The organism is Bradyrhizobium sp. IC4060 (assembly GCF_020193715.1).
In the GTDB taxonomy this organism is placed as follows: Bacteria; Pseudomonadota; Alphaproteobacteria; order Rhizobiales; family Xanthobacteraceae; genus Bradyrhizobium; species Bradyrhizobium yuanmingense.
Window position 1 is genome coordinate 338,007 of sequence record NZ_JADYVJ010000004.1, and the last position, 55,681, is coordinate 393,687.

The 55,681-nt window shown below is 64.6% G+C and carries 55 protein-coding genes (2 of these 55 only partly in view); 29 read left to right on the forward strand and 26 right to left on the reverse strand.

The genetic code is table 11. The annotated features are described in order from the left end of the window. On the forward strand, positions 1-102 hold the 3' portion of the coding sequence (locus I6F16_RS17610) for a quinoprotein dehydrogenase-associated SoxYZ-like carrier (RefSeq protein WP_225112026.1). Its footprint begins 717 nt before the window's first position; the window shows 102 of its 819 coding nt (coding positions 718-819); its start codon lies beyond the left edge, outside the window; its stop codon occupies positions 100-102. A gap of 203 nt (positions 103-305) precedes the next feature. Here I6F16_RS17610 and I6F16_RS17615 read toward each other — a convergent pair whose 3' ends face one another. Continuing rightward, positions 306-665, reverse strand: coding sequence for a hypothetical protein (locus I6F16_RS17615; RefSeq protein ID WP_057026627.1), 360 nt, complete (start codon positions 663-665; stop codon positions 306-308). Between the two features lie 87 nt (positions 666-752). Here I6F16_RS17615 and I6F16_RS17620 point away from each other — a divergent pair, with 87 nt between their 5' ends. The 5 genes from I6F16_RS17620 to I6F16_RS17640 are packed head-to-tail and all read left to right on the forward strand — an operon-like array spanning position 753 to position 4,414. Further along, positions 753-1,727, forward strand: a complete 975-nt coding sequence (locus tag I6F16_RS17620) for an ABC transporter substrate-binding protein (RefSeq protein WP_225112040.1) — start codon at positions 753-755, stop codon at positions 1,725-1,727. A gap of 1 nt (position 1,728) precedes the next feature. Then, on the forward strand, positions 1,729-2,466 hold the full coding sequence (locus I6F16_RS17625; RefSeq protein ID WP_036007920.1) for an ABC transporter permease subunit: 738 nt from the start codon (positions 1,729-1,731) through the stop codon (positions 2,464-2,466). After that, positions 2,456-3,184, forward strand: a complete 729-nt coding sequence (locus tag I6F16_RS17630) for an ATP-binding cassette domain-containing protein (RefSeq protein WP_109142936.1) — start codon at positions 2,456-2,458, stop codon at positions 3,182-3,184. The genes I6F16_RS17625 and I6F16_RS17630 overlap by 11 nt, the downstream gene beginning before the upstream one ends. A gap of 47 nt (positions 3,185-3,231) precedes the next feature. Then, on the forward strand, positions 3,232-4,041 hold the full coding sequence (locus I6F16_RS17635; RefSeq protein WP_036007988.1) for a pentapeptide repeat-containing protein: 810 nt from the start codon (positions 3,232-3,234) through the stop codon (positions 4,039-4,041). A 25-nt stretch (positions 4,042-4,066) separates the two neighbouring features. Further along, positions 4,067-4,414 carry a hypothetical protein gene (locus I6F16_RS17640; RefSeq protein WP_085969007.1) on the forward strand — a complete coding sequence of 116 codons (348 nt, stop codon included), beginning with the start codon at positions 4,067-4,069 and terminating at the stop codon, positions 4,412-4,414. A 22-nt stretch (positions 4,415-4,436) separates the two neighbouring features. Here the strand turns inward: I6F16_RS17640 and I6F16_RS17645 are convergent, their stop codons facing one another. The 5 genes from I6F16_RS17645 to I6F16_RS17665 form a co-directional block, all read right to left on the reverse strand. Further along, complete coding sequence (locus tag I6F16_RS17645; protein WP_036007926.1) at positions 4,437-4,646, reverse strand: hypothetical protein; 210 nt, start codon at positions 4,644-4,646, stop codon at positions 4,437-4,439. Positions 4,647-4,864: 218 nt separating this feature from the next. After that, positions 4,865-5,734 (reverse strand): hypothetical protein, encoded by an 870-nt coding sequence (locus tag I6F16_RS17650; RefSeq protein WP_225112027.1) that lies wholly within the window; start codon positions 5,732-5,734, stop codon positions 4,865-4,867. 228 nt (positions 5,735-5,962) lie between these two features. Beyond that, positions 5,963-6,043: a pyrroloquinoline quinone precursor peptide PqqA gene (pqqA, locus tag I6F16_RS17655; RefSeq protein ID WP_008562446.1), complete on the reverse strand. Its 81-nt coding sequence runs from the start codon at positions 6,041-6,043 to the stop codon at positions 5,963-5,965. A 218-nt stretch (positions 6,044-6,261) separates the two neighbouring features. Beyond that, entirely contained in the window at positions 6,262-6,747 is a 486-nt protein-coding gene (locus I6F16_RS17660; RefSeq protein ID WP_225112028.1) for a hypothetical protein, read from the reverse strand. After that, positions 6,744-7,136 carry an EF-hand domain-containing protein gene (locus I6F16_RS17665; RefSeq protein ID WP_036007934.1) on the reverse strand — a complete coding sequence of 131 codons (393 nt, stop codon included), beginning with the start codon at positions 7,134-7,136 and terminating at the stop codon, positions 6,744-6,746. The genes I6F16_RS17660 and I6F16_RS17665 overlap by 4 nt, the downstream gene beginning before the upstream one ends. Positions 7,137-7,454: 318 nt before the next feature. Between I6F16_RS17665 and I6F16_RS17670 the strand changes: the two genes are divergently transcribed. The 4 genes from I6F16_RS17670 (at position 7,455) to I6F16_RS17685 (ending at position 11,511) form a co-directional block, all read left to right on the forward strand. Beyond that, a complete protein-coding gene (locus tag I6F16_RS17670) occupies positions 7,455-9,119 on the forward strand; it encodes a methanol/ethanol family PQQ-dependent dehydrogenase (protein ID WP_036007936.1) in 1,665 nt (554 codons plus the stop codon). An 11-nt stretch (positions 9,120-9,130) separates the two neighbouring features. Then, a complete protein-coding gene (locus tag I6F16_RS17675; RefSeq protein ID WP_036029363.1) occupies positions 9,131-9,484 on the forward strand; it encodes a cytochrome c in 354 nt (117 codons plus the stop codon). Next, positions 9,481-10,410: a transporter substrate-binding domain-containing protein gene (locus I6F16_RS17680; protein ID WP_225173891.1), complete on the forward strand. Its 930-nt coding sequence runs from the start codon at positions 9,481-9,483 to the stop codon at positions 10,408-10,410. Before I6F16_RS17675 ends, I6F16_RS17680 begins: the two co-directional genes overlap by 4 nt. A 111-nt stretch (positions 10,411-10,521) precedes the next feature. Then, on the forward strand, positions 10,522-11,511 hold the full coding sequence (locus I6F16_RS17685; protein ID WP_036007944.1) for a tripartite tricarboxylate transporter substrate binding protein: 990 nt from the start codon (positions 10,522-10,524) through the stop codon (positions 11,509-11,511). A gap of 58 nt (positions 11,512-11,569) precedes the next feature. Here the strand turns inward: I6F16_RS17685 and I6F16_RS17690 are convergent, their stop codons facing one another. Then, positions 11,570-12,538 (reverse strand): helix-turn-helix domain-containing protein, encoded by a 969-nt coding sequence (locus I6F16_RS17690; protein ID WP_025037738.1) that lies wholly within the window; start codon positions 12,536-12,538, stop codon positions 11,570-11,572. Positions 12,539-13,051: 513 nt separating this feature from the next. Here I6F16_RS17690 and xoxF5 point away from each other — a divergent pair. The 7 genes from xoxF5 to I6F16_RS17725 all read left to right on the forward strand — a co-directional run bounded on the left by xoxF5 (position 13,052) and on the right by I6F16_RS17725 (position 20,972). Continuing rightward, a complete protein-coding gene (xoxF5, locus tag I6F16_RS17695) occupies positions 13,052-14,857 on the forward strand; it encodes a lanthanide-dependent methanol dehydrogenase XoxF5 (protein WP_036007949.1) in 1,806 nt (601 codons plus the stop codon). A gap of 113 nt (positions 14,858-14,970) precedes the next feature. Further along, the gene (locus I6F16_RS17700; RefSeq protein ID WP_036007993.1) at positions 14,971-15,462 is read left to right on the forward strand and encodes a c-type cytochrome, methanol metabolism-related; all 492 of its coding nucleotides are present in this window, start codon (positions 14,971-14,973) and stop codon (positions 15,460-15,462) included. Between the two features lie 60 nt (positions 15,463-15,522). Beyond that, positions 15,523-16,632: an S-(hydroxymethyl)glutathione dehydrogenase/class III alcohol dehydrogenase gene (locus tag I6F16_RS17705; RefSeq protein WP_027574628.1), complete on the forward strand. Its 1,110-nt coding sequence runs from the start codon at positions 15,523-15,525 to the stop codon at positions 16,630-16,632. Between the two features lie 31 nt (positions 16,633-16,663). Next, on the forward strand, positions 16,664-17,227 hold the full coding sequence (gfa, locus tag I6F16_RS17710) for an S-(hydroxymethyl)glutathione synthase (protein WP_036007953.1): 564 nt from the start codon (positions 16,664-16,666) through the stop codon (positions 17,225-17,227). Positions 17,228-17,875: 648 nt separating this feature from the next. After that, positions 17,876-18,328 carry a (2Fe-2S)-binding protein gene (locus tag I6F16_RS17715; RefSeq protein WP_024342565.1) on the forward strand — a complete coding sequence of 151 codons (453 nt, stop codon included), beginning with the start codon at positions 17,876-17,878 and terminating at the stop codon, positions 18,326-18,328. A 1-nt stretch (position 18,329) separates the two neighbouring features. After that, positions 18,330-20,642, forward strand: coding sequence for a molybdopterin cofactor-binding domain-containing protein (locus tag I6F16_RS17720; protein WP_225112030.1), 2,313 nt, complete (start codon positions 18,330-18,332; stop codon positions 20,640-20,642). Between the two features lie 72 nt (positions 20,643-20,714). After that, the gene (locus tag I6F16_RS17725; protein ID WP_225127674.1) at positions 20,715-20,972 is read left to right on the forward strand and encodes a hypothetical protein; all 258 of its coding nucleotides are present in this window, start codon (positions 20,715-20,717) and stop codon (positions 20,970-20,972) included. Positions 20,973-21,066: 94 nt separating this feature from the next. On the opposite strand, the gene I6F16_RS17730 is transcribed toward I6F16_RS17725, so the two are convergent. The 4 genes from I6F16_RS17730 to I6F16_RS17745 all read right to left on the reverse strand — a co-directional run bounded on the left by I6F16_RS17730 (position 21,067) and on the right by I6F16_RS17745 (position 25,267). Further along, positions 21,067-22,791 (reverse strand): methanol/ethanol family PQQ-dependent dehydrogenase, encoded by a 1,725-nt coding sequence (locus tag I6F16_RS17730; RefSeq protein ID WP_085972394.1) that lies wholly within the window; start codon positions 22,789-22,791, stop codon positions 21,067-21,069. Between the two features lie 130 nt (positions 22,792-22,921). Beyond that, the gene (locus tag I6F16_RS17735) at positions 22,922-23,575 is read right to left on the reverse strand and encodes a Rieske 2Fe-2S domain-containing protein (RefSeq protein ID WP_036007969.1); all 654 of its coding nucleotides are present in this window, start codon (positions 23,573-23,575) and stop codon (positions 22,922-22,924) included. 237 nt (positions 23,576-23,812) lie between these two features. Then, positions 23,813-24,277 carry a group III truncated hemoglobin gene (locus I6F16_RS17740; RefSeq protein ID WP_036029348.1) on the reverse strand — a complete coding sequence of 155 codons (465 nt, stop codon included), beginning with the start codon at positions 24,275-24,277 and terminating at the stop codon, positions 23,813-23,815. Positions 24,278-24,415: 138 nt separating this feature from the next. After that, on the reverse strand, positions 24,416-25,267 hold the full coding sequence (locus I6F16_RS17745; RefSeq protein WP_036007996.1) for a 3-hydroxybutyryl-CoA dehydrogenase: 852 nt from the start codon (positions 25,265-25,267) through the stop codon (positions 24,416-24,418). A gap of 317 nt (positions 25,268-25,584) precedes the next feature. On the opposite strand from I6F16_RS17745, the gene I6F16_RS17750 reads away from it, so the two are divergent. Next, entirely contained in the window at positions 25,585-26,283 is a 699-nt protein-coding gene (locus I6F16_RS17750; protein ID WP_036007971.1) for an ABC transporter permease, read from the forward strand. On the opposite strand, the gene I6F16_RS17755 is transcribed toward I6F16_RS17750, so the two are convergent. Further along, a complete protein-coding gene (locus I6F16_RS17755) occupies positions 26,257-27,066 on the reverse strand; it encodes an extracellular solute-binding protein (RefSeq protein WP_225173892.1) in 810 nt (269 codons plus the stop codon). The two genes, I6F16_RS17750 and I6F16_RS17755, sit on opposite strands and share 27 nt — an antisense overlap. Before the next feature lie 456 nt (positions 27,067-27,522). Here I6F16_RS17755 and I6F16_RS17760 point away from each other — a divergent pair, with 456 nt between their 5' ends. Both I6F16_RS17760 and I6F16_RS17765 read left to right on the forward strand, forming a co-directional pair. Beyond that, entirely contained in the window at positions 27,523-28,656 is a 1,134-nt protein-coding gene (locus I6F16_RS17760) for a hypothetical protein (protein ID WP_225173893.1), read from the forward strand. A 268-nt stretch (positions 28,657-28,924) separates the two neighbouring features. Then, on the forward strand, positions 28,925-30,934 hold the full coding sequence (locus tag I6F16_RS17765; protein ID WP_225173894.1) for an EAL domain-containing protein: 2,010 nt from the start codon (positions 28,925-28,927) through the stop codon (positions 30,932-30,934). Between the two features lie 89 nt (positions 30,935-31,023). On the opposite strand, the gene hutU is transcribed toward I6F16_RS17765, so the two are convergent. Genes hutU through hutI form a run of 3 tightly spaced genes read right to left on the reverse strand, consistent with a single transcriptional unit; the run spans position 31,024 to position 35,475 of the window. Next, complete coding sequence (gene hutU, locus I6F16_RS17770; RefSeq protein ID WP_225133235.1) at positions 31,024-32,694, reverse strand: urocanate hydratase; 1,671 nt, start codon at positions 32,692-32,694, stop codon at positions 31,024-31,026. A 10-nt stretch (positions 32,695-32,704) separates the two neighbouring features. Further along, positions 32,705-34,264 (reverse strand): histidine ammonia-lyase, encoded by a 1,560-nt coding sequence (gene hutH, locus I6F16_RS17775; protein WP_225173895.1) that lies wholly within the window; start codon positions 34,262-34,264, stop codon positions 32,705-32,707. Further along, positions 34,261-35,475: an imidazolonepropionase gene (gene hutI, locus I6F16_RS17780; RefSeq protein ID WP_225173896.1), complete on the reverse strand. Its 1,215-nt coding sequence runs from the start codon at positions 35,473-35,475 to the stop codon at positions 34,261-34,263. Before hutI ends, hutH begins: the two co-directional genes overlap by 4 nt. A gap of 87 nt (positions 35,476-35,562) precedes the next feature. On the opposite strand from hutI, the gene I6F16_RS17785 reads away from it, so the two are divergent. The 7 genes from I6F16_RS17785 to I6F16_RS17815 all read left to right on the forward strand — a co-directional run bounded on the left by I6F16_RS17785 (position 35,563) and on the right by I6F16_RS17815 (position 42,806). Then, the gene (locus tag I6F16_RS17785) at positions 35,563-36,921 is read left to right on the forward strand and encodes a formimidoylglutamate deiminase (RefSeq protein ID WP_225173897.1); all 1,359 of its coding nucleotides are present in this window, start codon (positions 35,563-35,565) and stop codon (positions 36,919-36,921) included. Then, positions 36,918-37,643, forward strand: a complete 726-nt coding sequence (gene hutC, locus I6F16_RS17790) for a histidine utilization repressor (protein ID WP_225173898.1) — start codon at positions 36,918-36,920, stop codon at positions 37,641-37,643. Before I6F16_RS17785 ends, hutC begins: the two co-directional genes overlap by 4 nt. Positions 37,644-37,748: 105 nt before the next feature. Then, positions 37,749-38,693 (forward strand): ABC transporter substrate-binding protein, encoded by a 945-nt coding sequence (locus tag I6F16_RS17795; protein ID WP_225114631.1) that lies wholly within the window; start codon positions 37,749-37,751, stop codon positions 38,691-38,693. Between the two features lie 61 nt (positions 38,694-38,754). Beyond that, the gene (locus I6F16_RS17800) at positions 38,755-39,528 is read left to right on the forward strand and encodes an ABC transporter permease (RefSeq protein WP_225173899.1); all 774 of its coding nucleotides are present in this window, start codon (positions 38,755-38,757) and stop codon (positions 39,526-39,528) included. Continuing rightward, positions 39,525-40,310 (forward strand): ABC transporter ATP-binding protein, encoded by a 786-nt coding sequence (locus tag I6F16_RS17805; RefSeq protein WP_192893118.1) that lies wholly within the window; start codon positions 39,525-39,527, stop codon positions 40,308-40,310. The genes I6F16_RS17800 and I6F16_RS17805 overlap by 4 nt, the downstream gene beginning before the upstream one ends. Then, entirely contained in the window at positions 40,303-41,529 is a 1,227-nt protein-coding gene (locus tag I6F16_RS17810) for a Zn-dependent hydrolase (protein WP_225114628.1), read from the forward strand. The genes I6F16_RS17805 and I6F16_RS17810 overlap by 8 nt, the downstream gene beginning before the upstream one ends. A 116-nt stretch (positions 41,530-41,645) precedes the next feature. Continuing rightward, complete coding sequence (locus I6F16_RS17815; protein ID WP_225114627.1) at positions 41,646-42,806, forward strand: MFS transporter; 1,161 nt, start codon at positions 41,646-41,648, stop codon at positions 42,804-42,806. Positions 42,807-42,876: 70 nt separating this feature from the next. Here I6F16_RS17815 and msrA read toward each other — a convergent pair whose 3' ends face one another. From msrA to I6F16_RS17835, 4 genes are all read right to left on the reverse strand, one after another. Beyond that, positions 42,877-43,392 (reverse strand): peptide-methionine (S)-S-oxide reductase MsrA, encoded by a 516-nt coding sequence (msrA, locus tag I6F16_RS17820; RefSeq protein ID WP_036008049.1) that lies wholly within the window; start codon positions 43,390-43,392, stop codon positions 42,877-42,879. Positions 43,393-43,519: 127 nt separating this feature from the next. Next, positions 43,520-43,942 (reverse strand): OsmC family protein, encoded by a 423-nt coding sequence (locus tag I6F16_RS17825; RefSeq protein ID WP_036029314.1) that lies wholly within the window; start codon positions 43,940-43,942, stop codon positions 43,520-43,522. Between the two features lie 20 nt (positions 43,943-43,962). Next, entirely contained in the window at positions 43,963-46,284 is a 2,322-nt protein-coding gene (locus I6F16_RS17830) for a molybdopterin guanine dinucleotide-containing S/N-oxide reductase (protein ID WP_225114626.1), read from the reverse strand. A gap of 484 nt (positions 46,285-46,768) precedes the next feature. Beyond that, positions 46,769-46,963: a hypothetical protein gene (locus I6F16_RS17835; RefSeq protein WP_036029310.1), complete on the reverse strand. Its 195-nt coding sequence runs from the start codon at positions 46,961-46,963 to the stop codon at positions 46,769-46,771. Between the two features lie 87 nt (positions 46,964-47,050). Here I6F16_RS17835 and I6F16_RS17840 point away from each other — a divergent pair, with 87 nt between their 5' ends. Continuing rightward, positions 47,051-47,566: a ferritin-like domain-containing protein gene (locus I6F16_RS17840; RefSeq protein WP_109142919.1), complete on the forward strand. Its 516-nt coding sequence runs from the start codon at positions 47,051-47,053 to the stop codon at positions 47,564-47,566. A gap of 64 nt (positions 47,567-47,630) precedes the next feature. Here I6F16_RS17840 and I6F16_RS17845 read toward each other — a convergent pair whose 3' ends face one another. Beyond that, complete coding sequence (locus tag I6F16_RS17845; protein ID WP_225114625.1) at positions 47,631-48,488, reverse strand: SDR family oxidoreductase; 858 nt, start codon at positions 48,486-48,488, stop codon at positions 47,631-47,633. Between the two features lie 249 nt (positions 48,489-48,737). Between I6F16_RS17845 and I6F16_RS17850 the strand changes: the two genes are divergently transcribed. Continuing rightward, complete coding sequence (locus I6F16_RS17850) at positions 48,738-48,926, forward strand: hypothetical protein (RefSeq protein ID WP_225114624.1); 189 nt, start codon at positions 48,738-48,740, stop codon at positions 48,924-48,926. Between the two features lie 432 nt (positions 48,927-49,358). On the opposite strand, the gene I6F16_RS17855 is transcribed toward I6F16_RS17850, so the two are convergent. The 6 genes in view from I6F16_RS17855 to I6F16_RS17880 are tightly spaced (at most 40 nt apart) and all read right to left on the reverse strand, a layout consistent with a single transcriptional unit that may run on beyond the window. Continuing rightward, a complete protein-coding gene (locus tag I6F16_RS17855; RefSeq protein ID WP_225114623.1) occupies positions 49,359-49,994 on the reverse strand; it encodes a pyridoxamine 5'-phosphate oxidase family protein in 636 nt (211 codons plus the stop codon). A gap of 40 nt (positions 49,995-50,034) precedes the next feature. After that, the gene (locus tag I6F16_RS17860) at positions 50,035-51,330 is read right to left on the reverse strand and encodes an ArgE/DapE family deacylase (protein WP_036008078.1); all 1,296 of its coding nucleotides are present in this window, start codon (positions 51,328-51,330) and stop codon (positions 50,035-50,037) included. Then, a complete protein-coding gene (locus I6F16_RS17865) occupies positions 51,327-53,015 on the reverse strand; it encodes an ABC transporter ATP-binding protein (protein ID WP_225114622.1) in 1,689 nt (562 codons plus the stop codon). The genes I6F16_RS17860 and I6F16_RS17865 overlap by 4 nt, the downstream gene beginning before the upstream one ends. Continuing rightward, positions 53,012-53,845 carry an ABC transporter permease gene (locus I6F16_RS17870; protein ID WP_225114621.1) on the reverse strand — a complete coding sequence of 278 codons (834 nt, stop codon included), beginning with the start codon at positions 53,843-53,845 and terminating at the stop codon, positions 53,012-53,014. Before I6F16_RS17870 ends, I6F16_RS17865 begins: the two co-directional genes overlap by 4 nt. Further along, positions 53,845-54,846, reverse strand: coding sequence for an ABC transporter permease (locus I6F16_RS17875; RefSeq protein WP_225114620.1), 1,002 nt, complete (start codon positions 54,844-54,846; stop codon positions 53,845-53,847). The genes I6F16_RS17870 and I6F16_RS17875 overlap by 1 nt, the downstream gene beginning before the upstream one ends. Then, positions 54,843-55,681, reverse strand: the 3' portion of a protein-coding gene (locus I6F16_RS17880) for an ABC transporter substrate-binding protein (protein ID WP_036029296.1). It continues 739 nt past the right edge of the window; only the last 839 of its 1,578 coding nucleotides appear in the window; the start codon falls outside the window, past its right edge; the stop codon is at positions 54,843-54,845. Before I6F16_RS17880 ends, I6F16_RS17875 begins: the two co-directional genes overlap by 4 nt.

Consider the following 55,681-nt stretch of genomic DNA (forward strand, 5'->3'; position numbering starts at 1 on the left):
ACCTATGTCTCCAACGGCGCCAAGCGCTTTCGTGCGGAGGCCCGGGATACGGACGGGCATGTGTTCCGCAATGAATGGGATGTGGAGAAACCGGGGACTTAGTTTCGTCAGACTTGCGCTGAAGCCCCCTCTCCCCTTGCGGGAGAGGGTGGATCGCCGCGTAGCGGCGAGACGGGTGAGGGGTATGTTTCCGCGCCCACCTGCCTCTCATGCTGGAATATGCCGATAGAACCCCTCATCCGGCGCTTCGCGCCACCTTCTCCCACAAGGGGAGAAGGAAGATCGCACCGTCTGTGCCGCGATAGCTAAAAACACCTCACCTCGGCTTCCGCCTGCGCGCGCCTTAAGTCATTCACCGCCGCGTTGGCCTGCTCCGAGGTGCGAAACTGCACGCCGAGATCGCCGCGCACTTGCGACATGCTGAGCGCGGTCTCGGCGGTAACATAGCGCTCGTAGGGTATGATCGAGGCGACCACGTCGATGGAGCAGGAACATTGCTCGATCGCGGAGCGCGTCTCGCCGTTGGCCTTCATGCAGCCATAGACGTATTCCGCGCGCGCCGCGGTGGGATAATCATTGGCCTCTTCGGCCCGTGCCACGCATACGCTGGCAGCGAGCGCCGTCAATGCGGCGACAATCGGTCGTAGCCGTCCGGCCAGATCCATGCGCGTCCTCCCGCTGGTTGCGACCAAGGCTATGCTATGCGTATTGTGCTGAAAAGCACTCTGTCAGAGGAAACGGCTCACAAGGTGATGACAGTTTTGGCGCGAATTTGGGCGCTCGCAACGGTGCTGGCGCTAGCCGCACCTGCCGGCGCTGCGGACACAATCCGCCTTGCGGTGCAGAAGACCGGAACATTCTCGTGGGAGCTGGCCGCGATCCGAAGCGCCGGCCTCGACAAGGAGGCCGGCCTGGCGCTGGAGGTCACCGAGCTCGCGAGCACCGAGGCCGGCAAGATCGCGATGCGCGCCGGCAGCGCCGACATCATCCTGTCGGACTGGCTGTGGGTGTCGCGCGAGCGCACGCTCGGTGCGAAGCTCACCTTCTATCCCTATTCCAGCGCGCTCGGCGCCGTGATGGTGCCGGCCTCATCGCCGATCAAGACGCTCGCCGACCTCAAGGGCCGCAAGCTCGCGGTCGCCGGCGGGGCGATCGACAAGAGCTGGCTGCTGCTGCAGGCGCGGATGAAGCAGGACGGCGTCGACCTGAAATCGGAAGCAACCATCGTCTACGGCGCTCCGCCGCTGATCGCCGCCAAGGCGCTGGACGGCGAGATGGATGCGAGCCTCAACTTCTGGAATTTCTGCGCCCAGCTCGAGGCCAAGGGTTTCAGGCGCCTGACCGGCATCGAGGACATCTTGCCGAAGCTGGGCGCCAAAGGCGCGGTCGCCGCGGTCGGCTATGTCTTCGACGAGAGCTGGGCGGCGAGCCATAAGGAGGCAGTCGCGCGCTTCATCGCGATGACCCGCAAGGCCAAGGAACTGCTGGCGACCTCGGATGCGGCCTGGGACAAGGTCGCGCCGCTTACCGGCACGACCGATCCCGCCCTGCTCAAGACTTACCGCGATCGCTACAGCGACGGCATTCCGCGCCGGAGCATCGATGACGAGGAAAAGGACGCGCGCGTGCTCTACCGCGTGCTGGCCGAGATCGGCGGCCGCGACCTCGTCGGCCCCGCAGCCGAGCTCGATCCCGGCACCTTCTATCACGCAGTCCCCGGAGACTGAGGTGCTGCGCCTGCTGTCGTTCGCCCTGTTCCTCGCGATCTGGTGGATTGCCGCGCTCGCGGTCGGCGGCGCAAAGCTGCCCTCCCCGCCGGCGGTGCTTCAGGTGATGATCGCGGAAGCATCAAGCGGCGCGCTATTCCTGCATCTCGGCGCCACGCTGGCGCGCGTCGCGCTCGCCTTCACACTCGCGATGTCGCTCGGCAGTGCCATCGGCTATTTGATGGGCCGGGTGAAGCTCGCCGACCGGCTCGGTGATCCCTGGCTGATCCTGCTGCTCAACCTGCCCGCATTGGTCGTGATCGTGCTGGCCTATATCTGGGCTGGCCTCACCGAGGCCGCCGCGATCGCAGCGATCGCCATCAACAAGCTGCCGACCGCCATCGTCACCTTGCGCGAGGGCACGCGCGCGCTCGACCGTTCGCTCGACGAGATGGCGAGCGTGTTCGCAATGCCGCGCTGGCGCGCCTTCCGCCACGTCGTGCTGCCGCAACTGGCGCCCTATATCGCGGCCTCGGCCCGCTCCGGCCTGTCGCTGGTGTGGAAGATCGTGCTCGTCGCCGAGCTGCTGGGGCGGCCGAACGGCGTCGGCTTCGAGATCGGCGTCGCCTTCCAGCTGTTCGACACGCCGCGGCTGCTGGCCTATTCCCTCACCTTCGCCGCCGTCGTGCTCGTCATAGAAACCTTGCTGGTGCAGCCCTTCGAAGCCCGCGCAAACAGGTGGCGGCCCCGTGCGGCTTGAGGTCGATATCACGGGCAAGACTTTCAGGAGTGCCGCGGGCGGAACGCACGAGGTGCTGGCGCCCGTCACGTTCGCGCTGCAATCCGGCGAGGTCGGCGTGCTGATCGGCCCCTCGGGCTGCGGCAAGAGCACGATGCTGCGTATCATCCTGGGACTGGACCACGACTTTGCGGGCCACGTCGCGCGACCGCCGGAGGCACGGATCGGCATGGTGTTCCAGGAGCCGCGTCTGCTGCCGTGGCGCTCGGTCGAGCAGAATGTGCGGCTGGCTGCGCCCGATGTCGCTGATGCCAAGCTCGCCGAGCTCTTCAGGATTTTGGAGCTGGAAGCGCATCGCGACCACTATCCCGGTGAGCTCTCGCTGGGTTTGGCCCGGCGCGTGGCGCTCGCCCGCGCCTTTGCCGTCGAGCCGGATATTCTGGTGCTCGACGAACCGCTGGCATCGCTCGATGACGCTCTCGCCGGACGCCTGCGCGATGAGATTGCAACGCTCGTCGCGAGCCGGCCGGTGATGACGCTTTTGGTGACACACAGCCTGGACGATGCCGTGCGCCTGGGCGACCGGCTGTTCTTCCTATCGCCGCGACCAGCGCGGATCGTGGCCGAGGTGCCTATCGGCATCCCGCGCGACACACGCGGCGAAGCCGAAATTGCGGCGATAAAGGCCGGCCTCGCGCAACGAACTCAAGGCGACCGCACTGAGCGAGATGCCTCATAGCCGGTCGCCTGGCGGACGTGCTAGATTAGCGGGCGGCGGAGCTGATGATGACACGAACAGTCGCCTTCGCAACGCTTGGTCTTGCAGCGCTTAGCCTCGCACTCGTTGCGGTGACGGCGGGCGCGCAGGACATGATGCGTGGCGTCGACCTCACCTCCCCCGCGATGGTCTCGGCTGAAATGACGAGGCCGGAGGTCGAGGCCATGTTGGCCAAAGCGAGCCCAAAGCAGCCTGCCGATTTCACCGGCAAACGCCTGTCGGGTCTCGATCTCTCGGGGCTGGACCTGTCCAACACGGTTCTCCGCGCCGCGCGGCTCAACAAGACAATACTTCGAGACGCCCGGCTGGACGGTGCGATCCTCGATCAGGCGTGGCTGCTGGATGCGGATCTTACCGGCGCAAGCCTGAAGGGCGCCAATCTATTCGCCTCGCAAATGGCCCGCGCGCGTCTCGACGGTGCGAACCTGTCAGGAGCGCGCATCGCTGCCGACCTCACCGGCGCAAGCCTGGTCGGCGCCTCGATCGCGGACGCGAATCTCGGCGCCGATATGCGCAACCAGTCGATGGGACTGATGCGCGCGGTGCTGAGATCCGCCAAGCTGGAACGGCTGAACGCGCGCAACGCCGATTTGTCGCGCGTCGACCTCGAATTCGCAGTCCTCAGGGGCGCCGATCTGAGCGGCGCATCACTGAAAAACGCCCAACTCGGCGGAGCCGATCTGACCGGCGCCATCGTCATCGACGCCGATTTCGACGGCGCCGATCTCGTCTCGGCGAAGCTGATCGCACCAAACGGCCTTGACCGCGCCAAGAATTTCGACAAGGCAAAGAACCGCGAGCGCCTGATCAGGGAATGACGGCGCCCTTTGGGAGGACTGGCTGATGCGTGGGGTTCTTGCTTTGACCGCGTTGTTGACGCTTGCCGGCGAAGCCGCCGCGCAGACCAAGGGCAAGGGCATAAGGCTCTGGAATCTCACGACGGAGACCATCTCCGGCTTCCAGCTCGCACCCGCCGGCAAGACCGACTGGGGTCCGAACCAGTGCCTGAATGACAAGGACAAGGAGGTCGACCACGACGAGCGGTTGCGCATCACCGGCGTCGAGCCCGGCCGCTACGACGCCAGGGTCAGTTACCCCAATGCACGGCAGTGCGTCGTCCGCGATATCGAGATCAAGGCGGATGCAGTGTTCTCGATTGCGGACAAGGATCTGAAGGACTGCACCAAGTAGCGTTCGAACCGATTCTGGCAGCTCACGCCTTGTCGTTCGGGTGCGGATATTCGCAGCGCCACTTCACCGCGTGCCACTTCGGATGCTCACCGACCCATTGCGCGATATAGGGCGGCGCGGCCATCGCGCATTGCCGCGGCGACCCGGAATAGTGGAACACCAGATGCCGCTCCTCGCAGGTCGCAGGCGAGAGCACCGCGCACACAGTCACCACCAGGTCAATCGGGTTCATGCCGGGATCCTCTCGCAAGGGGGCGATGGAGAGATTAGCACATGAAGCTACGCGCGAAGGAGGGGGAAGTTTCATAGCGCCGAAGCCTCGTCATGGCCGGGCTCGGCCATCCACGCCTTGCCTCGTGGAACAAAGAACGTTGATGCCCGGGCCGTCGCCTCGCCGAAGCGGCTTCGGCCGCGTAGCCGGGAGAAGCCCGAGCATGACGACCTTCCGTGTTAGAAGTTCACGCCGAACACCAATCGCGCCTGATGCCGCTCGAAATTGCCGAGGTCGAGATTGCCGCCTGAGCCGGCCGGGCGCCCCCAGGCCTGCATGCTCCAGCTTGCGGTGAGCCGGGAACGCTCGGAGAGCTGGAAATAGGCGGTGGGGCCGACAAACAGGGCCTGGCCTGAGAACTCGCTAAGGCCGATGCCCTCATATTGCCGGAAGTAGCGCATCTCGCCGCCAAGCAGCACATTGGGCCGCACGCGAACCAGGCCGGCAAACGCGGCCCCGATCGTCGAGCTCTTCTCGGATGCCCCTCCAATCTCGAAGCGCGCCCATTCCGGCTGGTAGATCAGGTTGAGGGCGCCGATGGCGAAGTTCGGAATGAGTTCGCGATCGAAGGCGAGCGTAAATTCGGTGCCGTACATCCGCCCTTTCGCGCCGCTGGTCTCGTCGATGCGGTCGCCGTGGAGCTCGGCCGCAATCGTGAAGCCGAATGGTGCGCGCTCACGGTCGAGCAGGCGATAGCGCAGGTCAAGCGAGATGCCCTGGAAGTTGAACTGGCGGCGGTCGTCGATGTCAGGGACGCCGGTAATGTGGTGCAAGCTGGCGGTGCCGCCGACTTCGACACGAAAATTCGGCAGCGGCACCACCTCGATCTCGACCTCATGTTCAAGGGCGCGATAAGCGCCCCCGCCTTTGCCGAAGCGCCCCGTCGTCTGGGTCTGGAATTCGCGCTCGCCGACATTGCCGATATCGGTGCCGATCATGAAGCCGAAGATGTGCTCGGTATCAAAACCTGCCTCGGCGCTGCTGCGCGCCGGCGCCAGCACGATCGCGCACACGATCACCGTCCAGAACTTGCAGGCTCTGCCGCCCATCCCGTGCCCCAAAGGCGCGCGCCGCTGTGATGCGGCAGCAGCGCTGACCGGGCGTCAGCGTAACACACTGCCGCAGAGCACGGTCGAAATTTTGCGGGGAAAGAATTGAAGCCCCTCCACGTGCGGCTTTCGCGCGATCCGCAAAGCATGGAGCACGGCGAGGCGCAGATCCGACACTGCCACGGCTCCGACGGCGTTTGCCATCGAAGCCGCGGCAGGTCGTCGGTCTTACTTGCGCGAGGCGCAGGCGTACATGTTGATTTCCATGCCGACCGGCACTTCCACGATCTTCGGAGCTTTCCAAGCCATTCGGGTCTCCCAAGGTATTGAGCGCGACATCGCGCGGCGAAAAACCTAGGGCTGCGTCGAGTGCAGTTCAAGCCTCGATTCGACTGCCGTCACGTCTGTGCCGATACTTCGCGGCCGCAATTTCTCTCTCGGACAAAGCAAGTTCCCTCCTGGTCAAACACGACCAGCGAGACACCGCCTTGTGCAATGCACCGCGCGTCCAATCGACAACGGTGCCGTCAGCAGTCCTTGTCGGCCATTTCGGCATTCGGCTTGGCGCCCGCGGCGCGCTGAGCCGCCGTCGGCTCGCTCTGCATTTGCCGCTGCGCATCCTCGGACGACGCCGGCGATTCACCGCTGGCCCGGTTCATCGTGCTGGTCGGCGGATGCTGGCTGCTATCGCTCGCCGAACCGGACGTGTGCGATTGCGCGGAGCCCACGGTGACAGGGCCAGAACCGGCATCCTTGTCGGTCTTGTCGGCGCTGGCGCTGCCGGTGTTGCAGGGACCGGCGACCGCAACCCCGGCGCTCAGCGTCAGGATTGCGCAGGCAGCAAGAAGGGAACGCTTCGTATTCATTTGCATCTCCTTTTCTCCCGCAGCGCAGCCCCGGCGCCGGCAGGACATGCGGAGAAACAGGCCGAGCAGCCCGATGTTCCCGAGCGTCAGGCCGGAATGATCGCAAACGTTACGCCCGTCATGCCCGTTCCGCTTGCGGCGCTTCACCGGAGCAATCGTACGAGCGCGCGCCCGGCACGCGAATTCAGCTCCTTCGCATCCAGCGTTCCATCCTTGTCGGGATTGGCTGCATTGAAACGCTGCTCGACCACCGACAGATATTCGTCGAGGGTGAGGGTCCCGTCGCGGTCGGGGTCTGCCGCGGCGAGTTCTTTCGCGCTCAACCGTCCACGCAATTCGCGCGCATCGAGTGTGCCGTCGCGATCGGGATCGAGCTTTGCGAACGAGGCGGCGGCCACCTTCTTCACCTCGGCAAGATCGAGCGTGCCGTCATTGTCGGTGTCGAACAACTTGACCGCATTGCCGGAGGCCGACCACGCCGGACCGGCCGAAAGTGCAATCACAAGTGCAAGGGCAATCGAGCGAGCCGAAATCATCGAGACCTCCCTGACATAGCCCCCAGATCAATGGGGCAGAGCCGAGATAAACCCGCAAGCGGCCCTCGGTTCAAGTCCGGACCTGCAACTTGCGCGCGCCACAACCGGTAGAGATGCATTGCCCTGCTCCCAATAGTGCTTCGCGTCGCGGAATTTCTCAGCGTCTGCGCACAAGTTGGAGTTGCCTTTGTCAGGTTTCCGTCAGGTGACCGCCGACGATATCGGCACGGCAGTTACGACTTTCGTATTGACGCGTTTTGGTTTCCGACGGAGTGTTGCAGCCGCAGCGTCAAAAGGCGCGCATTTTGGGAGGAACGGATGAAACGCTTTGCGATGGCCGCGAGCCTCGTCATGCTTGCGTCAACCTGTGCAAATGCACAAACCACCGAGCAGCTGGTCAAGGGTGCGACCGACACATCGAACGTTCTCAATTACGGAATGGGCTACAATCTCCAGCGCTTCTCGACGCTGAAGCAGATCAACAAGGATACGGTCAAGAATCTCGTCCCAATCTGGAATTACAGCTTCAATGACGATCGGAGCGAGGAATCACAGCCAATCGTCTATCAGGGCGTCATCTACGTCACCTCGCACAATGCCACGATGGCGGTCGATGCCAAGACCGGCAAGCAGATCTGGAAGAGCAAGATCGAATATCCGGCGGAGACGCCGCGAATCGTCTGCTGCGGCATCATTAACCGCGGCGTCGCGATTCACGAGGGCAAGCTGTTCCGTACGACGCTCGATGCCCACGTGGTTGCCATCGACGCCAAGAACGGCAAGGAGCTGTGGCGGCAGAAGGCAGCCGACATCAAGGAAGGCTATTCGATGACGGTGGCCCCGCTCGTTGCCGACGGTGTCGTCATCACCGGCATTTCCGGCGCCGAGTTCGGCACAAGGGGCTTCATCGACGGCTGGGATCCGGCAACGGGCAAGCATCTCTGGCGGACCCATTCGATCCCCTCGCCGGACGAGCCCGGCGGCGACACCTGGAAGGGCGACACCTGGAAGCTCGGCGGCGGCTCGACCTGGATCACCGGCTCTTATGACCCCGAGCTGAACACGATCTATTGGGGCACCGGCAATCCCGGTCCGTTCAACTCGGCGGTGCGCCCCGGCGACAATCTCTACACCTGCTCCGTGCTGGCGCTGGATCCCAAGACCGGCAAGATCAAGTGGCACTACCAGTTCTCGCCGAACAATCCGTTCGACTACGACGCCGTGGCCGAGATGGTGCTCGCCGACGTGAACATCGAGGGCAAGCCGACCAAGACGCTGATGAATGCCAACCGCAACGGCTTCTTCTACGTGCTCGACCGCACCAACGGGAAGCTGCTCGCGGCTAATCCTTACGTGAAGGTGAATTGGGCGACCGGCATCGACATGAAGACCGGACGTCCGATCGAGACCGACATCTCGAAGGACGCACGCGAGGGCAAGAAGGTGACGGTGTATCCCTCGATCCTCGGCGGCAAGAACTGGGAGCCGATGTCGTTCAATCCGCAGACCGGCCTTGCCTATGCCAACACGCTCGCGTTCGGCGGCAGGTACAAGACCGAGCCCGTCACCTACAAGCAGGGCGAATGGTACCTCGGCATGGACCTGACCGACCTCTGGGAATACGGCGACGGGCCGCGCGGCCATCTCAAGGCTATCGATCCCATGACCGGCAAATCGAAATGGGAAGCGCCGAGCGACATTCCGCGCTTCTCCGGCGTGCTCTCGACGGCCGGAGGCGTCGTATTCTCTGGCGCGCTGACCGGCGAGTTCGAGGCCTTCGACGCCGACACCGGCAAGAAGCTCTGGCAGTTCCAGACCGGCTCCGGCATCGAGGGACAGCCGGTGACCTGGCAGCAGGACGGCGTGCAGTATGTCGCCGTGACGAGCGGCTATGGCGGCGTCTACTCGCTGTTCTCCGGCGACGAGCGGCTTGCCAACGTGCCGCCCGGCGGCTCGCTGTGGGTCTTTGCGGTCAAGCAGTAAACACGGGTACGATGCTGAAAGTGATCTCTCACAAGACGGCGGCGATGATCGCCGCCGTCGCGGTGCTCTCGGTCGCGCACGCGGCGACCGTCCGCGCCGATGACACCACCGGCAATTCCATGCAGGCGCAGATCGACCATGGTAAGTCGACCTACGCCTCGAAATGCTCCCACTGCCACGGCCCCAATCTGATGAATTCCGGCACCGTCACGCCGGATCTGCGTGCCATTCCCGACGACAAGACGCGCTTCGTCACCACGGTGAAGAACGGCAAGAACAACAAGATGCCACCCTGGGCCGACATTCTCAGCGACGACGAGATCGGAAACCTCTGGGCGTTCGTCTCCAGCCGGAGGAAGCCATGAGGGGCCGGCGCGTTGCCTGGAGCGTTGCGGCCGTTCTGTCCGCGATGGCGTCGGTCGCTCTCGCAGCCGACGATCCTCTGAAGGTCTGTCTCGACGAGGACAGGCCGCCGCTCTCGGTGCATCGCCGCGACAAGCCGGATGCCGGCTTCGACGTGCTGCTGGCGCAGGCGATCGCCGAGCGGATGGGACGCCCGCTGAAGATCCAGTGGTTCGAGAGCAGGCTGGATGAGGATTCGAGCCCGCAGCTCGAGGCCAATGCGTTGCTCTCGGACAGGCGCTGCTCGCTGGTCGGCGGCTACGCGCTGACGCAGGATTCGCTTGTCGCACCCGGGATGAAGACGGCGCGCTTGCCGGGTTTCGCCGGCGCCACGCGCGACGATCGGCGGCGCCGCGTCCCGCTCGGCGTGCTCGCGCCGAGCCAGCCCTACATCTATTCGCCGATGACGGTGGTGCTGGGGCCAAAGGCCCGCGGGCGCAAGGTCGGCGACATCGGCGATCTCGCCGGCCTTCGTCTCGCCATCGAAAGCGGATCGCTCGGCGACGCCATCCTGATGACCTTCGACAAGGGGCGCCTGATCGACAACATCACCCATCTCGTCCCCGGCCGCGACGATCTCCTCGGCGGACTCGAGCGCGGCGACCATGACGCGACGCTGATCGATCTTGCCCGCTTCGACGCCCATCGCGCCGCGCACCCGGACACGGCGATCACGGCGTCCGGCTACTATTATCCGATCGGAGCCAATCGCGGCTATGTCGGGCTCGCCAGCGATGGCGCGCTGATCGCGGCCGTCAACAAGGCGCTGACGGAGCTCACGGCTTCGGGCAAGATCGCCGAATTCGGCAAGCAGGCCGGCCTCACCTATCTGCCGCCGCGCGAGCCCGCGATCCTCGGCGATGGCTGGACGAAGATCATCCAGCGGTGAGGCTCCCGCGGCCCGAACGCAGTGCGAGCCAATGCGCCAATCTGTCTCGCCTGCGGCCCATGGCAGCGACGGCCTGATGCAGTAGGTTCGGCAAAAATCAGGGAGAGAATCATGTCCGCCAAGCTCGATCGCCGCCACTTCATCGCCGCCGGTACCAGTGCACTGGCGATGCCGTTCGTCGCGCGCGGCGCATCGGCGCAGGGCGGCTGGCCGGCGCGGCAAATTCGCATGATCTGCAGCTATCCCGCCGGCGGCCAGACCGACCTGCTCGCGCGCGCCTATGGCGAGTTCATCTCCAAGCAAGTCGGCAAGACCGTCGTCATCGAGAACAAGCCCGGCGCCTCCGGCGCGATCGGGACGGCGGAAGTCGCCCGCGCCGAGCCCGACGGCCACACCATCCTGTGCTCGATCTCGACCACCTACATCATGAACCGGGTGGTGATGAAAAATCCCGGCTACGACATGGACAAGGATCTGACGCTCGTCAGCGTCATTCCCGGCGCGGGCCTGTTGCTGGTCGCGAACCCGAAAACCGGGGTCAAGACGCTGGAGGATTTCGTCGCCTTCGCGCGCAAGAGCGGCAAGGTGAATTTCGGCACCTACAGCGCGGGCTCGGCCCCGCACATGACCGTCAACGAGCTCAACAAGCAGTATGGTCTCAACATCGAGCCGGTGCATTATCGCGGCGAGGCGCCGATGTGGACGGGAATGCTGGAAGGCACCCTCGATGCCGCGATGGGCAGCTACACGGCCGCGCAGTCGGTCCTGCAAAGCGACCGCGGCACGGTGTTCGCCGTGCATTCGAAGAAGGTCGATGCGATCCCCGCGATCAAGACCCTTCCCGAGCAGGGCGCGACGTCGAAATTCTTCACCGTGAGCGGATTTACCGGCTGGGCCGTGCCCAAGGCGACGCCGCAAGCCGTGGTCGACCGCCTGGCCGAGCTCTGCGTCGCCGCCAACACCGATCCGAAAGTGAAGGAGGTTCTCTCGACTTTCGTGCTCGAGCCCGCGATCGGCTTCAAGGAAACCAATGCGCTGTACCAGCGCGAGCTGCCGATCTGGATCGAGAGCGCGAAGTCGTTGGGCCTCGAGCCGGCCTGATCAGAAGTTGGGCGCATCAGGAGGACGGCCTCGCCGGCCGCTTCTAGAAAAACCGCGTCTAATGCTCGCCCGAGCTCGCAGCGCCCTGCTGTGCCTTGTGGATCGAGGACGGCACCACGCCGAAGTATTTCCGGAACACCCGGCTGAAATGCGATGAGCTGGAGAACCCCCAGGAGAAGGCGACGTCGGTGATGGTCTTGCCGGCGTGGGCCTCGAGCTCCTGGCGGCAGTTCTGCAACCGCGCCTGCCAGATGTAGTCGCTCACTGTGGTGCCGCGCTCCGAGAACAGCATGTGCAGATAGCGCTTGGAGCAACCGAGCTCGGCCGAGATCTGGTCGATGCACAGATCCGGGTCGCGCAAGTGCTCCCGGATGAAGAACTGGGCGCGCACATACATCGCTTCGGGCCCGACACGATCGAACATCGTGTCGGCTTCGCGCAGCGGCAGCAGCAACAGGTCGATCAGCGAATCGGCGACGCCGACCGCGCTGTTGGCCGACAGCTTTGCCGCCTCGTCGAAGGTGGCATGGACGAAATCGTGGGCGATCCGCCCGGTCCCCGTCTTCGCCGTCAATTTGCACGCCGGCATCCGCTGCGACGGGAATCCGCGGTCGCGCAGCAGCGCCTTCGGCACGATCACCACGTCATGACGGGTAAAGGCAGGACTGATGATCGAATGCGGACAGGAGACGTCATAGGCGATGATGTCGCCCGGATTGATCTCGATGTGACGGCCTTCTTGTTCGAAATAAGACACGCCGTAGGTCTGGAAGTGGATTTTTATGTACGGGTGTTCATTGGCCTTGGCGCGCGCCAGCGTGTGCGCGATGCGATGCTGGCTGACCTCGATCTGGCAGAGCTTCAGGCGCGAAACCGTGGTGTAATCGATGCGACCTTCGAGCGAGGACGCCTCCAGCGGATCGACGTCGAAATGCCCGCACAGGCTCGTGAGCCCGTCGATCCAGCTCTGGATCTGCCGCTTCGGCGTCATCCCGGTCGTCGAGAGCGTGTGAATGGTGTCGGACATTAATCCAGCCACTGATTTGATCCGGAGATTCGGCGCGAATCGCAACCAGCGCTGCCGGAGCCCTCAGCCGTGATTGCGTGACGTTTACCTCGCATTTGAGCGGTCTCTTGCAACGAGCGCCATCGTTCCATTGCCACTCTTGAAACTTAATCCTCCGCCTTAGTTGCAGCGCCGTCAAGGGGAACCTGAGCGCCGAGGCGGCCTCAAGGGCGCACCGAAGCCGCTGAATTCGCTACTGCAAAATCAAAATCTTCACCTCCGTGCGCTGTCGAGCAAACCGCCTTCGCTCTTGGGCAAGTTTCCCGATGGCGAAGCCGTTAGGGATTGCGGCAGGAACAACAAAAACGGGCCGCTCCTGCACGTGGACCCGTGGCTCTCATCAGGAGGAGGAAACAGCACAGCATCGTTTCTGGTCCCCATCGTGACCGCCCTGCACGAGCAGACGCCGGACGAGAAGCCCGGCGATTGAGCAATGCTTCGGAAATAATAAACGAGACCAACGGAGGAATAACTATGCGCAAGGTGCTTCTGGCGACCTGTCTTGGTTCGGCGGCGGCTCTCGCCGTCGGCAGCGCTTCAGCAAATGACGAGCTGATCAAGATGTCGCAAAACCCGAAAGACTGGGTGATGCCGGCGGGCGACTACGCCAATACCCGCTATTCGAAGCTAAACCAGATCAACGCACAGAATGTCGGGAAACTCCAAGTTGCCTGGACCTTCTCGACCGGCGTACTGCGTGGCCACGAAGGCGGCCCGCTGATCATCGGCAACATGATGTACGTCCATACGCCGTTCCCGAATAAGGTCTACGCTATTGACCTTTCGCAAGAGAACAAGATCGTTTGGAAGTACGAGCCGAAGCAAGATCCGAACGTCATACCCGTGATGTGCTGCGACACCGTCAACCGCGGCCTGTCCTACGGCGACGGCAAGATCATCCTGCATCAGGCCGACACCAACCTCGTTGCGCTCGACGCCAAGACCGGCCAGGTGGCCTGGTCGGCGACCAACGGCAATCCCGCGAAGGGCGAGACCGGCACGTCGGCCGCGCTGGTCGTCAAGGACAAGGTCCTGGTCGGCATCTCCGGCGGCGAGTTCGGCGTGCAGTGCCATGTCACCGCATACGACCTCAAATCCGGCAAGCAGGTCTGGCGCGCCTATTCCACGGGCCCGGACGATCAGATCAAGGTCGATCCGGCGAAGACGACCTCGCTCGGCAAGCCGGTCGGCCCGGACTCTTCGCTGAAGTCCTGGCAGGGCGATCAGTGGAAAATCGGCGGCGGCTGCACCTGGGGCTGGCTCTCCTACGATCCCGCTCTGAACCTTGTCTATTACGGGTCGGGCAATCCCTCGACCTGGAACCCGAAGCAGCGTCCCGGCGACAACAAATGGTCGATGGCGATCTTCGCCCGCGATGCCGACACCGGCATGGCGAAGTGGGTCTACCAGATGACGCCCCACGACGAATGGGACTATGACGGCGTCAACGAAATGATCCTCAGCGATCAGCAGATCAACGGTCAGAACCGCAAGCTGCTGACGCACTTCGACCGCAACGGCCTCGCCTACACGATGGACCGCGAGAGCGGCGAACTGCTGGTCGCCGAGAAGTACGACCCGAAGGTGAACTGGACCAGCGGCGTCGACATGGACAAGAACTCGCCGACCTACGGCCGTCCCAAGGTCGTCGCACAATACTCGACCGAGCACGGCGGAGAGGACAAGAACACAAAGGGCATCTGCCCGGCCGCGCTCGGCACCAAGGACCAGCAGCCGGCAGCCTACTCGCCGGACACGCAGCTGTTCTACGTTCCGACCAACCACGTCTGCATGGACTACGAGCCGTTCAAGGTGAGCTACACCGCGGGTCAGCCCTATGTGGGTGCGACGCTCTCGATGTATCCGCCGCAGGGCGAAAGCCACATGGGCAACTTCATCGCCTGGGACAACAAGACCGGCAAGATCGTCTGGTCGAACAAGGAGCAGTTCTCGGTCTGGTCGGGTGCGCTCGCAACCGCCGGGGGCGTGGTGTTCTACGGCACGCTCGAAGGCTACCTGAAGGCGGTCGACGCCAAGACCGGCAAGGAGCTCTACAAGTTCAAGACTCCCTCGGGCATCATCGGCAACGTCACCACCTATGAGAACAATGGCAAGCAATACATTGCCATTCTCTCCGGCGTGGGCGGCTGGGCCGGCATCGGACTGGCGGCAGGCCTGACCGACCCGACCGCAGGCCTCGGTGCGGTCGGCGGCTACGCGGCCCTCAGCAACTACACGGCGCTCGGCGGTACCCTGACCGTGTTCTCGCTGCCGAACTAAACCCGTCAGCATCGCTCCGGCGCGTGGATCGCTCCACGCGCCGGCTCGTCTCCACCGAATGCCGACCGAGGAACAATCTCTTGCGTCAAATCTGCTCTGTCATTGCTGTGATGATGATCTTCGTTGTGTCCGGAGGAAGCGCGGTCGCAGAGGGTCCGGGCGACCCGACCGCCGTGAAGAAGGAAGACGACGGAAAGTGGCTCGATAAGGACGGAAACCCGACCTACAAGATTTCGGCCGACGGCACCGTGGACTGGTTCACCTATTCCGGATACCGCCGCTATCATTCGGACTGTCACGTGTGTCACGGCCCCGACGGCATGGGATCGACATACGCGCCGGCGCTGAGGGATTCCGTGAAGTCGATGAGCTACGGCGACTTCCTCGGCGTGGTCGCCTCCGGCCGCAAGAACATCTCGGCCGCGCAGGAGAACGTCATGCCGGCCTTCGGCGACAACCCGAACGTCGCCTGCTACATGGACGATCTCTACGTCTATCTCCGCGCGCGCTCCACCGACGCCTTGGGCCGGCAGCGTCCTGCGAAAAAGGAGGAGAAGACGGAGGCCTATACCCAGGCTGAAGACGCCTGCATGGGCAAGAAATGAACGTTACGAGGGCTGCCAGGACTACTTCTTGGCGCCTGATGAGAATTTGAGGAGCTACCGATGAAGACACGTGCCGCCGTTGCTTTCGAAGCCAAGAAGCCGCTCGAGATCGTCGAGGTCGATCTGGAAGGCCCGAAGGCCGGCGAAGTCCTGGTCGAGATCAAGGCGACGGGCATCTGCCATACCGACGCCTACACGCTCGACGGCTTCGACAGCGAGGGAATCTTCCCGTCGATCCTGGGACATGAGGGAGCCGGCATCATCCGCGAGATCGGCCCCGGCGTGACCTCGGTGAAACCGGGCGATCACGTTATCCCACTCTACACGCCGGAATGCCGGCAGTGCAAAAGCTGCCTCAGCCAAAAAACCAATCTCTGCACCGCGATCCGCGCGACGCAGGGCAAGGGCGTGATGCCCGACGGCACCAGCCGTTTCTCCTACAAGGGCAAGCCGATCTACCACTACATGGGTTGCTCGACCTTCTCGAACTTCACCGTGCTGCCCGAGATCGCGGTCGCCAAGATCCGCGAGGACGCGCCGTTCGACAAGAGCTGCTACATCGGCTGCGGCGTCACCACCGGCGTCGGCGCCGTCGTCAACACTGCCAAGGTGACGCCGGGCTCCAACGTGGTCGTGTTCGGCCTCGGCGGCATCGGCCTCAACGTCATCCAGGGTGCCAAGATGGCCGGCGCCGACAAGATCATCGGCGTCGACATCAACGATTCCAAGGAGGAATGGGGTCGCAGGTTCGGCATGACCGACTTCGTCAACCCGAAGAAGATCACCGGCGACATCGTTCAGCACCTCGTCGGCCTCACCGACGGCGGCGCCGACTACACCTTCGACTGCACCGGCAACACCACCGTGATGCGCCAGGCACTGGAGGCCTGCCATCGCGGCTGGGGCACCTCGATCATCATCGGCGTCGCCGAGGCCGGCAAGGAGATCGCCACCCGCCCGTTCCAGCTCGTCACCGGCCGCAACTGGCGCGGCACGGCCTTCGGCGGCGCGCGCGGGCGAACCGACGTGCCGAAGATCGTCGACTGGTACATGAACGGAAAGATCCAGATCGATCCGATGATCACCCACGTGCTCAAGCTCGAGGAGATCAATAAGGGCTTTGATCTCATGCACGAGGGCAAATCCATCCGTTCAGTCGTCGTGTTCTAGCTCGAAAACGTCACACCAAGGAGGATCGACCATGACTGTTGCACTCCATCCCTCGATTGACAACGGCATCAAGCAAGGCAGCGGCAGCTTCGCCGGCGGCACGCTGGCCTGCAAATGCAGCGACCATCCGGTGAAGGTCGGCATCAAGGGCGACGTCGCGCACAATCACGCCTGCGGCTGCACCAAGTGCTGGAAGCCGCAGGGCGCGACCTTCTCCGTCGTCGCCGTCGTGCCGCGACAGAACGTCACCGTGCTCGAGAACGGCGACAAGCTCCAGATCGTCGACCCCTCCGCGGTGATCCAGCGTTACGCCTGCAAGGCCTGCGGCACGCACATGTACGGCCGGATCGAGAACAAGAACCATCCGTTCTACGGCCTCGACTTCATCCATCCCGAACTGTTCCAGGAGCAGGGCTCGCAGGCGCCGCAATTCGCCGCCTTCGTTTCCTCCGTGATCGAATCGGGTGTGAAGCCCGAGCAGATGGCCGGCATCCGTTCGCGGCTGAAGGAGATCGGCCTCGAGCCCTATGACTGCCTGTCCCCGCCCCTGATGGACGCGATCGCGACCCATGTCGCGAAGGCCAAAGCCGCTTAGGAAGACTGCCTGGACGCCCGCCTGAACTGGCCGGCCGCCGGATCTTGGCTACACCATCTGGAGCTCGCTGGCGTTCGTTGCCGCCAGCGAGCCTCACGGGTCCCCGCTGCCGGGACCACCGCGGCGCGATGCCGCCGCTTCTGCACCACGCGTGGGTGAGGACCATCGGCTCCTCAGTCCTGGTCTCTGAATGACTGCGCAGGACCGTCCGCTTCCTGCTTGAAGTTCGCGGTGCTCTGCGTTCTCCCTCCCTCGACTGAGGCCTACTGCTTCGTCCGTTCGGTGCAGCCGGCGGACGAAGCTTTTTTCGTTGCGCCCATTTGATGCGCAACGTGGCGGATGACGCGCCCTGCTTTTGACAAACCGTCGATGCAATCTTTTCCCGGTGAGAACACTCGGCTGTGAACGCCGGGTCGGCGCGATCTCTGCTAGGGTCGCGCCGTCACGATGCCGCACGACGTACAATCAATTAAGAAGAAAACGGGAGGTATCGAGCACATCCAGACATCGCTACCTGCGTTCCTGCCTCCCTCCGGGATTTGCCCGCGCGGGACTACGGCGGGATGTGGCGAGACGACGCACGAGCGGTCGCCGACCGGCGTCGGCGGACTTTGAATTTGGCATGCTTATGAAGAGCGAGGCACGATCATGATCAAGGTGAAGATCAACGGCCAGGAACAGAGCTGGGACGGTGACCCGGATCTCCCGCTACTCTGGTTCCTGCGTGACGAGGCCGGTCTCACCGGCACCAAATACGGCTGCGGCCAGGCCCTGTGCGGCTCCTGCACGGTCATCGTCGACAAGCAAGCGGTGCGCGCCTGCATCACGTCCGTCAACGACGTCGCCGGACGCGAGGTCACCACGATCGAAGGGCTGCATCCGAACGGCGATCACCCGGTGCAGAAGGCGTGGCGCCAGGTCAACGTGCCCCAATGCGGCTTCTGCCAGGCCGGCCAGATCATGCAGGCCGCGGCGCTTCTGATGGAGAATCCCAAACCCTCGCACGACCAGATCCGCGAGGCGATGTCCGGCAACATCTGCCGTTGCGGCTGCTATCAGCGCATCGAGAACGCCGTCCATCTCGCATCGACGGGAGTGTGACATGAACTTCATCGACAATCCCCGCAAGCTTCGCGGCTTCGAAAAGCACATCAAGGTCGAGAAGGTGTCGCGCCGCAGCATCCTGAAGGGGCTCGGCGTCACCGGCGGCTTCGTGCTCGCCGCCCCCGTGATGTCGCGCCAGGCGCTCGCCTATGAGACCGGCGCCGGCAAGATGCCGCACGGCGTCGTGGTCGATCCGCGCGTGTTCGTTTCGGTAGGCGCGGATGGCATCGTCACCATCGTCGGGCATCGTTCGGAAATGGGCACCGGCGTGCGCACCAGCCTGCCGCTGATCGTGGCCGAGGAGATGGAGGCCGACTGGTCCAGGGTAAAGGTGCGGCAAGCCCATGGCGACGAGGTCAAGTTCGGCAACCAGGACACCGACGGCTCGCGCAGCACGCGGCATTATCTGATCCCGATGCGCCAGATCGGCGCTTCGGCTCGCACAATGCTGGAGCAGGCCGCGGCCAAGCGCTGGGGCGTGCCGGCGACCGAGGTCAAGGCGGTCAACCACGAGGTCGTGCACAGCGCCAGCGGGCGCAAGCTCGGCTTCGGCGAGCTCGCTGCCGACGCCGCCAAGGAATCGGTGCCCAGCATCGAGGGCCTCAAGCTGAAGGACCCCAAGAACTTCCGTTATCTCGGCAAGGGCCAGATCGGCATTGTCGATCTCCACGATATCACCACCGGCAAGGCGAACTACGGCGCCGACGTGCGGCTGCCCGGCATGAAATATGCCGTGATCTCCCGTCCGCCGGTGACCGGCGGCAAACTGGTCAAGTTCGAGCCGGCGGAGGCGCTGAAGGTCCCCGGTGTCGAGAAGGTGATGCAGGTGCGCGGCTGGCCGTGGCCCTCGAAATTCCAGCCGCTCGGCGGCGTCGCGGTGATCGCGCGCAACACAGGCGCGGCGATCAAGGGCCGCGACGCGCTGAAGCTGACCTGGGACGACGGTCCCAACGGCAAGTACGACTCCGTCGCCTACCGCAAGGAGCTCGAGGAGGCCTCGCGCAAGCCGGGGCTCGTGCTGCGCAAGGAGGGCGATGCGGACGCTGCCCTGAAGAGCGCCGACAAGGTGATCGTCGGCGAATATTACCTTCCGCATCTCGCCCATGTCGCCATGGAGACGCCGGTGGCGGTCGCGGACGTCAAGGGCGACAAGGCCGAGATCTGGGCGCCGGTTCAGAGCCCCGGCGGCACCCGCGAGGACGTCGCCAAGACGCTCGGCATTCCCGAGGCCAACGTCACGGTCAACGTGACGCTGCTCGGCGGCGGGTTCGGACGCAAGTCGAAATGCGACTTTGCGCTCGAAGCCGCGCTGCTCTCGAAGGAGCTCGGCGCGCCGGTGAAGGTGCAGTGGACGCGGGAGGACGACATCCACAACGGCTTCCTGCACACCGTCTCGGTCGAGCGGATCGAGGCCGGCCTCGACAAGAGCGGCAAGGTGATCGCCTGGCGCCACCGCAGCGTGGCTCCCAGCATCGCCTCGACCTTTGCCGCCGGCACGGTGCATCAGGCGCCGTTCGAGATCGGCATGGGCCTGGTCGATATGCCGTTCGAGATCGCGAACATCTCGTGCGAGAACCCGGAAGCCGCGGCGTTCACCCGCATCGGCTGGTTCCGCGCGGTCTCGAACATCCCGCGCGCCTTCGCCGTCCAGTCGATGGTCGGCGAGATCGCGCAGGCAACGGGCCGCGACCAGAAAGACATGCTGCTCGAGCTGATCGGCTCGCCTCGCATCGTCAAGCCCAACGTGAAGGACCTCTGGAATTACGGCGAGCCCCAGGACAGCTACCCGATCGACACCGCGCGCCTGCGCAAGGTGGTCGAGCTGGTCGCCGAGAAGGGCGAATGGGGACGAAAGGTGCCGAAGGGCCACGGTCTCGGCATCGCCGTGCACCGCAGCTTCGTCAGCTACATCGCGACCATCGTCGAGGTCGCCGTCGACGACAAGGGCAAGCTGACGGTGCCGCGGGTCGACACGGCGATCGATTGCGGCACCTATGTCAACCCCGAGCGCATCGCGTCGCAGATCGAGGGCGCGGCGATCATGGGGCTCAGTCTCGCCAAATACGGCGAGATCACCTTCAAGGACGGCAAGGTGCAGCAGAAGAATTTTGACGACTTCCAGGTCGTCAGGATGGATGACTCGCCTGTGGTGACCAACGTTTACATCGTGCCGCCCGGACCCGACACGCCGCCGAGCGGCGTCGGCGAGCCCGGCGTTCCTCCGTTCGCGCCAGCCCTGATCAACGCGATCTTCGCAGCGACGGGAAAACGCATCCGCGCGCTTCCGATCGGCAAGCAATTGGAGGCGTGAGACGGAACCGAAGTGCGAGGCGGAACACAAGCCGCCTCGCGCCGTTTCCATCGATCTGACAGGAGCAGATCGATGACCAACATCTCAAGTGCGCTCGCAGTCTCGCTGTCGGGCGCCTTTCTTTTGACCGCCGCGGGCGCATTCGCCCAGAGCAACACGACGCCGCCGACCACCGCGACGCGCCCCACCGGCCCCGACCAGACTTCGCTGCCGAACGCCAATGCCCCGCCCGCCACCACCAACCAGACCACCGGGCAGCACAATCCGGATCCCAAGATTCGCGAGATGAACCAGAAGGAGAAGGATAAGGTCGAGCGCGAGGGGAAGTAGCTATCTGGCGCTGCGCAAACAAATGCGGCGGATGTTGCCATCCGCCGCATTCGCCACCCCCCGCTGCTCCGCTTCTTTCGATCCGCCCGCGGAGCTATTTCTTCAGCGCGAAGACCCAGACGACGCCGCCCTGCGGCACGTTGGCTTCAATGCCGATATTGTTGGTCACGAGTGCATCCTGGATGCGCTGCGCGTCGACGCCCCAGCCCGACTGGATCGCGATGTATTGCGTGCCGTCGATCTCATATGACACCGGCATGCCGACGATGCCGGAGTTGGTCTTCTGCTCCCACAACAGTTCGCCCGTCTTGGCGTGGAAGGCGCGGAAATAGCGGTCGTTGGTCCCGCCGACGAAGACGAGATCGCCCGCAGTCGCCGTGACCGATCCGAACAGATGCGACTTGGGGAAGTTGTGCTGCCAGACCTTCTTTCCGGTCGCGGGATCCCAGGCCTGCAGCTCGCCAAAATGATCCGCACCCGGCTTTACCTTCAGGCCGATGTCTTCCGGCTTGGTGCCGAGCCAGAGCTCGCCCGGCTTGAGTGGCACTTTCTCGCCGGTAAAGCCGCCGCAGAAATTCTCGTTGGCAGGCACGTAGACGAGGCCGGTCCTCTGGCTGTAGGCCGCCGATGGCCAATCCTTGCCGCCCCACAGCGAGGGACAGAACTCGACGCGCTTGCCGATCACCGGCTTGTGCGCTGGATCCACGATCGGCTTGCCGGTCTCGTCGATGCCCTTCCAGACGTCAGTGAAGACGAACGGCCATCCGGCGACGTAATTGATCTTGGTCGGAGTCCGCTCCAGCACCCAGAAGATCGCGTCGCGGCCGGGATGGACCAGGCTCTTGATGGTGCGGCCGTTGCGTTGCAAATCGATCAGCATCGGCGCGTCGACCTCATCCCAATCCCAGGAATCGTTCTGGTGGTATTGGTGATAGGCCTTGATCTTGCCAGTGTCGGGATCGAGCGCGAGCACCGATGCTGTGTAGAGATTGTCGCCGGGATGCGAGTCGCCGGGCCATGGCGCGGCATTGCCGACACCCCAATAGATCGTCCTGGTCTCCTTGTCGTAATTGCCTGTCATCCAGGCCGACCCGCCGCCGTTCTTCCAGTCGTCGCCTTGCCAGGTGTCATGACCGGGCTCGCCTTCACCGGGGATGGTGTAGGTCCGCCACAACTCTTTGCCCTCCTTGGCATCATAAGCAACGATATAGCCACGCACGCCGAACTCGCCGCCGGAGCCGCCGACAATGACCTTACCGTCGACGATCAAGGGCATCAGGGTGAGGTACTGCCCCTTCCTGTAGTCCTGCACCTTCGTGTCCCACAGCACCTTGCCGGTCTTGGCATCGAGCGCGACCACGTGGTCGTCCGTGGTGGCGAGGTAGAGCTTGTCCTCCCACAGACCAACGCCGCGGTTGGTCGGATGCAGCTGGAACAGATCGTCAGGAAGCTGCCGCTTGTAGCGCCAGTATTCGTCGCCGGTCTTCGCATTCAGCGCGATCACCTGGCCCATTGGGGTCGTCACGAACATCACGCCATTGTTGACGATCGGCGGGGCCTGATGGCCTTCGACCACGCCAGTGGAAAAGGTCCAGACCGGTGTGAGGTTCTTCACGTTGGAGGTGTTGATCTGATCGAGCGGGCTATAGCCGTGCCCGTCATAGGTGCGCCGGTAAAGCATCCAGTTGTGGGGCTCGGGGTTTTCCAGCCGCTGCGCCGTGACCGGAGAATAACTCTCGATCGGCCCCGATAGAGCGGCGGTTGAGGCAAGACACGTGAAGGCGACCAAGCCGGACAGTAACCATTGCTTCCTGATCATGGAAGTTTTCATGGACGTTCCCCTTTTTCATCCGCTTGAATTCTTTTTGTGATTTCTTGTCGTTCGTCCCGTCTTCCGCCCTTCGGCGGTGGCGGCTAGTCGTGAGGCGGGCCCAGCCCGCAACCGTCCATCATCCTGGCTGTGTGCCACCTACCTTTCCCATGAAATTGCCGGCGACGCTGAGCGAACCGTCAGCGAGCGCCAGCGGCAGCGCTGCTAGCCGCCGCGGCGCCGGCCCGAACACGACCTGCGCGCCCGCGCGGGGATCGAATTCGGAGTTGTGGCACATGCACTTGAAAACCTCCTTGTCGCCGACATCGCTCTTCACCCAGGCGGTGACGGGACAGCCGGCATGCGAGCAGATCGCCGAATAGGCGATGATGCCGTCGACGGCGCGCGCGCGGGTCTTCTCGTCGAGGTCGGCGGGATCGAGCTTGATGATCAGAATTTCGTTGAGCCGCGAGGCGCTGCGCACCACCGATGTGGTGGGGTCCTTCGGCCAGGCATGGATCGGCGGTCCACCGACCCGTAGATCAGCCGCAGTGATGAGCTTTCCCTCCTGGTCACCTTCGGAGAAGACGAGCAGATCGCCTTTCTGCGGCCGCTCATCCGAGCCGGGCGGATCCTCACCTGCGCGGGCCCTGGTTGAACAGCCGAGACACGCCGTCGTCGCCATCGCACCGAGCAGCAGGGATCGCCGTGTCTGTTCGGTGCCCGCTTCGACGTCGGGTTCCGTAGCATTTTCGGAAGATGATGAATGGGTATCGAACGATGCGCGAGCCATGCCCGCTAGCAGGCGCTGGAACTCTGCCGAAAACAAGGCGAAGACTTGGCGCCGCAGTGCATCAATATGGCTTTGCTCGCGTTGATTGCGTAGGAGTAAATGCGTTCAAGCGCGTTTTCGCGATTTCTACATCGCGTTGCGCGAATGGCATGATGATTTCGCAGATCAGATCCGATGATGGAGGAATTGCTGCGACGCCACGATGCGATGCCGAATCCCACGCAGGCATCGTGTCCTTCACGACCTGAGCACGTGACGCGGCGAAGCGATGCGGCCCGCAAGTGTTGCCGACGCCATCTCAAAGCTGTCGGCGATACGACGCGCCTTGTCGATGAAGAGTGCAGCCGCCGCCGGCGGGCAGACCTCGCGCGCGGTCTGCTCGAACAGGTCGAGCCAGCGATCGAAATGGCCGCCGGCCAGGCTGAGCGGCAGGTGTGCCCGCATCGGCGAGCCATGATAGCGGCCGCTCATCAGCACTACCGACGACCAGAAATCCCTGAGCTTGGCGAGATGCTCGTCCCAATTCTGCACGACGCCGAAGACGGGCCCCAACAGCGCGTCCTCGCGCACGCGTCCGTAGAAGCGGGTGACGAGTTCTCCAATCATCTCCTCGGTGATCCCGGTTCGCTCGATCGCATCCTGGGTCAACAGGCTCCGGCGCGCGGCCGCAGCTTCCCGCTCGGCCTTCAGTCGATCCGACATGTCCTTTGCTATCCGTTCCGTTATCCCCGCAGGGCGCCCGTTCGACATTGTCGGGCCTATCGCACGCGGCGTCTTTGTCGCAGCGCAAATTGCGGGATCTGGCGGCGGACGCTAAGGCGCCCGCCGCCAATGCCTTCGTCAGGCGGAATAAGTGTAAAAGCCCTGCCCGGTCTTGCGGCCGAGATGGCCGGCATCGACCATCTCTTTCAGCAGCGGCGCTGGCCGATATTTAGGATCGTTGAAGCCCTTGTAAAAGACCTCCATCACCGAAAGCATGGTGTCGAGCCCGACGAGATCGGCAAGTGCGAGCGGCCCGATCGGATGGTTGCAGCCGAGCTTCATGCCCGCGTCGATCTCTTCCGCCGTCGCGATGCCCTCCTGGAGCGCGAAGATCGCCTCGTTGATCATCGGACAGAGGATGCGGTTGACGGCGAAGCCCGGGCTGTTCTTGGCCGTGATCGCCACTTTGCCGACGCGCTTGGCGAAATCCAGCGCCTTGGCATGGGTGTCGTCCGAGGTCTGCAGGCCGCGGATGAGCTCGAGCAGCGCCATCACCGGCACCGGGTTGAAGAAGTGCATGCCGATGAAGCGGTCGGGACGGTCGGTCGCGGCGGCGAGCTTGGTGATCGAGATCGAGGAGGTGTTGGTCGCGACCAGCGTGCGCGGCGACAGGGTGGCGCAGAGATCCTTCAGGATCTTGACCTTGAGCTCCTCGTTCTCGGTCGCGGCCTCGATGACGAGGTCGCAATCCGACAGCTTCGCCCGGTCCGTGGTGCCGGTGATGCGCTTGAGCGTCGCCTCGCGGTCGGCCGCCGACATCTTCTCTTTTTTGACCAGCCGCTCGAGGCTTCCGCCGACGGTCGAAAGGCCGCGGTTCACCGCCGCATCGGAAATATCGACCATTACGACCGAGAGGCCGGCGGCCGCGCAGACCTGCGCGATGCCGTTCCCCATGGTCCCTGCCCCGATGATGCCAACGGTCTGGATCATTGCGTCACATCCTTCATCCTTGCGGGCGCGCCAGTCGCAGCCCGGCTCCATTGTTCCTGCATTAGGGTCTAGCACCGCCATTGGGCCGGCGCGACCCGATCCTGTTCCTTAGCGCATCCGAGGCCGGAAGAAAGCCGCCCGCGGGGCCGGCCAGGTGCCTCGATTGTGGGTCCCTGGCCGCGTTTACCGATCATCCTGAGCCCTTCTCCAACGGCTCCGGCGGGGTTGCCCACCCCCTGGCCCCTTGATTATGGCAGCGGCAGCAGCGAGAAGGGCGGCGCGGGGCTACCGCGGAACAGGGGCTTGCCCGAGACCGGATGAACGATTTCGCACGATCCATCGGTGCCGCCTTTGCGCTGATCGGCGACGCCGACACCGAGCTATTGGGCATCGTCGCCCTGTCGTTGCGGGTCAGCCTGACCGCCAGCATCCTGGCGCTCCTGATCGGCGCCCCCTTTGGAGCCCTGCTTGCGATCACCCGCTTCCGGGGACGCCAAATCATCATCATTCTGACCAATGCCCTGCTCGGGCTTCCGCCGGTCGTGGTCGGGCTCGCGCTCTATCTCTTGCTGTCGCGGTCCGGCCCGTTCGGGGCGGCGGGCTTGTTGTTCACGCCGGCCGCCATGGTGATCGCGCAGACGCTGCTGGCGACGCCGATCGTGGTGGCGCTGGTGCACCGGCCGGCAAGCCTGTTGTGGGCGGAGTATGGCGACCTGGCGCGGATCGACGGGCTGTCGGCCCTGCGCAGCATGGCCCTGCTGTTCGCGCTCGGCCGGACCTCGTTGCTGACGGCCTTTCTCGCCGCGTTCGGGCGCGCCATTGCGGAAGTCGGTGCCATCATCATCGTCGGTGGCAACATCCGCGGCTTCACCCGCACGATGACGACGGCGATCGCGCTGGAAACCAGCAAAGGCGAGCTGCCGCTGGCGCTCGGACTCGGGCTGATCCTGCTCGCTCTCAGCGTCGCGGTCTCGACCGTCGCCTTCGTCCTAGTTGGGCGCGTTGGGGAAAAATAGCTGCTCGCCGCCGACCTTGTACCCGGCGATCGCTTGCTGCCCTTGCGGCGAAACCAGCCAGTCGACGAAGGCCTGTCCCTCCTTTGCCTTCACGTTCGGATGCTTTGCAGGATTGACCAGCATGACGCCGTACTGGTTGAAGAGCCGCTTGTCACCCTCGGTCAGGATGGCGAGTTCGCCACGGTTCTTGAACGACAGCCAGGTGCCGCGGTCTGACAGGAGGTAGGCGTTCGACGACGAGGCCATGTTCAGCGCCGGGCCCATGCCTTGGCCGATCTCCCGATACCAAATGTCCTTGCCGGCACTGAGGTCGACGCCAGCCTCCTTCCATAGTCTCAGCTCGGCCGCATGCGTGCCGGACTTGTCGCCGCGCGAGATGAACGGCGCCTTTGCGGTCGCAATCTTGCGCAGCGCCTCGGCCACGTCCTTGCTGCCCGAGATCTGCGCCGGATCGCTTTTGGGGCCGATGAGGACGAAGTCATTGTACATGACGTCGAAGCGCTTCACGCCCTGCCCTTCGGACATGAACCTGTCCTCGGCGGGCCTGTCATGGACGAACACCACGTCGGCATCGCCGCGCCGCCCGATGTCCAGCGCCTGGCCGGTGCCGACGGCGACGACCTTCACGCTGATGCCTTCGGCCTTCGCGAACAGCGGCAGCAGATGACCGAACAGCCCCGACTGTTCCGTCGAGGTGGTCGAAGCTACGGTGATGGTGCGATCCTGTGCGGATGCGATTGTGGACCAGAGCAGGACCGCTCCGATGGCAACAAGCTTCCTCATGCGACGTCCTCGGCCATACAATGACGGTTCTGAATAGCGGCTCGCGGCGACGACGGGAACCCCAAGCTTGGATTGCAACGAGAGTTGATGCGCGCGGTGCACCTCGTCTGGCAGAAAAAGCGCGCCGGCGCGCTAGGCACGCCTGCAAAACAAGAAGTGAAAAAACAACCCCATGCACAGTAGCGATGGGGTTGAAACGCCTGAGCATTTTCGGTGTTACCGAAGGCACGCTTGCGGCGTCGGGCAAAACAGGGGTATTATTGCATCATCGGCTGCTGTGCGGGTTGCGTAACTCGGGCGGATGCGCGCTGGATGCGTGGATGTTCTGCAATTGGTCCTGCCTACGTTGACACGGATGTGACGGCCGGGGCAGGTTTTCACATTGCTGGCGAATCAGCGATTGCCTCACGCCGAGTACCTCTTGGACAACTCCCAGTGCTTTCGAGACTGATATCGTTGCTGCGCCGCATCCCTGCGGTGAACTGGGCGTTTTCCCGACTCCGGCCTGTGCCGCACAGCGGCAACATTGAGGTCGCGCCGACCGCCACGGACGCTTCGCCCGCCATCATCGAAGACGTGGAGATCCCGGCTCAAGCTCCAAGCGCCGAGATCAGCACCGCCCCGGTGCGCGACGACGCTGCCCCCGCCACCAAGGCTCTGGTCGCGGAGAACGATGCGGCTGTGTCTGTCGTCGCGGAGAATCCGTCCGACGAAATCCGTATCAGCGGGGACTCCTCTCCGGAGACCGTGACGGAAATCGAGGCGCCCGCGACGCCGCCAGCCTCCGAGGAGGTGCTGGCTGCATCGGTCGGTGCGGAAAGCGAGCCAGTTGCAGCCTCTGATCTCGCCATCGTTGATGATGATGCATCGCCTGCTGAGATTCTTGCAGAGGTCGACTCCGCCGTCGTAGAAGAGGTTGTGATTTCGTCAGCGGAGGTCGCGACCGCCTTGACTGATGTCCCTGATGTCATCATCGAGGCAGCCTCCTCGCCCGACGTTTCCGCTGCGGTCGATCCGGTCGCTGTCGAAGAAGTCGAGCTTCTCCGCGCCGAGGCCGATAGCGTCACGACTGATGCCTCTGAAGCCAGCGCCCACAGCGAACCGGCGCTCATTGTCGAAAGCCCGCAAGTCCCTACAAACGATGTTCCGCTCGCTGCGGCGACTAACGACTCCTTGAGCGGTGTCACCGATATCGAGCCGGCTCCGGCCCTCGCATCTCCTTCGCCAGAGCTCCGCCGCGTACCGAAAGTTCGCGCGAGAGCCGCAGAGCCCGCCGACCGCGCCGCGCTGATCCGGCAGCGCTGGGCGGAGAGCGGAATCAGGATGTGGAATCCGCGGCTGCACGGCACCGGCGAAGCCGCGCTGAACATCCAGGGAAGCATCGGGTTGCTGCCCCCGGCACCCGGCGAGACAATGCCGCGCTACGACAAGCTGGAATTCAGGATGCTCGGCGGACAGATCGTCTGTGAGGGCGTGATCGTCGAGGCACCGGTTCAGGCGAGCCATCGGAGCTTCACGCAGCTTGCCGAGCCGGGGACCAGCGAGCGCGTCCGCGAACCGGCGCGCGAGCGCCAGGCCGTCCTCGCCTGATCCGACCGTGGCCATGTGCTAGGCTGATGTCGCGCATGGGCGATAGCAGGCGGTAGCTGCAGCGATTTCGGGCGACCTGTGCCTGAGACGTGCGCACGCTGCGGCCGGATATCCTTAACGGGACCTCACCAATGCACGCGATCGGAAAATCGTAAGGCAGCGCGCAACCAGTGCTGGCCTGCCCGGGCCAGAATTGATCTAACGGCCCCTTTACCCCTGCCGTGCAAGATTGCCCACGTTTTTCAGGGGATCTGGGGCTCGTATTGCAATGCCTATTGCCGATTTGAAATCTCATCTTGCCGCCGCGATGCGATTGTTTCGCGTTCCCGCCGACAAGCCGGACCTGACGCGGGCGCAGTTCGACGCCTTCTCCAAGCAGATCCCGCTGCTCTACTTCATCCTCATCAGCAACACGATTGCGGTCGCCTACACCTATGTGAACGTGGCGCCGGACTGGCTGACGATGATCGTGCCGGCCGTGCTGACGGTGCTCGCGGGCTTGCGGACCTTCTGGTGGCTACGCCAGCGCCGGCTGGTGCGCAGCGATGCCGACATCCTGCGCAATCTGCGCGCCACCAACTGGCTGACCCTGCCGATCGGTGCCGGCTTCACCGCCTGGTCCTTCGCGCTCTACCCCTACGGCGATCCCTTCGCCAAGAGCCAGGTCGCGTTCTACATGGCGGTCACCGTGATCGGCTGCATCTTCTCGCTGATGCATCTGCGCTCGGCGGCGCTGATCGTGACGCTGATCGTCGACGTGCCCTATGTGCTGTTCTTCTTTGCCACGGGCGAGCCGACGCTGAAGGCGATCGCGGTCAACAACCTCCTGGTTTCCGCCGCGATGGTGACGGTGCTGTTCATCTACTACCGTGACTTCGCCGATCTCGTCGCCAGCCGCAAGTCGCTGCTCGCGCAACAGGCGGCGACGCAGGCGCTCTCTGACGAGAACTTCCGCCTTGCCAATCTCGATTCACTCACCGAGCTGCCGAACCGCCGCCGCTTCTTCGCCGAGCTGTCGAGCGGCTTCACCGATGCCGAACGCAGGAAAGTTCGGATCGCGGTCGGCATCATCGATCTCGACGGTTTCAAGCCGATCAACGACAATTACGGCCATTCGGTCGGAGACCGCGTCCTGATCGAGGCCGGCCGGCGCATCCGCGAGGTCTGCGAGGGCTTTGGTCCGCAGCGGGTCGAATTCGCCCGATTAGGCGGCGACGAGTTTGGCCTTGTCGTTTGCGGCGACCCCGACGATGCGGACCTGCTGCGGCTGGGCCAGCGCATTGGCGACCAGGTCAGGCTTCCCTACCAGCTCGACACCGCCCATACCGGGCTGTCCTGCTCGATCGGCTTTGCCTCGTTTCCCCAATCGGCAACGACCGCGGAAGCACTCTATGAGTGCGCCGACTATTCACTTTATCACGCCAAGCGCCATCTGCGCGGCCGCACCGTGATCTTCTCGAGCGAGCTCGAGGCCGAGATCCGCAGTCGCGGAGTCATCGAGAATCTGCTGCGCACCGCCGATTTCAGCACCGAGATGGACCTGGTGTTCCAGCCGATCGTCGATGCCATGAGCGAGCACACCGCCGGCTTCGAGGTTCTGGCGCGCTGGCGCAGCGCCCGCCTCGGCCTGGTCTCCCCGGCCGATTTCATTCCGGCCGCCGAGCGCATCGGACTGATCCGGCCGCTGACGCAGGCGCTGCTGGTGCGCGCGCTCGCCATCGCCAGGACATGGCCCGATCACATCCGCCTGTCGTTCAATCTCTCAGCCCACGATGTCTGTGCGGCGGAGGGCATCCTGCCGCTGATCTCGATCATCGAGAAGAGCGGGCTGCCGCCGCGCCGGATCGATTTCGAGATCACCGAGACCGCCGTCACCTTCGACTTCGTCCGCGCACAGCAATCGACCGCAACGCTGAAGGCAATGGGCTGCGGCATTTCGCTGGACGATTTCGGCACCGGCTATTCGTCGTTGAGCCACGTGCACCGGTTGCCGCTCGACAAGATCAAGGTCGACCGCAGCTTCGTTTCCGACATCAACGAGAATCCCGTCAGCCACAAGATCATCAAATCGCTCACCGGTCTCTGCGACGACATGGAGATCGCCTGCGTCGTCGAGGGCGTCGAGACGCGTGCTCAGCTCGACACCCTGCGCCGCCTGGGATGCGACTTCATCCAGGGCTACTATTTCGCCAAGCCCATGCCGGCCGATGCGATTGGCGACCATCTTGCGAAGGAGAGCCGGCGCCTCGACGGCACCGGGACCAAGGTCGTGGCCTAAAGCGCGATGCGCACTTTAGGTTATTGTTTGAGCATAATCTTTTCGGAAAACCGCTACGCACTTTTCCGGATCATGCTCTAAAGCCTCGTCTACTCCGCCAGACTCGGCAGATCGAGCCCCTTGTCGCGCGCGCACTCGATCGCGATGTCGTAGCCTGCATCGGCGTGGCGCATGACGCCGGTGGCGGGATCGTTCCACAGCACGCGCTCGATCCGCTTCGCAGCCTCGGGCGTGCCGTCGGCGACGATCACCATGCCCGCGTGCTGCGAATAGCCGATGCCGACGCCGCCGCCATGATGCAGCGACACCCAGGTCGCTCCGCTGGCGCAATTGAGCAGCGCATTGAGCAGCGGCCAATCGGACACCGCATCCGATCCGTCCTTCATCGCCTCGGTCTCGCGGTTGGGGCTCGCCACCGAGCCGCTGTCGAGATGATCGCGGCCGATCACGATCGGCGCCTTCAATTCGCCACGTGCCACCATCTCGTTGAAGGCAAGGCCGAGGCGATGGCGGTCGCCGAGACCGACCCAGCAGATCCGTGCCGGCAGGCCCTGGAACTTGATGCGCGCCTTTGCCATGTCGAGCCAATTGTGCAGATGCTTGTCGTCAGGCATTAGCTCCTTGACCTTGGCATCGGTCTTGAAGATGTCCTCGGGATCGCCCGACAGCGCGGCCCAGCGGAATGGCCCGACGCCGCGACAGAACAGGGGGCGGATATAGGCGGGCACGAAGCCGGGGAAATCGAAGGCGTTCTTCAGGCCCATGTCCTGTGCCATCTGGCGGATGTTGTTGCCGTAGTCGAGCGTCGGAATACCCTGGGCATGGAAATCCAGCATGGCCTGGACATGCTCGACCATCGACGTCTTCGAGGCGCGCTCCACTGCCTTCGGATCGGACGCGCGCTTGGCTTCCCATTCGGCAAGCGTCCAGCCCTTCGGCAAGTAGCCGTTGATGGGATCGTGCGCGCTGGTCTGGTCGGTGACGATGTCGGGCTTGACGCCGCGGCGCACCAGCTCAGGGAAGATCTCCGCGGCGTTGCCGAGCAGGCCGACCGAGACCGCCTTGTTCGTCTTCGCGGCGTCCGCCATGATCGCGAGCGCTTCATCAAGCGTTGCGGCTTGCCGGTCGAGATAGCCGGTCCGCAGGCGCATCTCAATGCGGCTCGGCTGGCATTCGACCGCAAGCATCGAAGCGCCGGCCATGGTCGCCGCCAGCGGCTGCGCGCCGCCCATGCCTCCCAAGCCGGCCGTGAGAATCCATTTACCGGCGAGGCTGCCGCCGTAATGACGCCGACCGACCTCGACGAACGTTTCATAGGTGCCCTGCACGATGCCCTGGCTGCCGATATAGATCCAGGAGCCCGCCGTCATCTGGCCGTACATCATCAGGCCCTGGCGATCGAGCTCGTTGAAATGATCGAGCGTCGCCCAATGCGGCACGATGTTGGAATTCGCGATCAGCACGCGTGGTGCATCGGCATGGGTCCGGAACACGCCGACCGGCTTGCCGGACTGCACCAGCAGCGTCTGGTCGGCTTCGAGCTTGCGCAAGGCCGCAACGATCCGGTCAAAACTCTCCCAGTCGCGCGCGGCGCGGCCGATGCCGCCATAGACGACGAGCTCGCTCGGGCGTTCCGCGACGTCAGGGTCGAGATTGTTCATCAGCATGCGCAGCGGCGCTTCCGTGAGCCAGCTCTTAGCGCTGATGTCGCTGCCGCGGGGAGCGCGGATGGTACGGTCATTGTCCAGACGGCGGTTCATGCGGGCCTCTTCAGACGAGTCTCGGAAACGGATCGGTGGGAAGCTGGGCGAGCGCAGCAGCTGGAAGCGCATCGGCCTCGATCAATGCAGCGGCCTTGGCCAGATCGCCGGCCATGTAGCGATCGGCGCCCAGTGCGGGCACCTGCTCGCGCAATGCGGCAATGACGGCGATCAGCGGCGCACTGGTTGCATGCGGCGCGCGCAGCGTGATGCCTTGGGCAGCGACCAGAAGCTCGATGCCGAGGATGGCGGCGAGATTGTCGGCCATGTCGGACAGGCGCCGCGCGGCATGCGCGGCCATCGAGACATGGTCTTCCTGGTTGGCGCTGGTCGGCGTCGAGTCGATCGAGCAGGCGAGCGCGCGCTGCTTGTTCTCGGCATAGAGTGCGGCCGCCGTCACCTCGGCGATCATGAAGCCGGAATTGATGCCGGGATCGGGGGTGAGGAACGGCGGCAGTCCGAAATTGAGCGCGGGGTCGACCAGCGTCGCGATGCGCCGCTCGCTGATCGCGCCGATTTCCGACAGCGCCAGCGCGATGGCATCTGCGGCAAACGCCACCGGCTCGGCGTGGAAATTGCCGCCGGAGACGATCTCCCCGGTCTCGACCAGCACCAGCGGGTTATCGGTGACGGCATTGGCCTCCACGATCAGCGTGCGCGCGGCCTGCGTGATCAGATCGAGTGCGGCACCGGCAACCTGTGGCTGGCAGCGCAGGCAATAGGGATCCTGCACACGCTCGTCGCCTTCCAGGTGAGAGAGGCGGATGTCGCTGCCGTCGAGCAGCGCGGTCAGCGTCGCGGCCGCCGCGATCTGGCCGGCATGGCCGCGCAGCGCCTGAATTTCAGGGCGGAACGGTGCCGTCGAGGCCATCGCCGCATCCACCGACAGTGCACCGGTCACCAGTGCGGCGCGGGCGAGGCGATATGCACGCAGCACGCCCGAGAGCGCGTAGGCGGTCGAGAATTGCGTGCCGTTGATCAGCGCGAGGCCTTCCTTGGGCCCAAGGGTCAGCGGCGTGAGGCCGGCGGCCGCGAGTGCCTCGCTGCCGGACACGATCTTGCCATCGATGATCGCCTGCCCTTGGCCGATCATCACGGCCGTCATATGCGCAAGCGGTGCCAGATCGCCGGAGGCGCCGACCGAGCCCTGCTGCGGCACCAGCGGATAGACGCCACGGGCCAGCATGTCCTGCAACTGCTCGATCACCGCGCGGCGCACGCCGGAAGCGCCGCGGCCGAGCGAGACGATCTTCAGCGCCATCATCAGGCGGACGATGGGCTCCGGCGTCGGCTGGCCGACGCCGCAGCAATGCGAGACGATCAGGTTGCGCTGAAGCAGCGCGGTCTGGTCCGGCGGAATGCGCTTCGATGCGAGCTTCCCGAAGCCGGTGTTGATGCCGTAGACGGGGACGTCGGCCTGCGCGGCCTGCGCAACGATCAGCGCAGCCGTATCGACACGCGGCCAGAACGAAGGATCGAGCACGACGGGGGCGCTTTCGAGCACGCGCGCGAGATCGTCGAGGCTCACTGTTCCCGGCTTGACGACGATCGCCGTCTCCTGCTCCGTCACTGCCCCCTCCATACCCGCTTGTGCAGCGGATTGAAGCCGATGCGGTAGACCAGCTCGGCCGGCCGCTCGATCTCCCAGATGGCGAGGTCGCACCATTTGCCGGTTTCCAGTGTGCCGATCTCGTTCAGCAGGCCGAGCGCCCGCGCGCCTTCACGGGTAACGCCGGCGAGGCACTCGGCCACATTCATCCGGAACAATGTCGCGCCCATGTTCATCGCGAGCAGCAGCGAGGTCAGTGGCGAGCTGCCGGGATTGCAGTCGGTCGCCAGCGCCATGGCAACGTTATGCTTGCGGAACGTCTCGACCGGCGGCTTCTGCGTCTCGCGAATGAAGTAGAACGCGCCAGGCAGCAGCACGGCGACAGTGCCGGCCCTCGCCATGGCGGCGGCACCGGCTTCATCTGTATGCTCGAGATGATCGGCCGAGAGCGCCGAGAATTTCGCGGCAAGCGCGGCGCCGCCGAGATTCGAGAGCTGGTCGGCATGGAGCTTGACCGGCAGTCCAAGTCCCCTCGCCGTTTCGAACACCCGCGCGGTCTGCTCGGCGGAGAATGCGATGCCCTCCATGAAGGCATCGACGGCATCGGCGAGGCCCGCTTTTGCGACCGCCGGCAGCATCTCCTTGCAGACGAGATCGATGTAACCATCCTTGTCGCCACCCGCCTCGACCGGCAGCGCATGCGCGCCCAAGAACGACGTGCGGATCGTAACCGGCCGCTCACGGCCGAGGCTGCGCGCAGCCGCGAGCTGGCGCATCTCGGTTTCTGTGTCGAGGCCGTAGCCGGACTTGATCTCGACCGTGGTGGCGCCCTCGCCGATCAGCGCGTCGAGCCGCGGCAGCGCGCCTGCGACGAGCTCGGCTTCGCTGGCCTTGCGCGTTGCCGCCACGGTCGAGACGATACCGCCGCCGGCGCGCGCGATCTCCTCGTAGCTCGCCCCTTTCAGGCGCAGCTCGAATTCATGCGCGCGGTTGCCGCCATAGACCAGATGGGTATGGCAGTCGACGAGACCAGGCGTGATCCAGCGCCCCTTGCAATCGATCCGCTCGATAGCGTCTGCATCGGCGGGAAAATCCGCTTTCGCGCCCGCATAGGCGATGCGACCGCCGCGTGCGGCGATGAGACCATGCTCGATCTCGCCAAGATCGGGACGATCGACCCGCATCGTCGCGAGGCGGGCATTGTGCCAGATCCGGTCGAAGCGCTCTGCCATGCGGGTATCCATTCGCCGTGGGGATGCTTGACTTATATGTCTAGACATATAATCGTAAGGCGGTTCTGTCCAGCCGGCGTGTAGATCATGACCCGACTGCATTTCGCTTCCGCGCTCCTGCCTTCCGGCTGGGCCAATGACGTGCAAGTGGTGATCGCCGCCGGCGCGATCGCCGCGGTGACGCCGGGCGTGGCGCCGTCCGCCGGCGACGAGCGCCATGCTATCGCGCTTCCCGGACTTGCGAGCCTGCACAGCCACGCCTTCCAGCGCGGCATGGCAGGCCTTGCCGAATTGCGCGGCGATTCCACCGACACGTTCTGGACCTGGCGCGAGACGATGTATCGCTTTGCGCTGGCGACGACGCCCGACGACGTCGCGGCTGTGGCGACGCTGCTCTATGTCGAGATGCTCGAGCAGGGTTTTACCCGCGTCGGCGAATTCCACTATCTGCACCACGACCGCGACGGCTCGCCCTACGCTGACCCCGCCGAGATGGCCACGCGGATTGCACAGGCGGCCGAAGCCTCGGGCATTGCGCTGACGTTGTTGCCGACTTTCTATGCGCATGGCTCGTTTGGAGGCGCAGCGCCGCATGCCGGGCAGCGCCGCTTCATCTGCTCGGTCGATCAGTTCGCCGCATTGATGACGGCCTCGCGCCAGGCGATCAGCGCCTTGCCCGGCGCCAATATCGGCATCGCTCCGCACAGTTTGCGCGCGGTCACGCCGGACGAGCTCGCCGCGATCCTTCCGCTCGCCGAGGGCGGGCCGGTGCACATCCATGCCGCCGAGCAGGTGAAGGAGGTCGAGGATTGCCTCGCCTGGTCGGGCCGGCGTCCGGTGCAATGGCTGCTGGAGTATGCGCCCGTAAATCAACGCTGGTGCCTCATTCACGCGACCCACATGACGAGTGAGGAAGTGACGGCGTTCGCCAAGACGGGCGCGGTCGCCGGCCTTTGCCCGATCACGGAGGCGAGCCTCGGCGATGGCATTTTTCCGGCGCGAGAGTTCCTCGAGACCGGCGGCCTTTTCGGCGTCGGCACCGATTCCAACGTGTTGATCGGCGCCGCTGACGAATTGCGCCAGCTCGAACACGGCCAGCGGCTCAAGCACCGCCAGCGCAACGTTCTCTCCGGCGGCGCCGGCCGCTCCACGGGACGCTCGCTGTTCGACGCGGCGCTCGCCGGCGGCGCGCGGGCGCTGGCGCAGCCGACGGTCGGCCTCACACTCGGCGCGCGCGCCGACATCATCACGCTCGACACGGCGCATCCATCGCTGGCGGGACGCGCGCAGGATGCCGTCATCAACGGCTGGATTTTTTCTGCCGGCGGCGCCGCCATCGATTGCGTCTGGGCCGGGGGCAACAAGGTGGTCGAGCGCGGTCAGCATGGATTGCGCCAAGCCGCACGCGAGCGCTTCAACGCATCGATGCGGAGGCTCGTTGCATGAGCCTCGTCACCGATGCCGACAAGCCGACGCTCTACAAGCGCATCCGCGCCGACATCGAGAAGCGGATCCTGACCGGCGAGTGGCCGCCCGGGCATCGCATTCCCTTCGAGCACGAGCTGGTCGCGCGCTACGGCTGCTCGCGCATGACCGTGAACAAGGCGCTGTCTGAGCTGGCGCAGGCCGATCTGATCGAGCGGCGGCGCCGCGCCGGCTCGTTCGTGCGCCGGCCGCAGCATCAGTCGGCCGTGCTCAAGATCGCTGACATCCGCGCCGAGATCACGGCGCTCGGGCGCTCTTACGGCTACGAGCTGATCGGCCGCAAGCTGCGCGCGGCGACGGCCGCCGACCGCGACCGGCTCGGCGTGAAGAAGGCCAACAAGGTGGTCGCGATCACCTGCCGGCACAGCGCCGACAAGGTCCCGTTCGCGGTCGAGGACAGGCTGATCGATCTCTCGTCCGTTCCTGACGCCGCAACCGCGGATTTCTCGCGCGAGCCGCCCGGCTCCTGGCTGCTTCACCATGTCCCATGGACCGAGGCCGAGCACACGATCAGCGCCATCGTCGCGGACGACCGCGCGGCGGAAGCGCTCGCGATCGCCGTCGGCGCCCCCTGTCTCGTGATCGACCGCTATACTTGGCGCAGCGCACGCACGATCACCGCCGTGCGCCTGCTCTATCCCGGTGACTCTCACCGCCTTGTCGCGCGATTCAAGGGAGGCTGAGAGGATATGTCGGCACAAATCGTGCAACGCTTCGCGGAACCGCCCATATGGGCCGGCAGAGATCAACAGGACGTCAAACCATCGATCGGCAAGAGGACGATAATCATGCGTAATTCGACAGTATTTGCGACAATCATTGCTCTCGCGGCCTCCACTCCGGCGCTCGCCCAGGACGTCAAGGTCGGCATCGGCATTTCCGGATGGACCGGCTTCGCGCCGCTGACGCTGGCGAAGGAAGCCGGCATCTTCAAGAAAAACGGCCTCGACGTCACCATCAAGAAGATCCCGCAGAAGGACCGCCATCTCGCCATCGCCTCCGGCGACATCCAGTGTGCGGCGACCACGGTCGAGACCTGGATCTCCTGGAACGCCAACGGCGTCGCCACCAAGCAGATCTTCCAGCTCGACAAGAGCTACGGCGCCGACGGCATGGCCGTGCGCAACGACATCGCCGCGATCAAGGACCTGAAAGGCAAGACCGTCGCCGCCTCCGCGCCGGGCACCTCGCCCTACTTTGCACTGGCCTGGATGCTGAAGAAGAACGGCCTCACCACCAAGGACGTGACCGTGGTGAACCTCGAGCCGGCGGCGGCCGCGCAGGCCTTCGTCTCCGGCCAGAACGATGCAGCGATGACTTATGAGCCATACTTGTCGACCGTGCGTGCCGCGCCGGACAAGGGCAAGATCATCGCCACCACGCTGGACTATCCGATGGTCATGGACACGTTCGGCTGCACGCCGAAGTTCCTCACCGACAATCCCAAGGCCGCCAAGGCGCTCGCCGACAGCTATTTCGAGGCGCTCGAGATGATCGCCAAGGACCAGGCCAAGTCCTACGAGATCATGGGCGCCGACGTGAAGCAGACCGCCGAGCAGTTCGGCAACTCGGCGAAATACCTGCGCTGGCAGGACAAGGCGGCGAACCAGAAGTTCTTCGCCGGCGACTTCCTGACCTTCAACAAGGAGGCCGCCGAGCTCCTGCTCGAGATCGGCATCATCAAGGCCGTGCCGAAGGTCGAGGACCTCTACGACGCGAGCTTCATCAAGTAACGTTCTCCAAGCTGCCGGTTCCGCCTCAGGCGGAGCCGGCGCACCATTCGGATACAGTTTGATGCGTCCCCTGGATCCCGTGACATCGAAGCAACGTGCGGCATATGGCCTGGCGTTCTTCGTGCTGTTCGTCGCCCTCTGGTCATGGGCGACGTTTGGCGGGCATGTGTCGAAGACTTTCCTCGCCAATCCGCTCACCATGGCGCAGGAAGGCCTCGAGCTGCTCACCAAGCACGGCTTCCTGTTCGACATCGGCATGACGATCTGGCGCGTCGTCGGCGGCTTTGCGCTCGCGGCGGTCATTGCGGTGCCACTCGGCGTGCTGATGGGCGCCTACAAGCCGGTCGAAGCCTTCCTCGAACCCTTCGTCTCATTTGCACGCTATTTGCCCGCCTCGGCCTTCATCCCGCTGCTGATCCTGTGGGCCGGCATCGGCGAGCTGCAGAAGCTGCTCGTCATCTTCATCGGTTCGGTGTTCCAGGTGATCCTGATGGTCGCGGTGACGGTCGGCGCCACGCGGCGCGATCTGGTCGAGGCCGCCTATACGCTTGGCGCCAGCGACCGCGGGATCATCCGCCGGGTGCTGCTGCCTTCCTCCGCGCCGGAGATCGCAGAGATCCTGCGGCTGGTGCTGGGCTGGGCCTGGACCTACGTCATCGTCGCCGAGCTGATCGGCTCGTCCTCGGGCATCGGTCATATGATCACCGACAGCCAGGCGCTGCTCAACACCGGCCAGATCATCTTCGGCATCATCGTGATCGGCTTGATCGGCCTGATCTCGGACTTCCTGTTCAAGGCGTTCAATGCCTGGCTGTTTCCCTGGAAGCTCGCATGACCATTCTTAAGGTTGAGCAGGTCTCGCGCACCTTCCCCGCGCGTCACGGCAACGCGCCGACCAGGGCGCTGGAGCCGACCGATCTCACCATCGGCAACAACGACTTCGTCACCATCCTCGGTCCCTCCGGCTGCGGCAAGTCCACGCTGCTGCGCATCGTCGCCGGCCTCGACCGTCCGACCGGCGGCCGTGTCACGCTCGACGGACGCGAGGTGACCGGCCCGGGCGCCGATCGCGGCATGGTGTTCCAGTCCTACACGCTGTTTCCCTGGCTGACGGTGCGCGAGAACATCGCCTTCGGCCTGCGCGAGCGCGGCGTGTCCGAGGCGGAGCGACACAAGATCGCCGATGCCTTCATCCGCCAGGTCGGGCTGTCCGGCTTCGAAAACCATTGGCCCAAGCAGCTCTCCGGCGGCATGCAGCAGCGCACCGCGATCGCACGCGCGCTCGCCAACGATCCGAAGATCCTGCTGCTCGACGAACCGTTCGGCGCGCTCGACAACCAGACCCGCGCCTTGATGCAGGAGATGCTGCTCGGGATCTGGGAACGCGACCAGAAGACCGTGCTGTTCGTGACCCACGATATCGAGGAAGCGATCTTCCTCGGCAGCCGCGTCATCGTCATGAGCGCACGCCCCGGCCGCATCAAGGCCGAAATCAATGTGGACCTGCCGCATCCGCGCTCCTACAAGATCAAGACCACGCCGGAATTCGTCCAGCTGAAGGAACGGCTGGTCGAGGAGATCCGCACCGAGGCGCTGAAGGTTGCCGAACATGCCTGACGCTCGCGCCGACGGCCATCGCGTTCTCGCCGACCTCCATGCACTGCGCGCCTTCGGCGCCTACAAGACCGGCGTGCACAAGCCGACCTTCTCCGAGCCGCACAAGCTGTCGCTGGAGTGGCTCGTCCAGAAGCTGCCCGAGGCCGAGCTCTCCGCGACGATCGACGGCATCGGCAATGTGTTCGGGACGAGCTCGAAGCCCGGGCCGAAGCTGCTGGCGGGCTCGCACCTGGAAAGCCAGAACTATGCCGGCTGGCTCGACGGCCCGCTCGGCGTCGTCTATGCGCTCGAAGCGGCGCGCGTGCTCAATGCCGACGCTTCGGTGAACGGCGCGGTGGAAGTTGCCGCCTGGTGCGACGAGGAGGGACATTTTGGTCATTTCCTCGGCTCGCGCTCCTATGTCGGACAGGTGACCGAGGCCGACATCGACGCCGCGCGCGACCGCACCAGCGGCCGCAGCATGCGCGATGCCCTTGCCGACATGGGGCTGGCGGGGCGTCCGCGCATCACCGCCGAGCCGGGACGGCACGTCGGTTATCTCGAGGCGCATATCGAGCAGGGCGACACGCTCGAAAGCGGGCGCCTGGCGATCGGCGTCGTGACGTCCATCGTCGGCATCTGGCAGTACCAGATCAACTTTGCCGGCGAGCAGAACCATGCCGGCACCACGCGCATGGCGGTGCGCAAGGATGCGGGCCTGGCGCTGGCCAAGTTCTGCGTGGCGATCGACGAGCGTTTCCCCGCCGCCTGCGGCCCGCGCACGGTCTGGACCACCGGCCGCATCACGCTCGATCCGGGCGCACCGAGCATCATTCCCGGTGGCGCGGAGATGTTGTTCCAGATCCGCGACGACGACCCGTTTGTCATCGCGCGGCTGGAGCAACTGCTGCGGACCATGGCGGACGAAGCCAGCGCAAATGGCCCCTGCACCGTTACGGTGACGAAGCTGCGCACCGGCGCACCCGCGATGATGAACGCGGGCTTTCAGGACGCGATCGAGGCCGCGAGCAAGGCCGTCGCCGGCGGCCGTTCCATCCGGATGCCGAGCGGGGCCGGCCACGATGCGCAGATGCTGGCGACCGTCATGCCCGCCGGCATGCTGTTCGTGCCGTCGATCGGCGGCATCAGCCATCACTGGACCGAGAACACGGCGGATGCCGACATCGTGACGGGCGCAGAGGTGTTCGTCGAGGCGTGCCGGCGGATCCTCGGGGGCTAGGTCGAGGCATGCAGCCGTTGAGCGCCTGCCACGACCATTCGAGCAGGGCTCTGCCATAAAGCCGCGGCAATCCTCGGGCCTGTCGACCGTCTCCTCCCCTGCTTCCCGGAGTTCCCATGTCTTCTGCCGACCGGCCGGCGACCCGCCTCGCCACCCGGCTTGCCTTCCTCGTTGCGGGCTTCGGCATCGCGTGCTGGGCACCCCTGGTGCCGTTCGCGAAGGCGCGGCTCGCGGTCGATGACGGCGTTCTCGGGCTGCTACTGCTCAGCCTCGGCATCGGCTCAGTGATCGCGATGCTGCTGACCGGCGTGCTCAGCGCGCGCTATGGCAGCAAACCGATTATCATCGCGGGCGGACTTGGTCTCACGTTGGTGCTGCCATTGCTGGCCATCGCGGCGTCGCCCGCGACGCTCGCGCTGGCGCTGTTCGTCTTCGGGGCCGCACTCGGCTCCATTGACGTCGCCATGAATATCCACGCCGTGGAAGTGGAGCGCGCCGCGCGACGCCCGCTGATGTCCGGCTTCCACGCCCTGTTCAGCATCGGCGGCTTCGCCGGTTCCGCGCTGATGACGGCGCTGCTCTCTCTGCAGCTCGGCGCGCTCGCCTCGACGTTGATCTGCTCCGTGCTGATGCTGATCGCGATGCTCGTGACCTGGCCGCGCCTGCTTCGATCGGTGCAGGTGCAGGAAGGCCCATTGTTCGTGCTGCCGCATGGATCGGTGCTGCTGCTGGCGCTGCTCGGCGCCATCACCTTCCTGGTCGAAGGCGCGATGCTCGATTGGGGCGCGCTGCTCGTGATCGGCGCCGGGCTCGTCAGCGAGGCCCAAGGCGGCATCGGCTACATCGTGTTCTCGATCGCGATGACGATCGGCCGGCTTAGCGGCGACGCCATCGTTGCGCGCATCGGAGACCGCACGACATTGCTGTGGGGCAGCCTCATCGCGATCGCCGGCTTCGTGGTGCTGCTCACCGCGCCCGTGGCGGCGGTCGCCATCGCCGGATTCCTGCTGATCGGGCTCGGCGCCTCGAACCTCGTGCCCGTGCTATTCCGCCGGGCGGCGCAACAAAAGGTGATGCCCACGGGACTTGCGGTCGCGGCGATCACGACGGCCGGCTATGCAGGCGTCCTGCTGGGCCCTGCCGGCGTCGGCTTCGTCGCACAGCTCGGCGGACTGCCGCTGGCATTCTGGCTGCTCGCCGCCTTGATGGGTCTCGTCACGTTGACCGCCCGGACCGTCACCGCGGAGCAGCGCCGGACCTTGCATGTCGATGCGTGACCGGACTCGCGTCGGCTTTGACCGATGAGGAGGTGGACCGCCACAGCCGGCGAGCCACCTTCTTCAGGCTCTAGCCTCCGACTGCCGCAGCTCGCCGCGGCAGCTTCCAGCCCGGCCGGATGAAGTGGCAGGTATAGCCGTCAGGATAACGTTCGAGATAATCCTGATGCTCGGGCTCGGCCTCCCAGAACTCGCGCGCGGGCGCGACCTCGGTCACCACCTTGCCGGGCCACAGGCCGGACGCCTCGACGTCGGCGATGGTGTCTTCGGCAATCCGCTTCTGCTCCTCGCTGGTGTAGAAGATCGCCGACCGATAGCTCGTGCCGATATCGTTGCCCTGACGGTTGAGCGTGGTCGGATCATGGATCTGGAAGAAGAACTCCAGCATGGTCCGGAAGCTGGTCCTGGCCGGATCGAACACGATCTCGATCGCTTCGGCATGGCCTTCGTGATTGCGGTAGGTGGCGTTCTTGACGTGCCCACCGGTGTAACCGACGCGGGTGGAGATCACGCCCGGCTGCTTGCGGATCAGATCCTGCATGCCCCAGAAGCAGCCGCCGGCCAAAACTGCGCGTTCCGTCGTCATGTGATGTGCTCCCAATGATCGCTCAACAGCTTGTCCATCATATAGGCTTTCGGCCGCCCGGCCGAAAGCCGCGCGTTGACGCCCACGCGGTGGCCTGGACCGGATGGACCGGAAGCAGGCGCGCGCCCTAGACCAGCTTGGCGTCGAGCGTGATGGCGGCGTTGAGCACCTTGGACACCGGGCAGTTCTTCTCGGCCTCGCCGGCGAGCCGGGCGAAGCCGGCATCGTCGAGACCAGGCACTTTCGCCCGCAGAGTCAGCGCGGATTTGCTGATCTTGAAGCCCTTGCCCTCGGGCTCGAGCGTGACGGCGGCTTCGGTCGAGAGCTCGTCCGGCGTGAAACCCGCCATCTGCAGGCCGAAGGCGAGCGCCATGGTGAAGCAGCCGGCATGGGCCGCGGCGATCAACTCTTCGGGATTGGTGCCCTTCTCGTTCTCGAAGCGGGTCTTGAATGAATAGGGCGTCCCGGCAAGCACGCCGGATTCGCTCGACAGATGGCCTGTGCCATCGCGACCAGTGCCCTTCCAGACTGCTGTTGCCTTGCGGATCATCTAAAGGTCTCCTTGTTTGCCTAAACCGGATCGAACGCGCGGATCGGCGGTAGATTGCCGGTGAACTTCTCCACCTCGACGGTCGTCAACTGGCCGGTGCAGCCCTGCGCCAGGGACGAGGTGCCGACGTCGCGGGTCAGCACGTTCGGATTGCCGTGAACGCAGAGCGCCGCCTCGTCTTCCGGATCCATCGGATCGTACCACGCGCCGGTCGGCAGCTGAACCACGCCTGATACGATGCCGTCGGTGACGCGGACCGCGGCAAGGCACGCGCCGCGCTCGTTGAACAGGCGGATGATGTCACCGTCCTTGATGCCGCGCGCCTGTGCATCGACCGGATTCATGCGCGCGACCTCGCGGCCGCGATGCTTCGAGCCAAGCGAATGACCGCCGAAATCGAGCTGGCTGTGCAGGCGCGTCACCGGCTGGTTGGCGACGAGGAAGCACGGTGCCCCCGGCTTGGGAACATCGGTCTTGTCGAGCCAGACCGGATGTCCGGGACAATCCGCATCACCGTGCCCCGCGATCTTGGCCGAGTAGATCTCGATGCGTCCGCTCGGCGTCGGCAAGGCATGATTGTCGGGATCCTCGCGAAAGCGGCGTAGCCGGCCGCCGTCATCGGGCTGCTGCGGCACGACCAGGCTGCCGCGCGCCCAGAATTCTTCGAAGCTCGGCGCTTCGAGGCCGCGCTTGGCAAGCGATGCGCGGGTCGGCTCGTAGAGATGCTCCAGCCATTGCCGCGACGTGCGCCCTTCGGTGAACGGCTCGCGCGCCCCAAGACGCTCGGCGAGATCGGCGAAGATATCGTAATCGTCACGCGCGAGCCCGAACGGCTCGGCGATCCGGTGCATCGCGACCATCAGGGGATCGTTGGTGGAATAGCCGATGTCCTCGCGCTCCAGCGTCATCGTCGCGGGCAGCACGATATCGGCGTGGCGGGCGGTGGCGGTCCAGGCGAGTTCGTGCACGACCAGCGTGTCCACCTTCGCGAAGGCCTTGCGCAGGCGGTTGATGTCCTGATGGTGATGGAAGGGATTGCCGCCCGCCCAGTAGACCAGACGAATATCCGGATAGGTGCGCGTCTTGCCGTTGTAGCGATACGTGGTGCCGGGATTGAGCAGCATGTCGGCGATGCGCGCCACCGGAATGAAATCGGCAACGCCGTTGCGGCCCTGCCCCAGCGTCGGTCCCGGCACGTCGTTGACGCGGCGGCCGTAATAGCCGATCGCACCCAGCGAATAGGCATAGCCGCCGCCGGGAAGGCCGATCTGGCCGAGGGCCGCCGCCAGCACCATGCCCATCCACACCGGCTGCTCGCCATGCTCGGCGCGCTGCAGCGAATGGGAGACGGTGACGAGCGCGCGCTTTCCGGCGAGACGCCGCGCCAGCTTGCGGATCGCATCCGCACTGACGCCTGAGATCGCGGCGGCCCATTCGGCGTGCTTGGCTTGCCCGTCGCTCTCACCGTTGAGATAGCGCAGGAAGATTGCCCAGCCCTCGGTGTAGCGGTCGAGGAAGGCCTGGTCGTGCAGCTTCTCACTGACCAGCGTATGGACGATGCCGAGCATCAGGGCGGTGTCGGTGCCGGGCACGCAACTCATCCATTCGGCGCCGGCCTCGACCGGCAGATCGTCGCGCAGCGGGCTGACCAGGATGAACTCGCAGCCGCGCGCCCGCGCCGCCGCCATGGCGCCGCGCTCGACATGCTTGCTGATCGAGCCGCCGGCCACCATGGAGTTCTTCAGCGCCATGCCGCCGAACGCCAGCACGATGTCGGTCTCGGCCGCGATCTGCTCCCAGGTGACGTTGCGCTTGGTGATGTCCTCGTAGCCGGCCAGGATCTGCGGCAGCAGCATCGAGGACGCACCGGACGAATAGGTGTTGACCGAGCGCACATAGCCGCCCAACGCGATATTGAGGAAGCGATGCACCTGGCTCTGGGCGTGATGGAAGCGCCCGGCACTCGACCAGCCATAGGAGCCGCCGAACACGGCGCCGGGTCCGCGGGTGTCGCGAATGCGGCCAAGCTCGTCGCCGAGAAGATCCAGCGCCTTCTCCCAGCTGACGGAGACGAACTCGTCGCGGCCGCGGCGATCGTCGGGGCCCGGCCCGCGCTCGAGCCAGCCGCGGCGGATTGCCGGCTGGGCGATGCGCGCCTGGTGGCGGAGCGCGCCGGGAAAATTGTCGATGATGCCGTTCGGATCGGGATCGCCCGCATAGGCCCTGACCTCCAGCCCAGCCGCGCCCTGACGCGCGGAGAACACGCCCCAATGTGAGGTGTGCGGCTTGAAGCCGTCCGACAGGTCAAGACCGGGGTCGGGGAAGCCAATCGTATCGTCCATCTCTGATCCTTGTTCCGGCGGCGTCGGCAGGGGTGGTAATATACCGATCCGCTCCGGACGTGGTCGAGATCAGGGTTGACGGGAACGCTGACCTGCCCCGCGCAAAGCCAGCCTCAAGGCCGTTGACACTCCCGAGCGTCGTCGAGCGCGTCATGTCGCTCGTTTTCGCGCCGACGCTGCATCATCCACGTGCGCAGCAATCGACCAGCAGATTCCAGATCCGCTGCGTCTCTTCTCTCTTGTTCGCCTCCGGCACGTTCTCCGCGCTCGACCGATCGAACGCGGCGATGGTGTGGGGTTGGCGAGGCACGATCCACCGCTCCGAAATCGGGTCGTACCATTTGCCGATATTCTCAGTCACGTCGGTCGACTCACAGGTTGACAGGCTCGGGCGATGCACCCCGCTCGGTCCTCGTTGGAGCCCGTGTGGCGCCGCCCGATTCACCAATCAGGAGATCGCATGTTCGTTCCCAGCCCGCCGGCGTCAGCCCGGCCGGGCCGGATGCAGCGTGCGCGGGTGCCGCTCGTGCAGCAATCGCGCCAGCTCCTCACGCTCGGTGTCGCGGCCCTTCATCGCGGTCTCGAACAGTGCCTCCTGGATGTCGCGAGGCATGTCGCCCCATACGTCCATCGCCGCACGTCCGAGAAGGCCCACAAAATGATCCACTCCATCGCTCATTCGGCTCTCCCGATCTGCACACGGGAATGGAACAGCGGCGGCCGCTCCGCGTTCCACTGCCATCATTGTGAAAAGGAGACGTCTTTTATGGGATTCTTCACCAAGGACATCCAATCGATGGAAGACCTGCTGCTGCACGGGCTCCAAGACATCTATTACGCGGAACAGCAGATCCTGAAGGCGCTGCCGAAGATGATCGACAAGGCCACCAACAGGGATCTCGTCGCCGGGCTGAAGGCGCATCTGGAAGAGACCAACAAGCAGGTCGAGCGCCTCGACAAGGTCTTCGCCAAGCTCGGCAAGGAGCCGAGCGGCACGCATTGCCCGGCCATCGACGGCCTGATCAAGGAAGCCGACGAGACCGCCGGCGAGATCGAGGACAAGGCCGTGCTGGACGCCGCGATCGTCGCCAACGCACAGGCGGTGGAGCATTACGAGATGTGCCGGTACGGCACGCTGATCGCCTGGGCGGAAGAGCTCGGCCACGACGACATCGTGCGCTTCCTCACCACCAATCTGAACGAAGAGAAGGCCGCCAACACCAAGCTGAACACGGTGGCCCTGCGCAAAGGCGTCAACGCCAAGGCGTCCAGCGCTGCGTGATTGAAAGCGACTGATTGAGAGTGGCGGCGCCGGTAGTGCGGTGCCGCCACGGTGCTCGCCTGGATCAGATGAACGGCTTGCCGCCGGTGACGGGCAACGTCGCCCCCGACGTGTAGCTCGAAAGCGGATCGGCCAGCATGACATAGGCCGTCGCGAGCTCGGCCGGCTGGCCGGCGCGCTGCATGGGCACCTGCTTGCCGAAGTTCTTGACCCTTTCCTCCGACATGGTCGAGGGAATCAGCGGCGTCCAGATCGGCCCCGGGGCCACCGCATTGACCCGGATGCCCTTCTCGGCCAGCATCTGCGCAAGCCCGCCGGTGAAATTCTGGATCGCGCCCTTGGTCGTGGCGTAGGCCAGCAGGCTCGGATTCGGCATGTCGGAGTTCACCGAGGCCGTGTTGATGATCGCGGAGCCCGGCCGCATGTGGGGGACGGCGGCTTTGGCCAGATAGAACATGGCATGGATGTTGATCTCGAATGTCCGCCGCCATTCGTCGTCGCTGATATCCGCGATGTCCTTGAACGTAGCCTGATGGGCAGCGTTGTTGACGAGGATGTCGATGCCGCCGAGCTCCTCGACGGTGCGACGCACGATGGCGCGGCAATGTTCGGGATTGCTGATATCGCCCGGGATCAGGACGGCCTTGCGTCCCTCCCGTTCGACCAGCGCCTTGACCTCGGCCGCATCCTCCTCCTCGTTCAAATAGGAGATGACGATATCCGCGCCTTCCCGCGCATAGGCGATCGCCACCGCGCGGCCGATGCCGCTGTCGCCGCCCGTGATGATGGCCTTCTTTCCGGCAAGACGGCCGGAGCCCTTGTAACTCTCCTCGCCATGATCCGGGCGCGGCTGCATGGCCCGGGTCGAGCCCGGCATCGGCTGCTGCTGCGCAGGATAAGGCGGCTTTGGATAATTGGTCATGGACAACTCCCGGCGTTTGCTGCGCTAACGGAGCGCCGCCGGAAGTGTTCCTGGCGTTGATTCCGTCATCGCACAGCGTGGCTGCACCCCAGAGATCCGATTACGACGGCTTGCGGAACTCTCGGCTAGAAAAACTCCCAAGGATCGCTCACCATGGCGGCACCTTGGAGGGCCATGTTGCCGAGAGCATCTTGAAACTCGCAGGTGTTTTAAAGTGCGCTAAGATATCTCAAGCAATCGGACACGGGCTTGACACCTGTAGCCAAATCGAACGAGCGGATTTTCGGTCTCCTGAGCGCAGCCGGCGTGTTCTGCATCTGGTCCGGCTTTCTCGTCTTCTCGAGAGCCGGCATGCAATCCGGCCTGACACCCTTCGATTTGACCGCACTTCGGTTCCTGGTCACGGGCGCCCTGGTTCTTCCGTTCGCCAAGGCCTAGTGGCCGCGCCATCTGCCGCTGCACGCAATCCTGTCGATGTCAATTTGTGGTCCCGGCGCGCTATACAGCATTTCGATGTACTTCGGGTTGAAGGGGGCGTCGGCGGCATACGGAGGAGCGTTCGCCAACGGCTCGCTGCCGATCTGCGCGTGCCGTCCCGGCGGCAATTCATTGCAGTTCTCATTCTGCTCGTCGGCGCAGTGTTCGTTGCGCTTCCAGGCATGCGCGCCGGCGGCAACAGCGTGGCATCGGCCATCGGGTTCTTCCTCGCAGCGTGACGATGCCGCTTCCGTTCGGATTCGTCGCGTCTGTGCGCTCAGTGCTGCCGCTCGCTACCTACCTCGCAGACATTTCACGGGCGCCAGGCTGCGAGCATGTAGCGTATCGTCGAAACCTTCTGCAGGGCGGACCGCTAGATCAGATTGGTCATTCTCAGTAGAGCCTCGTACGGTATCCTTCTTCCATCGTCTTCTCGGCCTCTTCGACCGCGATGGCGACAGTCTGCTCGGCGATGATCCGGCCGAGCGTCGGGAAACTGTTGCGCTCGACCTGAGCAGCCGGATTCCAGAGCTTCGAGCGCATCAGCGCCTTGCCACAATGAAAATAGGTCTCCTCGACATGGATCTTCAGCCCGATGATTGGGACCACGTTCTGCACCGCGAGCGGCGTCAACAGCTCGGCATCCTGCGAGATCTCGGCGCGGCCATTGACGCGCAGGGTCTCGTTGATCCCCGGCACCAGGAAGATCAGGCCGATGCCAGGGGAACCGATGATATTGCCGAAGGTGTCGACGCGGTTGTTGCCACGCCGGTCCGGGATCAGCAGCGTCTTGTCGTCGAGCACGGCGACGAAGCCCGGCGCGTCGCCGCGCGGGCTTGCATCGGCATGACCGTTGCCATCGCTGGTGGCAAGGACGAGGAACGGGGAAAGCGCGATGAAGTCGCGACAGAACCTGTCGAGATGGCTGAGAACCTTCTTCTCGGCGAGCGGGCTGAGCTGCCCGAAATGCGCGCGCAGATCCTCTTGCGTCTTGACCGGCGGCTTGCCGCCTGCACCCTGGCTGCCCATTCGCGAACCTCCCTTTTTGCGGTGAGTTTCCTTCTTTCGGCTAATTGGCCTCGATGCCGCACCAGCTCGCGGTGAACAGCGCAAGCGCCTTGGTGACGCGCTTGACCGAGGCGAGATCGACGCGCTCGTTGAAGCCGTGCGCGCCTTCCATCGTGGCGCCGAAGCAAAACGCAGGCACGCCAAAATCGAGACCATAGAAGCGCGCATCGGTCAGTGCGGTTGACGAGAAGCTGGTCAGCTTGCGGCCGAACACATGCTCGTAGACCGGAGCGAGAACCGCCTCGCTTTCCTGAATCTCCGTCGCCTCGTAGCCCGGCGACAGGAAGCCGGACCAGACGATCTCCGGCGGATTGTTGGCGAGGAATGGATGCGAGCGCGCCGCCTTGGCTACGAAATCCACGATCTCGGCCTGGGCGTCGGCGACCTTCCAGCCGGGCAGCACACCAATGCGGCAATCGACATCGCACCAGGCGGGCACACTGGAGGCCCAGTCACCGCCCTTGATGATTCCAGGATTGAAGTTGAGCGGATGCTCGACCGATTTGAACGAGGGGTGCGTCTTCGCGCGCTCGTTCCATTCGGCCTCGAGACCTTCGAGCTTCTGGATCAGGTGGATTGCAGCCTTGATCGCATTTGAGCCGGTGCCGGCGCGTGCGACATGGACTGGTATCCCGCGCACTTTCAGGCGGAACCAGATCACGCCGACCTGGGCACGCATCAGCTTCTCGTCGGTCGGTTCGGGCAGGATGCAGACATCGGCACGATAGCCGCGCTGAAGTGTGGAGAGCGCGCCGAGTCCGGTGCTCTCCTCCTCGATCACCGATTGCAGGTGGATGCGGCCCTTGGGCCTGTAGCCCGCGGCCTTGATCGCATCGAGCGCGTAGAGCGCCGAGATTGTACCGGACTTCATGTCGCCGGCGCCGCGACCATAGAGCCAACCGTTCTCGACCACCGGCTGAAACGGTGGCCGCTCCCACATGTCGAGCGGACCTGCCGGCACGACGTCGCAATGGCCCTGAAGGATCAGTGAGCGGCCCTCTTCCCTGGCCGGCCGGCAGGTGCCGACGACGGAGCGGGCACGCGAGAAATCGGTCTCGACCGGACCATAGCCCGGCAGCGCCTTCAGATCGTCCTGGTTGATGACCCAGTCATCGACCTCGTAGCCGCGATCGCGCAACAGCTTTGCGAACATGTCCTGACAGGGCGCCTCCGCCGCGCGCGTGCTCGGGATTGCCGTGAACGCGATCGTGGTGTCGATCTGCTCGTCGAAGGCGGCATCCACAGCGGCCTCGATGCGCTCGCGCGCGCCGGCTGGAAGGGGACGGCTGTCGGTCATGAACTCATCCTCGCTGTCGGTAGTGCGCCGGTCACGCTGGCAAAGCCCGGCTGGTCGAAGAAATCGCGGCCCGGGATCGCATCGAGCAGCTCGCGTGTGTAGGCGGCTTGAGGGGCCGTGAAAACGTCCGCGGTCGCGCCCTCTTCAACGATGCGCCCCTTCTGGAGCACGATGACGCGGTCGGCGATCTCGGCGGCGATCCGCAGGTCGTGGGTGATGAAGATCATGGCGAGCTTCATCTCCTGACGGAGCTCGGCAAGCAGCGCCAGTACCTGAGCCTGGACGGAAACGTCGAGCGCCGACACGGCTTCGTCGGCGATGAGCACGCGCGGTTTGAGTGCCAGTGCGCGCGCAATACAGATGCGCTGGCGCTGGCCCCCAGAGAATTCGTGGGGGTAACGATCGGCGGCGATGGCGTTGAGGCCAACTCGCACCAGCAGCTTCCTCGCCTGCTCCATCGCTTCCGTGCGCGACGTGCCAAAGGCCATTGGTCCGCGCGCAATGGCATCGCCGACCTTCTGGCGCGGATCGAGGCTCGCAAACGGATCCTGGAACACGATCTGGAGCTGTTTTCGCGCCTGCCGGAGCGCCTCGCCGCGGAGCTGGCGCAGATCCTGGCCGTTGAAGCGGATGGCACCGCCATCCGGCTCGGTCAAACGCATGATCATGCGCCCGAGCGTCGACTTGCCGGACCCGGATTCGCCGACGACGGCGAGCGTCTCGCCCTCGTACAAGGTCAGCGAGATGCCGTCGGCCGCGACGACCTCGCGCGGCGGCTGCAACAGGCCGCGCTTGACCCGGAATGTCTTCTCAAGACCGATGACTTCGAGCAGCGGTGTGGGATGGACCGCGGTGTGGCGGATCTCGTCGAGCCGCGCCTTCGGCACGGCATCGATCAACTCGCGGGTGTAGTCAGCCTTAGGACTGCGCAGGACTTCCTCGACCGTCCCCTGCTCCACCACCTTGCCGTGACGAAGCACCACGACGCGGTCGGCGACATCGGCAACGACGCCAAAATCATGGGTGATCAACAGCACGCCCATGCCGCGGTCGCGTCGGAGATCGTCGATCAGGCGCAGGATCTGACGCTGGGTGGTGACGTCGAGCGCTGTGGTCGGCTCGTCAGCGACCAGGAGTGCCGGACGGTTGGCCATCGCCATCGCGATCATGACGCGCTGGCGCTGGCCGCCGGACAGCTCGAACGGATAGCTCTTCTCAAGCAGCTTTGGATTTGGCAGCCCGACCTGCGTCAGGAGCTGCTGCACGCGTTCGTGCACCTCAATTGCCGACGGCATCGGCTTCTGATGGGTGAGGATCATCTCCTCGATCTGCCTGCCAACCCGCTTGAGCGGGTTCAGCGAGGATAACGGCTCCTGAAAGATCATCGCGGCTTCGCCGCCGCGCAGGCGGCGCAGCGCCTGCCGGTCGAGCTTTGCCGGATCTTGTCCTGCGACAGTCACGGCGCCCGCGGCAATATTGACGCTCTTCGGCAGCAGCGACAGCACCGCATGGGCGATCATCGACTTGCCCGAGCCGGACTCGCCGACGAGACAGACGACCTCGTTGGGCTTGACCTCGAAGGAGACGTTCTCGACCGCGAACGGGCGATCGCCGCCTTCGGGCAGCGCGATCGAGAGCCCCTCGACCGACAGAACGGGTGCCTTGGCTTGCACGGCGTCGCTCATGACCGGCGCCTCGATACACGCGGATTGAGCACATCGGAGAGACCTTCGCCGAACAGGTTGATGGCAAGCACGGTGATGAGGATCGCGAGCCCCGGAAACACGCTCATCCACCAGGCATTACGGATGACGGTGCGGCCAGCTCCGATCATGAAACCCCAAGACATCAGATTGGGATCGCCGAGGCCCATGAAGGACAACGCGCTTTCGAGCAGGATGGCGGTGGCGACCGTCAGGGAGGTCACGACCAGGATCGGCGAGATCGCATTGGGCAGGATATGGCCGAGCACGATCTGCAAGGTGCCCTCGCCCTGGCACAGCGCGGCTTCGACGAACTCACGATTGCGCAGGCGCAGGAACTCGGCGCGGGTGAGGCGCGCCAGCGGCGGCCAGCTCACGGCGCCGATGGTCAGGATGATCGTCAGCAGCGACGGGTTGAAGGTCGCGACCAAGAGGATCGCGAGCACGAAAGCGGGGACGGTCTGGAACAGCTCGGTCACCCGCATCAGCACGAGATCGACCTTGCCGCCGAAATAGCCGGAAATTGCGCCGATCGTGACGCCGATCACCATAGCCGCCATGGCCGAGGCGATGCCGATGACGAGCGACACGCGGGCACCATAGGCAACGCCGGCCGCAACGTCGCGGCCGAGCGTGTCGCCGCCGAGCAGCAGGCCGTCCTCGCCGGGCGGCGTGAACGGCGCGCTGACCATTTCCCAGGGCGAGACCGGAAAGACGGTGGGCGCGATGAGCGCGATGACGACCACGACAAGCAGCACTACGAGGCCGACCATGCCGCTAGGATGACGCAGGAAGGCGCGAACCGCATCCATCACGCAGCTCCTGTCGTCATGCGGGGATCGATCAGCCTGTAGATCAGGTCGGTCAGCAGATTGAGCACGATGACCACGATCGACAGAATGAGAAAAATGCCGAGCAGCACGGGATAATCACGCTGGAGCAGCGCATCGAAGGTCAGCCGGCCGAGGCCCGGCCAGGCGAACACCGTCTCGATGACCACGGCGCCGCCGACCAGCGCGCCGGCCTGCATGCCGGCCACGGTGACGACGGGCACCAGCGCGTTGCGCAGCATGTGGCCGACCACAATGCTGGGCCCGGACAGGCCCTTGGCGCGCGCGGTCTTGATGAAGTCCTGCTGGGCGACCTCGATGATCGAGGATCGCATCAGCCGGGCATAGATCGCGAGATAGATCGCCGCCAGCGAGGTCACCGGCATGATCATGTGCTTGGCGATGTCGAGCGCATGCTCCAGCGGCGAGAGCTTGACGTTGATGGTCTCGTAACCGAACGGCGGCAGCCAGCCGAGTGTCACGGAGAAGACCAGCACCAGCATCAGCCCCAGCCAGAACACCGGCGTCGCATAAAGCACCAGCGACAGCACGGTGAAGACCGTATCGAGCACGCTGCCCGCCGCCAGCCCCGCGAGCGCGCCGAGGGTCGTGCCGATCAGCAGCGCGAGGCAGAAGGCCGTCACCGTCAACAGCAGCGTCGCCGGCAGCCTTTCCAGGATGAGATCGACCACCGCGCGGCGCTGGCGGTAGGAATAGCCGAGGTCGAGCCTGACGACGCGGCCGAGATAGCTTGCGAGCTGCACGGCGTAAGGCTTGTCGAGCCCATATTCCTTGCGCAAATCTTCCAGCAGCTTCGGATCGGACGCGCCGGATTGGCCGGCCATGACCTGGGCGGGATCGCCAGGGGCGGCCCGCACCAGCACGAAGTTGAAAGTGGCGATGACGAGGATGACGGCGACGAGCTGGGCAATCCGGCTCAGTGCCATCAGCCCGATCGTCGCCGCGCTGCCGAGACGGATCACGATTTGTAGACCGACCCGAAGGTTTCGTGCGAGCCGATGCCGGTCGACACGATGTTCTTGAACGCCTTGTCGTAGATGATGGGATATTCGAGCTCCAGCGTCCAGGCGACCGGCACGTCCTCGACCAGGATCTGCTGCACCTTGGAATAAAGCTCCAGTCGCTTGGCCTCGTCGAGCGTGACCGCGGCCTCGTCGAAAAGCCTGTCGACCTCAGGGTTGGAATAGCCTTCGGTATTCGAGAACAGGATGCCTTTCTTGATGTTCGACGACACGTAAGTGCGGGAGACGCCGAGCGCGGGATCGCCGAGCTGGTAGAGCAGGTTTTGGGTCATCTCATAGTCCCAGTTGCCGACCTTCTCGGCCCAGCCGGCCATGTCGGTGCCGACGAGGACGAGATCGATGCCGACGCGGGCAAAACTCTGGCGGAAGAACTCGCCGGCGCGCTGATAGGATTCGCCGTAAGGCGGCACGATGTATTTGATCTCTGCGCGCTTGCCGTTGGTGTCGGGCTTCAGCCCCATCTCGTCGAGCAGCGCCTTGGCCTTGTCGATCGAATAGTCGTAGCGCTTGACCTTGCCGTCGTAGAATTTCGTCTTGGACGAGATCGGGCCGGTCGCGACCTTGGCGCTGCCGAAATAGACCCGCTTGGCGAGCGCGTCGCGGTCGATCAGGTGCATCACCGCCTGCCGGAAGCGCTTGTCGTTCATCGGCGCGATACGGTTGTTCATCTCAAGCCACTGGTGCGGCGCGAAATACTCATAGCCCTTGGTGGTGACTTCGAGGTTCTTCTGCGCCTTGAAGCGCTGCACGTCGAAGAACTCGACGTCGGTCCATT

What these genes read in the sequence shown, in the direction of transcription:
- I6F16_RS17615 (WP_057026627.1), bottom strand. Translation starts at nt 665, where the DNA reads ATGGATCTGGCCGGACGGCTACGACCGATTGTCGCCGCATTGACGGCG.
- I6F16_RS17620 (WP_225112040.1), top strand. Translation starts at nt 753, where the DNA reads ATGACAGTTTTGGCGCGAATTTGGGCGCTCGCAACGGTGCTGGCGCTA.
- I6F16_RS17635 (WP_036007988.1), top strand. Translation starts at nt 3,232, where the DNA reads ATGACACGAACAGTCGCCTTCGCAACGCTTGGTCTTGCAGCGCTTAGC.
- I6F16_RS17640 (WP_085969007.1), top strand. Translation starts at nt 4,067, where the DNA reads ATGCGTGGGGTTCTTGCTTTGACCGCGTTGTTGACGCTTGCCGGCGAA.
- I6F16_RS17645 (WP_036007926.1), bottom strand. Translation starts at nt 4,646, where the DNA reads ATGAACCCGATTGACCTGGTGGTGACTGTGTGCGCGGTGCTCTCGCCT.
- I6F16_RS17650 (WP_225112027.1), bottom strand. Translation starts at nt 5,734, where the DNA reads ATGGGCGGCAGAGCCTGCAAGTTCTGGACGGTGATCGTGTGCGCGATC.
- pqqA (WP_008562446.1), bottom strand. Translation starts at nt 6,043, where the DNA reads ATGGCTTGGAAAGCTCCGAAGATCGTGGAAGTGCCGGTCGGCATGGAA.
- I6F16_RS17665 (WP_036007934.1), bottom strand. Translation starts at nt 7,136, where the DNA reads ATGATTTCGGCTCGCTCGATTGCCCTTGCACTTGTGATTGCACTTTCG.
- I6F16_RS17670 (WP_036007936.1), top strand. Translation starts at nt 7,455, where the DNA reads ATGAAACGCTTTGCGATGGCCGCGAGCCTCGTCATGCTTGCGTCAACC.
- I6F16_RS17675 (WP_036029363.1), top strand. Translation starts at nt 9,131, where the DNA reads ATGCTGAAAGTGATCTCTCACAAGACGGCGGCGATGATCGCCGCCGTC.
- I6F16_RS17680 (WP_225173891.1), top strand. Translation starts at nt 9,481, where the DNA reads ATGAGGGGCCGGCGCGTTGCCTGGAGCGTTGCGGCCGTTCTGTCCGCG.
- I6F16_RS17685 (WP_036007944.1), top strand. Translation starts at nt 10,522, where the DNA reads ATGTCCGCCAAGCTCGATCGCCGCCACTTCATCGCCGCCGGTACCAGT.
- I6F16_RS17690 (WP_025037738.1), bottom strand. Translation starts at nt 12,538, where the DNA reads ATGTCCGACACCATTCACACGCTCTCGACGACCGGGATGACGCCGAAG.
- xoxF5 (WP_036007949.1), top strand. Translation starts at nt 13,052, where the DNA reads ATGCGCAAGGTGCTTCTGGCGACCTGTCTTGGTTCGGCGGCGGCTCTC.
- I6F16_RS17700 (WP_036007993.1), top strand. Translation starts at nt 14,971, where the DNA reads ATGATCTTCGTTGTGTCCGGAGGAAGCGCGGTCGCAGAGGGTCCGGGC.
- I6F16_RS17705 (WP_027574628.1), top strand. Translation starts at nt 15,523, where the DNA reads ATGAAGACACGTGCCGCCGTTGCTTTCGAAGCCAAGAAGCCGCTCGAG.
- gfa (WP_036007953.1), top strand. Translation starts at nt 16,664, where the DNA reads ATGACTGTTGCACTCCATCCCTCGATTGACAACGGCATCAAGCAAGGC.
- I6F16_RS17715 (WP_024342565.1), top strand. Translation starts at nt 17,876, where the DNA reads ATGATCAAGGTGAAGATCAACGGCCAGGAACAGAGCTGGGACGGTGAC.
- I6F16_RS17720 (WP_225112030.1), top strand. Translation starts at nt 18,330, where the DNA reads ATGAACTTCATCGACAATCCCCGCAAGCTTCGCGGCTTCGAAAAGCAC.
- I6F16_RS17725 (WP_225127674.1), top strand. Translation starts at nt 20,715, where the DNA reads ATGACCAACATCTCAAGTGCGCTCGCAGTCTCGCTGTCGGGCGCCTTT.
- I6F16_RS17730 (WP_085972394.1), bottom strand. Translation starts at nt 22,791, where the DNA reads ATGATCAGGAAGCAATGGTTACTGTCCGGCTTGGTCGCCTTCACGTGT.
- I6F16_RS17735 (WP_036007969.1), bottom strand. Translation starts at nt 23,575, where the DNA reads ATGGCTCGCGCATCGTTCGATACCCATTCATCATCTTCCGAAAATGCT.
- I6F16_RS17740 (WP_036029348.1), bottom strand. Translation starts at nt 24,277, where the DNA reads ATGTCGGATCGACTGAAGGCCGAGCGGGAAGCTGCGGCCGCGCGCCGG.
- I6F16_RS17745 (WP_036007996.1), bottom strand. Translation starts at nt 25,267, where the DNA reads ATGATCCAGACCGTTGGCATCATCGGGGCAGGGACCATGGGGAACGGC.
- I6F16_RS17750 (WP_036007971.1), top strand. Translation starts at nt 25,585, where the DNA reads ATGAACGATTTCGCACGATCCATCGGTGCCGCCTTTGCGCTGATCGGC.
- I6F16_RS17755 (WP_225173892.1), bottom strand. Translation starts at nt 27,066, where the DNA reads ATGAGGAAGCTTGTTGCCATCGGAGCGGTCCTGCTCTGGTCCACAATC.
- I6F16_RS17765 (WP_225173894.1), top strand. Translation starts at nt 28,925, where the DNA reads ATGCCTATTGCCGATTTGAAATCTCATCTTGCCGCCGCGATGCGATTG.
- hutU (WP_225133235.1), bottom strand. Translation starts at nt 32,694, where the DNA reads ATGAACCGCCGTCTGGACAATGACCGTACCATCCGCGCTCCCCGCGGC.
- hutI (WP_225173896.1), bottom strand. Translation starts at nt 35,475, where the DNA reads ATGGCAGAGCGCTTCGACCGGATCTGGCACAATGCCCGCCTCGCGACG.
- I6F16_RS17785 (WP_225173897.1), top strand. Translation starts at nt 35,563, where the DNA reads ATGACCCGACTGCATTTCGCTTCCGCGCTCCTGCCTTCCGGCTGGGCC.
- hutC (WP_225173898.1), top strand. Translation starts at nt 36,918, where the DNA reads ATGAGCCTCGTCACCGATGCCGACAAGCCGACGCTCTACAAGCGCATC.
- I6F16_RS17795 (WP_225114631.1), top strand. Translation starts at nt 37,749, where the DNA reads ATGCGTAATTCGACAGTATTTGCGACAATCATTGCTCTCGCGGCCTCC.
- I6F16_RS17800 (WP_225173899.1), top strand. Translation starts at nt 38,755, where the DNA reads ATGCGTCCCCTGGATCCCGTGACATCGAAGCAACGTGCGGCATATGGC.
- I6F16_RS17805 (WP_192893118.1), top strand. Translation starts at nt 39,525, where the DNA reads ATGACCATTCTTAAGGTTGAGCAGGTCTCGCGCACCTTCCCCGCGCGT.
- I6F16_RS17810 (WP_225114628.1), top strand. Translation starts at nt 40,303, where the DNA reads ATGCCTGACGCTCGCGCCGACGGCCATCGCGTTCTCGCCGACCTCCAT.
- I6F16_RS17815 (WP_225114627.1), top strand. Translation starts at nt 41,646, where the DNA reads ATGTCTTCTGCCGACCGGCCGGCGACCCGCCTCGCCACCCGGCTTGCC.
- msrA (WP_036008049.1), bottom strand. Translation starts at nt 43,392, where the DNA reads ATGACGACGGAACGCGCAGTTTTGGCCGGCGGCTGCTTCTGGGGCATG.
- I6F16_RS17825 (WP_036029314.1), bottom strand. Translation starts at nt 43,942, where the DNA reads ATGATCCGCAAGGCAACAGCAGTCTGGAAGGGCACTGGTCGCGATGGC.
- I6F16_RS17830 (WP_225114626.1), bottom strand. Translation starts at nt 46,284, where the DNA reads ATGGACGATACGATTGGCTTCCCCGACCCCGGTCTTGACCTGTCGGAC.
- I6F16_RS17835 (WP_036029310.1), bottom strand. Translation starts at nt 46,963, where the DNA reads ATGAGCGATGGAGTGGATCATTTTGTGGGCCTTCTCGGACGTGCGGCG.
- I6F16_RS17840 (WP_109142919.1), top strand. Translation starts at nt 47,051, where the DNA reads ATGGGATTCTTCACCAAGGACATCCAATCGATGGAAGACCTGCTGCTG.
- I6F16_RS17845 (WP_225114625.1), bottom strand. Translation starts at nt 48,488, where the DNA reads ATGACCAATTATCCAAAGCCGCCTTATCCTGCGCAGCAGCAGCCGATG.
- I6F16_RS17855 (WP_225114623.1), bottom strand. Translation starts at nt 49,994, where the DNA reads ATGGGCAGCCAGGGTGCAGGCGGCAAGCCGCCGGTCAAGACGCAAGAG.
- I6F16_RS17860 (WP_036008078.1), bottom strand. Translation starts at nt 51,330, where the DNA reads ATGACCGACAGCCGTCCCCTTCCAGCCGGCGCGCGCGAGCGCATCGAG.
- I6F16_RS17865 (WP_225114622.1), bottom strand. Translation starts at nt 53,015, where the DNA reads ATGAGCGACGCCGTGCAAGCCAAGGCACCCGTTCTGTCGGTCGAGGGG.
- I6F16_RS17870 (WP_225114621.1), bottom strand. Translation starts at nt 53,845, where the DNA reads ATGGATGCGGTTCGCGCCTTCCTGCGTCATCCTAGCGGCATGGTCGGC.